At 73.7% G+C, this 55,704-nt stretch carries 52 protein-coding genes and 1 tRNA gene (2 of these 53 cut by a window edge); 21 read left to right on the forward strand and 32 right to left on the reverse strand.

Annotated features, from left to right (window positions below; all coding sequences use genetic code 11):
- From UIS43_RS27565 to UIS43_RS27580, 4 genes are all read right to left on the reverse strand, one after another.
- A protein-coding gene (locus tag UIS43_RS27565; RefSeq protein ID WP_370012093.1) for a pyruvate carboxylase crosses the window boundary here: on the reverse strand, positions 1 to 413 show its start. Its footprint begins 2,968 nt before the window's first position; the window shows 413 of its 3,381 coding nt (coding positions 1-413); the start codon lies at positions 411 to 413; its stop codon lies off the left edge, out of view.
- Between the two features lie 249 nt (positions 414 to 662).
- On the reverse strand, positions 663 to 1,250 hold the full coding sequence (locus UIS43_RS27570; RefSeq protein ID WP_013152201.1) for a DUF488 family protein: 588 nt from the start codon (positions 1,248 to 1,250) through the stop codon (positions 663 to 665).
- A gap of 4 nt (positions 1,251 to 1,254) precedes the next feature.
- Positions 1,255 to 1,476: a DUF2945 domain-containing protein gene (locus UIS43_RS27575; RefSeq protein WP_013152202.1), complete on the reverse strand. Its 222-nt coding sequence runs from the start codon at positions 1,474 to 1,476 to the stop codon at positions 1,255 to 1,257.
- 106 nt (positions 1,477 to 1,582) lie between these two features.
- The gene (locus tag UIS43_RS27580; RefSeq protein ID WP_071621718.1) at positions 1,583 to 2,254 is read right to left on the reverse strand and encodes a TetR family transcriptional regulator; all 672 of its coding nucleotides are present in this window, start codon (positions 2,252 to 2,254) and stop codon (positions 1,583 to 1,585) included.
- A 122-nt stretch (positions 2,255 to 2,376) separates the two neighbouring features.
- On the opposite strand from UIS43_RS27580, the gene UIS43_RS27585 reads away from it, so the two are divergent.
- The 3 genes from UIS43_RS27585 to UIS43_RS27595 all read left to right on the forward strand — a co-directional run bounded on the left by UIS43_RS27585 (position 2,377) and on the right by UIS43_RS27595 (position 4,149).
- Complete coding sequence (locus UIS43_RS27585; RefSeq protein ID WP_013152204.1) at positions 2,377 to 2,850, forward strand: hemerythrin domain-containing protein; 474 nt, start codon at positions 2,377 to 2,379, stop codon at positions 2,848 to 2,850.
- 227 nt (positions 2,851 to 3,077) lie between these two features.
- A complete protein-coding gene (locus UIS43_RS27590; protein ID WP_013152205.1) occupies positions 3,078 to 3,488 on the forward strand; it encodes a hypothetical protein in 411 nt (136 codons plus the stop codon).
- A gap of 88 nt (positions 3,489 to 3,576) precedes the next feature.
- Positions 3,577 to 4,149 carry a suppressor of fused domain protein gene (locus UIS43_RS27595; RefSeq protein WP_130397257.1) on the forward strand — a complete coding sequence of 191 codons (573 nt, stop codon included), beginning with the start codon at positions 3,577 to 3,579 and terminating at the stop codon, positions 4,147 to 4,149.
- A gap of 67 nt (positions 4,150 to 4,216) precedes the next feature.
- Here UIS43_RS27595 and UIS43_RS27600 read toward each other — a convergent pair whose 3' ends face one another.
- The 3 genes from UIS43_RS27600 to UIS43_RS27610 form a co-directional block, all read right to left on the reverse strand.
- A complete protein-coding gene (locus tag UIS43_RS27600) occupies positions 4,217 to 5,821 on the reverse strand; it encodes a glycoside hydrolase family 10 protein (protein ID WP_370013283.1) in 1,605 nt (534 codons plus the stop codon).
- Positions 5,822 to 6,106: 285 nt separating this feature from the next.
- Complete coding sequence (locus tag UIS43_RS27605; RefSeq protein WP_013152208.1) at positions 6,107 to 7,186, reverse strand: hypothetical protein; 1,080 nt, start codon at positions 7,184 to 7,186, stop codon at positions 6,107 to 6,109.
- Between the two features lie 103 nt (positions 7,187 to 7,289).
- The gene (locus UIS43_RS27610) at positions 7,290 to 8,333 is read right to left on the reverse strand and encodes a LacI family DNA-binding transcriptional regulator (protein WP_071621720.1); all 1,044 of its coding nucleotides are present in this window, start codon (positions 8,331 to 8,333) and stop codon (positions 7,290 to 7,292) included.
- 439 nt (positions 8,334 to 8,772) lie between these two features.
- Between UIS43_RS27610 and manD the strand changes: the two genes are divergently transcribed.
- Entirely contained in the window at positions 8,773 to 9,987 is a 1,215-nt protein-coding gene (gene manD, locus UIS43_RS27615; RefSeq protein ID WP_117198317.1) for a D-mannonate dehydratase ManD, read from the forward strand.
- A 218-nt stretch (positions 9,988 to 10,205) separates the two neighbouring features.
- Here the strand turns inward: manD and aztD are convergent, their stop codons facing one another.
- The 4 genes from aztD to aztB form a co-directional block, all read right to left on the reverse strand.
- On the reverse strand, positions 10,206 to 11,408 hold the full coding sequence (aztD, locus tag UIS43_RS27620) for a zinc metallochaperone AztD (protein ID WP_370012096.1): 1,203 nt from the start codon (positions 11,406 to 11,408) through the stop codon (positions 10,206 to 10,208).
- A gap of 79 nt (positions 11,409 to 11,487) precedes the next feature.
- A complete protein-coding gene (aztC, locus tag UIS43_RS27625; RefSeq protein ID WP_013152212.1) occupies positions 11,488 to 12,453 on the reverse strand; it encodes a zinc ABC transporter substrate-binding protein AztC in 966 nt (321 codons plus the stop codon).
- Complete coding sequence (locus tag UIS43_RS27630) at positions 12,447 to 13,646, reverse strand: ABC transporter (protein ID WP_071621722.1); 1,200 nt, start codon at positions 13,644 to 13,646, stop codon at positions 12,447 to 12,449. Before UIS43_RS27630 ends, aztC begins: the two co-directional genes overlap by 7 nt.
- A complete protein-coding gene (aztB, locus tag UIS43_RS27635; RefSeq protein WP_013152214.1) occupies positions 13,636 to 14,520 on the reverse strand; it encodes a zinc ABC transporter permease AztB in 885 nt (294 codons plus the stop codon). The genes UIS43_RS27630 and aztB overlap by 11 nt, the downstream gene beginning before the upstream one ends.
- A 63-nt stretch (positions 14,521 to 14,583) precedes the next feature.
- Between aztB and aztA the strand changes: the two genes are divergently transcribed.
- The 4 genes from aztA (at position 14,584) to UIS43_RS27655 (ending at position 18,552) form a co-directional block, all read left to right on the forward strand.
- Positions 14,584 to 15,273, forward strand: a complete 690-nt coding sequence (aztA, locus tag UIS43_RS27640; RefSeq protein WP_370012098.1) for a zinc ABC transporter ATP-binding protein AztA — start codon at positions 14,584 to 14,586, stop codon at positions 15,271 to 15,273.
- Between the two features lie 172 nt (positions 15,274 to 15,445).
- Positions 15,446 to 16,738, forward strand: a complete 1,293-nt coding sequence (locus UIS43_RS27645) for an MFS transporter (protein WP_370012099.1) — start codon at positions 15,446 to 15,448, stop codon at positions 16,736 to 16,738.
- 232 nt (positions 16,739 to 16,970) lie between these two features.
- A complete protein-coding gene (locus tag UIS43_RS27650; protein ID WP_370012101.1) occupies positions 16,971 to 18,338 on the forward strand; it encodes an OFA family MFS transporter in 1,368 nt (455 codons plus the stop codon).
- A gap of 85 nt (positions 18,339 to 18,423) precedes the next feature.
- Entirely contained in the window at positions 18,424 to 18,552 is a 129-nt protein-coding gene (locus tag UIS43_RS27655; protein ID WP_013152218.1) for a hypothetical protein, read from the forward strand.
- Positions 18,553 to 18,779: 227 nt separating this feature from the next.
- Here UIS43_RS27655 and UIS43_RS27660 read toward each other — a convergent pair whose 3' ends face one another.
- On the reverse strand, positions 18,780 to 20,252 hold the full coding sequence (locus tag UIS43_RS27660) for a potassium/proton antiporter (protein WP_198662453.1): 1,473 nt from the start codon (positions 20,250 to 20,252) through the stop codon (positions 18,780 to 18,782).
- Positions 20,253 to 20,299: 47 nt separating this feature from the next.
- Here UIS43_RS27660 and UIS43_RS27665 point away from each other — a divergent pair, with 47 nt between their 5' ends.
- Positions 20,300 to 21,124: a universal stress protein gene (locus tag UIS43_RS27665; protein ID WP_013152220.1), complete on the forward strand. Its 825-nt coding sequence runs from the start codon at positions 20,300 to 20,302 to the stop codon at positions 21,122 to 21,124.
- A gap of 128 nt (positions 21,125 to 21,252) precedes the next feature.
- Here UIS43_RS27665 and UIS43_RS27670 read toward each other — a convergent pair whose 3' ends face one another.
- The 14 genes from UIS43_RS27670 to UIS43_RS27735 form a co-directional block, all read right to left on the reverse strand.
- On the reverse strand, positions 21,253 to 21,732 hold the full coding sequence (locus UIS43_RS27670) for an SRPBCC family protein (RefSeq protein ID WP_013152221.1): 480 nt from the start codon (positions 21,730 to 21,732) through the stop codon (positions 21,253 to 21,255).
- Positions 21,729 to 22,058 (reverse strand): helix-turn-helix transcriptional regulator, encoded by a 330-nt coding sequence (locus UIS43_RS27675; RefSeq protein WP_013152222.1) that lies wholly within the window; start codon positions 22,056 to 22,058, stop codon positions 21,729 to 21,731. Before UIS43_RS27675 ends, UIS43_RS27670 begins: the two co-directional genes overlap by 4 nt.
- Positions 22,059 to 22,205: 147 nt before the next feature.
- Positions 22,206 to 23,315, reverse strand: a complete 1,110-nt coding sequence (locus UIS43_RS27680) for a prephenate dehydrogenase (RefSeq protein WP_013152223.1) — start codon at positions 23,313 to 23,315, stop codon at positions 22,206 to 22,208.
- Positions 23,312 to 23,683, reverse strand: coding sequence for a chorismate mutase (gene aroH / locus UIS43_RS27685; protein ID WP_013152224.1), 372 nt, complete (start codon positions 23,681 to 23,683; stop codon positions 23,312 to 23,314). Before aroH (UIS43_RS27685) ends, UIS43_RS27680 begins: the two co-directional genes overlap by 4 nt.
- Complete coding sequence (locus UIS43_RS27690) at positions 23,680 to 25,062, reverse strand: class II 3-deoxy-7-phosphoheptulonate synthase (RefSeq protein ID WP_370012104.1); 1,383 nt, start codon at positions 25,060 to 25,062, stop codon at positions 23,680 to 23,682. Before UIS43_RS27690 ends, aroH (UIS43_RS27685) begins: the two co-directional genes overlap by 4 nt.
- 159 nt (positions 25,063 to 25,221) lie before the next feature.
- Positions 25,222 to 26,451 (reverse strand): MFS transporter, encoded by a 1,230-nt coding sequence (locus UIS43_RS27695; protein WP_013152226.1) that lies wholly within the window; start codon positions 26,449 to 26,451, stop codon positions 25,222 to 25,224.
- 143 nt (positions 26,452 to 26,594) lie between these two features.
- On the reverse strand, positions 26,595 to 27,191 hold the full coding sequence (locus UIS43_RS27700; RefSeq protein ID WP_013152227.1) for a TetR/AcrR family transcriptional regulator: 597 nt from the start codon (positions 27,189 to 27,191) through the stop codon (positions 26,595 to 26,597).
- 98 nt (positions 27,192 to 27,289) lie between these two features.
- The gene (locus tag UIS43_RS27705) at positions 27,290 to 28,042 is read right to left on the reverse strand and encodes an SDR family oxidoreductase (protein WP_013152228.1); all 753 of its coding nucleotides are present in this window, start codon (positions 28,040 to 28,042) and stop codon (positions 27,290 to 27,292) included.
- Positions 28,039 to 28,617 (reverse strand): quercetin 2,3-dioxygenase, encoded by a 579-nt coding sequence (locus UIS43_RS27710; RefSeq protein WP_013152229.1) that lies wholly within the window; start codon positions 28,615 to 28,617, stop codon positions 28,039 to 28,041. The genes UIS43_RS27705 and UIS43_RS27710 overlap by 4 nt, the downstream gene beginning before the upstream one ends.
- Positions 28,614 to 29,600, reverse strand: coding sequence for a formyltransferase family protein (locus tag UIS43_RS27715; protein ID WP_358456306.1), 987 nt, complete (start codon positions 29,598 to 29,600; stop codon positions 28,614 to 28,616). The genes UIS43_RS27710 and UIS43_RS27715 overlap by 4 nt, the downstream gene beginning before the upstream one ends.
- 47 nt (positions 29,601 to 29,647) lie before the next feature.
- Positions 29,648 to 30,862 (reverse strand): acyl-CoA dehydrogenase family protein, encoded by a 1,215-nt coding sequence (locus UIS43_RS27720; protein WP_013152231.1) that lies wholly within the window; start codon positions 30,860 to 30,862, stop codon positions 29,648 to 29,650.
- 32 nt (positions 30,863 to 30,894) lie between these two features.
- The gene (locus UIS43_RS27725) at positions 30,895 to 32,343 is read right to left on the reverse strand and encodes an FAD-binding oxidoreductase (RefSeq protein ID WP_013152232.1); all 1,449 of its coding nucleotides are present in this window, start codon (positions 32,341 to 32,343) and stop codon (positions 30,895 to 30,897) included.
- Between the two features lie 49 nt (positions 32,344 to 32,392).
- Positions 32,393 to 32,749, reverse strand: a complete 357-nt coding sequence (gene aroH / locus UIS43_RS27730) for a chorismate mutase (protein WP_013152233.1) — start codon at positions 32,747 to 32,749, stop codon at positions 32,393 to 32,395.
- Positions 32,746 to 33,240: a flavin reductase family protein gene (locus UIS43_RS27735; RefSeq protein WP_370012105.1), complete on the reverse strand. Its 495-nt coding sequence runs from the start codon at positions 33,238 to 33,240 to the stop codon at positions 32,746 to 32,748. The genes aroH (UIS43_RS27730) and UIS43_RS27735 overlap by 4 nt, the downstream gene beginning before the upstream one ends.
- A 438-nt stretch (positions 33,241 to 33,678) precedes the next feature.
- Here UIS43_RS27735 and UIS43_RS27740 point away from each other — a divergent pair, with 438 nt between their 5' ends.
- From UIS43_RS27740 to UIS43_RS27785, 10 genes are all read left to right on the forward strand, one after another.
- Complete coding sequence (locus tag UIS43_RS27740) at positions 33,679 to 34,680, forward strand: aldo/keto reductase (RefSeq protein WP_013152235.1); 1,002 nt, start codon at positions 33,679 to 33,681, stop codon at positions 34,678 to 34,680.
- A gap of 198 nt (positions 34,681 to 34,878) precedes the next feature.
- Positions 34,879 to 35,244 carry a VOC family protein gene (locus tag UIS43_RS27745; protein WP_358171564.1) on the forward strand — a complete coding sequence of 122 codons (366 nt, stop codon included), beginning with the start codon at positions 34,879 to 34,881 and terminating at the stop codon, positions 35,242 to 35,244.
- A gap of 139 nt (positions 35,245 to 35,383) precedes the next feature.
- Entirely contained in the window at positions 35,384 to 36,088 is a 705-nt protein-coding gene (locus tag UIS43_RS27750; RefSeq protein ID WP_013152237.1) for a phosphoribosyltransferase, read from the forward strand.
- A gap of 84 nt (positions 36,089 to 36,172) precedes the next feature.
- Positions 36,173 to 36,832, forward strand: coding sequence for a dienelactone hydrolase family protein (locus UIS43_RS27755; RefSeq protein ID WP_071621728.1), 660 nt, complete (start codon positions 36,173 to 36,175; stop codon positions 36,830 to 36,832).
- The gene (locus UIS43_RS27760) at positions 36,829 to 38,127 is read left to right on the forward strand and encodes an erythromycin esterase family protein (RefSeq protein ID WP_013152239.1); all 1,299 of its coding nucleotides are present in this window, start codon (positions 36,829 to 36,831) and stop codon (positions 38,125 to 38,127) included. The genes UIS43_RS27755 and UIS43_RS27760 overlap by 4 nt, the downstream gene beginning before the upstream one ends.
- A 448-nt stretch (positions 38,128 to 38,575) precedes the next feature.
- Positions 38,576 to 38,649, forward strand: a tRNA-Pro gene (locus tag UIS43_RS27765).
- A 581-nt stretch (positions 38,650 to 39,230) separates the two neighbouring features.
- Positions 39,231 to 40,661 (forward strand): GntP family permease, encoded by a 1,431-nt coding sequence (locus tag UIS43_RS27770; RefSeq protein WP_370012107.1) that lies wholly within the window; start codon positions 39,231 to 39,233, stop codon positions 40,659 to 40,661.
- Positions 40,662 to 40,798: 137 nt separating this feature from the next.
- Positions 40,799 to 41,974 (forward strand): CaiB/BaiF CoA transferase family protein, encoded by a 1,176-nt coding sequence (locus UIS43_RS27775; RefSeq protein ID WP_370012108.1) that lies wholly within the window; start codon positions 40,799 to 40,801, stop codon positions 41,972 to 41,974.
- Positions 41,974 to 42,843 (forward strand): CoA ester lyase, encoded by an 870-nt coding sequence (locus UIS43_RS27780; RefSeq protein ID WP_370012109.1) that lies wholly within the window; start codon positions 41,974 to 41,976, stop codon positions 42,841 to 42,843. The genes UIS43_RS27775 and UIS43_RS27780 overlap by 1 nt, the downstream gene beginning before the upstream one ends.
- A 16-nt stretch (positions 42,844 to 42,859) precedes the next feature.
- Positions 42,860 to 43,879, forward strand: coding sequence for a LysR substrate-binding domain-containing protein (locus tag UIS43_RS27785; RefSeq protein ID WP_071621731.1), 1,020 nt, complete (start codon positions 42,860 to 42,862; stop codon positions 43,877 to 43,879).
- A 42-nt stretch (positions 43,880 to 43,921) separates the two neighbouring features.
- On the opposite strand, the gene UIS43_RS27790 is transcribed toward UIS43_RS27785, so the two are convergent.
- Positions 43,922 to 44,689, reverse strand: coding sequence for a hypothetical protein (locus UIS43_RS27790; RefSeq protein ID WP_370012111.1), 768 nt, complete (start codon positions 44,687 to 44,689; stop codon positions 43,922 to 43,924).
- Positions 44,690 to 44,859: 170 nt separating this feature from the next.
- Here UIS43_RS27790 and UIS43_RS27795 point away from each other — a divergent pair, with 170 nt between their 5' ends.
- Both UIS43_RS27795 and UIS43_RS27800 read left to right on the forward strand, forming a co-directional pair.
- Positions 44,860 to 45,426: a type I-E CRISPR-associated protein Cas6/Cse3/CasE gene (locus tag UIS43_RS27795; RefSeq protein ID WP_117199147.1), complete on the forward strand. Its 567-nt coding sequence runs from the start codon at positions 44,860 to 44,862 to the stop codon at positions 45,424 to 45,426.
- 590 nt (positions 45,427 to 46,016) lie between these two features.
- Positions 46,017 to 46,865 carry a SigB/SigF/SigG family RNA polymerase sigma factor gene (locus UIS43_RS27800; RefSeq protein ID WP_049800357.1) on the forward strand — a complete coding sequence of 283 codons (849 nt, stop codon included), beginning with the start codon at positions 46,017 to 46,019 and terminating at the stop codon, positions 46,863 to 46,865.
- Between the two features lie 133 nt (positions 46,866 to 46,998).
- On the opposite strand, the gene UIS43_RS27805 is transcribed toward UIS43_RS27800, so the two are convergent.
- From UIS43_RS27805 to UIS43_RS27825, 5 genes are all read right to left on the reverse strand, one after another.
- Positions 46,999 to 50,307 carry a right-handed parallel beta-helix repeat-containing protein gene (locus UIS43_RS27805; protein WP_370012112.1) on the reverse strand — a complete coding sequence of 1,103 codons (3,309 nt, stop codon included), beginning with the start codon at positions 50,305 to 50,307 and terminating at the stop codon, positions 46,999 to 47,001.
- A 67-nt stretch (positions 50,308 to 50,374) separates the two neighbouring features.
- Positions 50,375 to 52,054, reverse strand: a complete 1,680-nt coding sequence (locus UIS43_RS27810) for a hypothetical protein (RefSeq protein WP_370012113.1) — start codon at positions 52,052 to 52,054, stop codon at positions 50,375 to 50,377.
- A 72-nt stretch (positions 52,055 to 52,126) separates the two neighbouring features.
- The gene (locus UIS43_RS27815) at positions 52,127 to 52,477 is read right to left on the reverse strand and encodes a hypothetical protein (RefSeq protein WP_013152248.1); all 351 of its coding nucleotides are present in this window, start codon (positions 52,475 to 52,477) and stop codon (positions 52,127 to 52,129) included.
- Positions 52,478 to 52,524: 47 nt separating this feature from the next.
- Positions 52,525 to 52,863 (reverse strand): YbaB/EbfC family nucleoid-associated protein, encoded by a 339-nt coding sequence (locus tag UIS43_RS27820; protein ID WP_071621734.1) that lies wholly within the window; start codon positions 52,861 to 52,863, stop codon positions 52,525 to 52,527.
- On the reverse strand, positions 52,763 to 55,704 hold the 3' portion of the coding sequence (locus tag UIS43_RS27825) for a hypothetical protein (RefSeq protein ID WP_370012115.1). Its footprint extends 418 nt past the window's final position; 2,942 of the gene's 3,360 nt are visible here — the last part of the coding sequence; the start codon falls outside the window, past its right edge; its stop codon occupies positions 52,763 to 52,765. Before UIS43_RS27825 ends, UIS43_RS27820 begins: the two co-directional genes overlap by 101 nt.

A 55,704-nucleotide genomic window follows, 5' to 3' on the forward strand; every position in this document is an offset into this window, starting at 1 on the left:
GAGGGCTCGCTGGACTCCAGGACGGGCACGCCCGCCTCCCGGGCGGCGGCCACGGCACTGGCCTTGTTGCCGGTCAGTTCCAGCACGTCGGCGGGCGGGCCCACGAAGGTGATCCCGGCGCGCTCGCACGCGCGGGCCAGCTCGGGGTTCTCCGACAGGAAGCCGTAGCCGGGGTAGACGGCGTCGGCCCCGGCCCGGCGGGCGGCGCCCACGATCTCGTCCACGGACAGGTAGGCGCGCACCGGGTGGCCGGGCTCGCCGATCTGGTAGGCCTCGTCGGCCTTGAGCCGGTGCAGGGAGCCGCGGTCCTCGTGGGGGAAGACGGCGACGGTGCGGGCGCCCAACTCGTAACCGGCGCGCAGCGCGCGGATGGCGATCTCGCCCCGGTTGGCCACGAGCACTTTGCGGAACATGGCGCACTCCTCCTGGTCGGTCAGGCGTGGTGCCGTGGGCGCAAGAACCGGCACCGTCGCCGGGGGCCCGCGGCCGGGTGGAACACCCGTACGTTAACCAGAAGAGGGTTCGGCGCGACCCACCGGGGCCGTCCTTCGCGCCGAGTACGGCTTCCGGCGGGCGTTTCGTGGCGTCGGCGTGTCGCGCGGGGCGGGGTGCGACGAACCCCGGCGGGTGTCGCGGGCTGTCTTCCCCGGGCCGGGCTCGCGTCACACCCGGGGGGACCCGTCCTCCCGGGCGTCCCCGCCGCCGTCCGCGTCCGAGGGCCGCACCGGGTAGGTGACGGTGCGGTCGGTGTGCACGACGGCCCCCGGAGTGAGCCGGGCGGCGTCCACGCGGTGGGCGGCCATGACGTGGAGGACCTCGTGGCCGCGGGCGAGCAGGTGGTCGGCGATGATGCGCCGGTGGCAGCGCCACCACACCGCCTCCGAGCACATCACGGCGGCGCGGTGGTCCTCGCCCGCCTCGCGCAGCCGGGCGAGCCCCGAGCCGAACTCGTCGGAGAGCCCGTGGTCGGCGTAGTTGTGGAAACTGCGGTTGCGCCAGAACCCGTTGACCTCGGGGGCCACGTCCCTGGCGACCGGGCGCCGACCGCCGAGTTCCGCGACGCGCGAGTAACGTATGCCGACGCCGAGCAGGGACTCGGAGAGGACGTCCCCGTCGAACTGCGGGTTGCGGCGCGACCCCGGGAGCCTGCGCACGTCGACCACCACGTGCACGCCGTTCTCGTGCAACAGCGCGGCGAACTCCTCGAACGTGCGGTCGGAGTGGCCGACGGTGAGGAACGGCGGAGCCATCCGGCTAGCCGTCGCCGGACACGCGGGTCAGGGCCCCGTCCTTGTGCGCCGCGACGTGGTCGGTCTTGTCGCTCCTGATCTCGTACTGCGGCTCGTCCTCGGAGGCGCGGCGAGTACGGCCCCTGAACTCGAAGTCGCTGGTGTGGACCCTCGTGATCGTGCCGGACACCCGTCCGGCCTCGGAGTTCCAGCTGACATGGTCACCGACGTCGAAACGGCGTGTCATCGCGTACACCCTCCTCCGGTCGTGGCGGAACGGCGTCTGGTGGACGGATCCTCGCCTACCCCGGACGGCCTCGGTGTATGCGGGCGGGGCCCCGGCGCCCACCGGTTCAGTCGAAGGGCGCGAGCGTGTCCGGTGACAGCGTCAGCGCGCAGGGCAGGGCGTCGAAGGCGGCGGTGACCTCGGCGAGGAGCGTCGCGGCGTCGCCGGTGCGGTCGCTGCGCCGGTAGGCACGGACCCAGTTCATGCTCCCGTAGCGCACCGCGGCCAGGGCCATCTCACTGACCAGCCGCAGCCGCACGTCCGCCCGGCTGTCGGTGCCGGTCTCCTCCTCCAGCAGTTCGGTCAGCCGCACCCGGAGGGCCTGGACGGAGCCAGCGTGGTGCGCGTTCAGCACCGGATTGCGGGCGACCAGTTTCCGGGTGGCCAGGTAGCGCTCGGTCCAGTCGCCTGGCAGGCCGCGCACCGCGTTCGCGTAGCAGTCGCGCAGGAGGGGCAGGACGGGGCCGGTGACGCTCATGCGCTCCACCTCGGCGGCGTAGGCCTCCCACAGTTCGCCCTCGGCGGCCAGGGCGACCTCCTCCTTGGAGGAGTAGTAGCGGAAGAAGGTGCGCACCGACACCTCGGCCGTGGCCACCAGGTCGTCCAGCGTGGTCTGGTCGAAGCCCCGCTCCAGGAACATCCGAAGCGCGGTGTCGGCGAGCACCCGCCGCGTGCGCAGCTTCTTGCGTTCGCGCAGGGGGAGTGCGGACTCCTCGTCGTGGAAGGGCTCGGCGGTCATCGGGCCAGGATACGGCGGTCTCTCCGGGGCCGGGAAAAACCCGTTGCCTGATGTGCCAGTCACTAGCAGTATGCCATCACTGGCATTTTTCGGATGCCTTCCCCTCCACCGAGAGAGAGCACATGAGCGACCGGACCGCCGCCCCCGTCCCCGAGGGACAGCGCATCGAGGCGCTGGGCGACCAGCTCGTCAAGATCCACGACATGCTGCGGGGCGAACTCGCCTCGCTGCGCCGCGACCTCGCCGGGGGAGGCGCCCCCTCCGGGGTCCCGGCGCCCCTGGACGAGCAGCTGCGCAAGAAGTGCCTGTCCTTCTGCGACTTCCTGCACGGCCACCACACCGCCGAGGACAAGGGCATGCTGCCCGGACTGGCCAGGAGCCACCCCGGGCTCGCGCCCGTCCTGGAGCGCCTGACCCGGGAGCACGTGCTCGTCAGCCGGTCGCTGGACCGCATCCGCGCGCTCCTGGAGGGCGGGGAGGCGGCCGGGCTCCGGGACGAGGTCGAGCGCCTGGCCGCCGAGGTGGAGGCGCACCTGGACTACGAGGAGCGCCAGATCGTGGAGGCGCTGAACTCCTACGGCCCCGTCACGCTCTGAGAACCGCCCCGTCGCGCGATGCGGGGTCGGCCGCGTCCCCGCCGACCCGTGCGCGCACCCGCGGGGCCGGCCCCGGATCGGCCTCCGCCGGAGCCGGGTCTGGTCTTCCCACCAGAACGGGGCGCTCACGGCCCACCCAGCAGAGGGAGACCGCTGGTGAGGAACACGGTACGGGTACCCCCCGGCTGAGGACGACCCTGTGGGCGCTGCGGTGGCTGATCGCGCTCGTGGTCCACTTCGCGGTCCTGACGGCCCTGCTGATGGGGTGGGCGACGGTCTTCCCGCACCTGCACTACGGGACCATGATGCTGACCCTGGCCGCCGGGTTCCTCTACGCGCCCCTGCGCCTCCTGGGCCTGGTCGTACCGCTGTGCGCGGCGGGCGCGTACATGGCCGACACGCGCGGCGGCAGCCGGGTGGGGTGGTCGCTGCTGCTGGCGGTGGCGCCGCTGCTTCTCGGGGCCGTGGTCCTGCCGTTCCTCGTGCCCCTGGAGTGGGCGGTCTACATCATGTACTTCGCGACCGGGACGCTGCTCAGCGTGACGGCCGTCCACTCGGCTCTGCCCAACCGCTCCGGCCGGGACCCGAAGGAACCATCGGAGGACGAGGACGCCCGCGACGCGGCCGGAAAGCCGTAGTCTGGCCGTTCCAGATGTCCGTATACCGGGTGCTTCGGGAGGGCGACGCCCCCCCGGCGACCGGAGGCACAGCGAGGGGTCGGGTTCCTTGGCGACCGGGGAGGACGCGCGGATCGCCGCGCTGGAGCGGCACGTTCGGGAGTTCTGGCGGGGGCACGCCGTGGAGCCCGTCACCTGGGAGGACAACCCCGTCCTCGACCTGGTTCCCGGCTTCGCCACCTACCGGGTGGCGCCCAGGAACGAGGGCGAGGGCTGGACCTACGTGACGGTCGGCTCGTCCGTCCACGAGGCCGGGGGCGGCACCGAGTTCTTCCTCGTGGCGCCGACCGCGGAGCGGGCCCACGCCGAGACCCTGGGCATGGTGAGCCACCTGCACTCCTTCGAGGAGTACCGCCTCGACGTCGGTTCCGTCATCGACCTCGGCGGCCCCTGGACGGACGGCTCCCGCATGGACCACCTGCTGGTGAGCCCGCCCTATCCGTACGGACCCGCGTTGGAGTGGGCGCCCGAGGAGGCCGGGGGAGCGCGGTTCCTGTGGTTGCTGCCGATCCACCGCAGTGAGGCGGCCCTCATCGGAACCGAGTCGCTCGACGCCTTCGAGGAACTCCTGGAGGCGGAGGGCGTCAACGTCCTGGACCTGGACCGCCCTCCTCTCTTCTGAACGCCTTCGAGAAGCGCGAGGACCCGCCGCCCCTTCCGGGCGGCGGGTCCTCGCGGATGGTCTCGGCTCAGCCGCGCGGGTCGGCGACCTCGCTCACGGGCCCCTCGACCCTGTAGTCGTCCAGCGCCGTCACCACGTACGCGGAACCGGACTCCTCACCGTTCTCCTCGGCCTTCGCGGCGTCCTCGGCGGTGTGGCCGGAGTCCTCCAGCGAGGTCCCGCCGGTCACGCCCACGAGGTTGTCGGAGGAGAGCACGCCGCAGTACTCCTCCGGGTCGCCCGAGTCCGCCCGCGCGGCCTCCTGCGCGTCCAGGCGGTAGACGGCGTAGAAGCGCGCGTCCTCCACCCGCTCCCACTCCACCGCGGTGTGCTCGTCCGCGACCTCGGCGGTCACGTCCTCCACGGCGCCCGCCAGGGACCGGCCTCCGCGGTCCCCTCCCGCCAGGGGCGGCAGGGCGGGGTCGCCGTAGTGCTCGTCGGCCAGGTGGGCGTAGGCCTCCTCGGCCACGCCTGTCAGGGACTTGAAGGAGAAGTAGACGTCGCCGTCGACCTCGGGGTGGTCGGAGGAGTAGTCCAGCTGGGTGCTCAGCGCGTCCTCGTCGGTCCAGTTGCGGTCACCGACCCGGTACGCGCCCTGGCCGACGTACAGGTCCACGTCCGTGTCCTCGACCTGCTCGGCCCACCACGGCAGCAGCTCCTCGTAGTCGGCGGCGTCGAAGCCCCGCTCCCAGTACAGCTGCGGGACGACGTAGTCGACCATCCCCTCCCGGATCCAGGCGCGGGTGTCGGCGTGCTGGGCCTCGTAGGACTCCAGGCCCGAGGTGTCGGACCCGGCGGGGTCGTTCTCGGCGTTGCGCCAGATGCCGAACGGGGAGATCCCGAAGCGCACCCAGGGCTTGGCCTCCTCGATGCGCTCGTGCACACCGCTGACGAAGCCGTTGACGTTGTCGCGCCGCCAGTCCTCGCGGTCCTCGAAGCCGTCGCCGTACTCCTCCCACGTCCGGTCGTCGTCGAACTCCTCGCCGTCCTTGGGGTAGGGGTAGAAGAAGTCGTCGAAGTGCACGCCGTCGATGTCGTAGCGCTCCACCACGTCCATGATCACGCGGGTCACCCACTCCTGGACCTCGGGCCTGCCCGGGTCCAGGAAGCCCTCGCCGCCGTAGCGCACCAGCCAGTCGGGGTGCTCCCTGACCGGGTGGTCCTCGGCCAGCTCCTCGATGTCGGAGTCCATGCCGACCCGGTAGGGGTTGAACCAGGCGTGCAGCTCCAGGCCGCGCTCGTGCGCTCCGGCCACCGCGTACTCCAGCGGGTCGTAGCCGGGGTCGCCGCCCTGCTCGCCGGTGAGGTACTTCGACCACGGCTCCAGGTCCGACTCGTAGACGGCGTCGGCGGTGGGCCGCACGTGCAGGAACACGGTGTTCAGGCCGAGGTCCACCGCCTCGTCCAGGCGCTGGTCCATCTCCGCCTTCTGGTCCTCGGCGGACAGGCCCGGCTCGGAGGGCCAGTCGATGTTGCCGACCGTGGTCAGCCACGCCCCGCGCATCTGCCGCTTGTCCTGGGCGGCCTCGCAACCGGCCGCGCCGGGGCCGGGAAAGGACCCGGTGGGGGAGTGGGCCGCGCCGACGAGGGCGTATCCGGAGATCATGAGCCCCGACGCGGCGGCCGCGGCCACCCACCGGGAGCGCCAGCGCGGTGAGAGGCCGGCTCGTCGTTCAGGGGTCAAGGAAACTCCTCTGAGCTGCGTTGACATCCGTTTGACGTCACGTCGGGCATCAGAGTAGGCGAAGAAGTAACGTTTTGGACAACATGGGTGATTTTGGTGGTTTGAATCTCATCTGCCGGGGAAAAGCAACCACCCCCATCAGGGGCGGCGTCTCGACCCGGTCCGTCCGCCGGGACCGCCCGCGGGGAGGGCCCTCCCCGCCGTGGGCCGGAACCGCCCGTCCCCGGGCACGCCTCAGACGGGGACGAGCGCGCCCGCCAACAGGAGCACGGACACGAGGGCGGCCACGGCCCCGACCGCCACCAGGTAGTGGCGGGGCCGGGTGGTGCCGGGCATCCACGCCAGGACCGCGAGCACGGCGACCAGGGCCGTGGCCCCGATCGGCAGCAGCAGCCGCCAGGCGCGGTCGAGGGAGTCCAGCGGCAGGTAGGGGTTGGCGCCGTACAGCGCCAGCACCAGGGCCGGAAGGCCGATCACCGCGGCTCCGGCCCCGACGGCCAGGGTGAACCGCTCCTGTGCCTCGGCCCCCTGCGCCACCGCGAAGCTCGACATGCCGCCCAGCAGTGCCTGGAGCCGGTCCGACTCCTCGGCCAGTTCGCGCTCCATCGCCTCGCAGTGCTGTACGCCCGCGCGCAGCCGCGCCTCCCAGGCGGGCGCGCCGTCCGCCCCCGTGACCAGGCCGTCCCGCACGCGCAGGTAGGCCTCCTTGTCCCACCTCCAGACACACAGCACCTCGCGGTGGTCCTCCAGAGCCTGGTCGCGCGCCCGGCCGACGGCGGACGAGAGCTCGATGGTCGCCGCGAGCAGGGTGCGCAGCTGCCCGTCAGTCCGCCCGGCGAGGTGGTCGGCCATGCGCTGCTCCAGCTCGTAGCGCAGCTCCCGCAGCCGCAGCACCTCGTTGCGCGAGGACTCGGCGAACGCCTTCACCATGGCCACCGCCCTGGAACGCGTGTCCCCGACGATGCCGTGGGCGGGTTCGTCCAGCGAGGCCACGAGTTCGCCGTCGGGGCTTCCGGCGGCGGGCCGCTCCTGGCGCCAGCCGCTGCTCTCCGCCCACACGGCCTGCACGGCCAGGGCGACCACGGGCGCCTCGCCCCGCTCGGTGCGCACTCGGAACCGGCCGACCACGACCCGCCGCCGACCGCGGGGGCCGATCACCCTCAGCAGCGGTGCGGTGAGGGCCACCCTGGAGTCCCCGGGGCCGGACCCCGCCAGCTCGGGGGCGTCTCCGTGGACGACCCGCGCCTCGATCCCGTATCCCTCTCTGCGGGGGATGCCCGCGAGCACCGTTCGCCGGCCGTTGATGGATTCCATGGGAGAAGAGGGTAGTGACCCGTTCCGGCGGCCCTCGTTCCACCCAGGGAGGAACATCCGGCCACGGGAGCCCGACGATGGATGGGGCCCGCGCCGTCCGCGCTCAGGCTCCGGGCGGCGCCGTGGACTCGCGCACGACCAGCCCGGGAGGGGCGATCGCGGGCACGTCGGCCGGCACCCCGTCCAGCGCGGCCACGAGCGTCAGCGCGGCGGCCCGCCCGAGCCCCACCAGGTCGTGGCCGACCGTGGTCAGCCGAGGCTGTACGAGCGCGCCCAGGGGCAGGCCGTCGTGGCCGACGACGGACAGGTCCCGGGGCACCTCCAGCCCCCGCCTGCGCGCGGCGCTGATCCCGGCGATCGCCATCATGTCGTTGGCGAACAGGATCGCGGTGGGCCGCTCGGCCGCCGACAGCGCCTCGTCGGTGGCCGCGGCCGCCCCCTCGGTGGTGAAGTCGGGGACCGTCAGCACGACGGCGGACAGCCCGTGCCGCCGCACCTGCTCCTCCACGATCCGGCGGCGGAACCCGGTGTGCACGCGGTCCTCGGGGCCGCACACGTAGGCCACCCGCCGGTGCCCCAGCGAGGCCAGGTGCCGGACCGCCTCGACCAGCCCCCGCTCCTGGTCGGGGGCGAGCACCGAGGCGACCGGGTCGTCGCGCCAGGGCATGCCGATCAGCACCGAGGGGAGCCCGAGCCTCCGCAGCAGGTCGAACCGGGGGTCGCGGACCAGGCTCTCGGTGAGGATGACTCCGTCCACCCGGCGCTCCTCGGCCAGACGCCGGTAGGCGCGCCGTTCGGCGTCCTCCTCCTCGCCCACGATGTGCAGCAGCAGACCGTAGTCCATGGGGGCGAGTTCGCGCTCGATGCCCGAGATCAGCACGCCGAAGTGCGGGTCGTAGGACAGCAGGTCGGGGGAGCGGCGCGAGACCATGCCGATGGCCCGGGTGCGGGCCCCGCGCAGGGCCACGGCCGCGGCCGAGGGCGACCACTGGAGCTTCTCCACGGCGTCGAGGACCCGCCGGCGGGTGGGCTCGGCGATGCGGCCCTTGTTGTTGACCACCTTCGACACGGCCGAGACCGACACCCCCGCCAGCGCGGCGACGTCGGAGATCGTGGGGCGGCCGGTGGACCCGCGGACGGCCGTCATGGCGCCTTCCGACCGGACGGGGCGCCGGGGGCTTGCTCGCGCACCAGTGCCGCTCCCTTCGCTGTGGCGGGCTTCCCCGCGCTCGCGCCGCCGCTCCCGGGTGTCGCGGGCATGGCGGGGGCGGGGCGCGGACAGGTCGCCCGTGGGTGTGTGGAGGGCTTCCCGACGCGTGCCGGGGAGTCCTTGGGAAAACGATGAACCCGAACGTTTCGGCGGACCCTACCGCAGTGAGAGAGGTTTTTCCAGGTCTCGACACCCTAGTGGGAAAACGATATATCTACGACGTCAGGCACAGCGCGGGGAGTTGGCGGCACAGCGCGGCGCGACTCCGCCGGGCTCACCAGGGCCCCGGTCCGCGGGGGCGCGCCACCGTCCGGCCGCCCCCGCGGACCGGTTACGCCGGGTGTCGCGGTACACCCCCACCCACGAGGAAGCACCCATGAGGATCACCTCCGCCGACGTCATCGTGACGTGCCCGGGACGCAACTACGTCACCCTCAAGATCACCACCGAGGACGGGACCACCGGCCTCGGCGACGCCACCCTGAACGGCCGCGAACTCTCCGTCGCCTCCTACCTGCGCGACCACGTCTGCCCGCTGCTCGTGGGCCGCGACTCCGGACGTATCAACGACATCTGGCAGTACCTGTACCGCGGCGCCTACTGGCGGCGCGGCCCCGTCACCATGACCGCGATCGCCGCCGTGGACTGCGCCCTGTGGGACATCCTCGGCAAGCGGGTCGGCAAGCCCGTCCACCAGTTGCTCGGCGGAGCCGCGCGCGACGGCGTCATGGTCTACGGCCACGCCAGCGGCCAGTCCGTGGACGACCTCCTGGACTCGGTCGGCGGCTTCCTGGACCAGGGGTACCGGGCGGTGCGTGTGCAGGCCGCCGTCCCGGGCCTGGAGAGCACCTACGGGCTGCACCACCCCGGCACCGGCCACACCTACGAGCCCGCCGACGCGGCGATGCCCACCGACAACGTCTGGCACACCCCCGCCTACCTGGACTTCGCGCCCGAGATGATGAAGGCGGTCCGGGAGAGGTTCGGCTACGGCTTCCACCTGCTGCACGACGTGCACCACCGGCTCTCCCCGCTGGAGGCCGCCCAGCTGGGCAGGTCGCTGGAGCCCTACCGCATGTTCTGGATCGAGGACCCCACCCCGGCCGAGGACCAGGAGGCGTTCCGCGCGATCCGCCAGCACACCACCACCCCGCTGGCGGTGGGGGAGGTCTTCAACACGATCTGGGACTGCCAGCACCTGATCACCGAGCGGCTCATCGACTACATCCGCATGTCGGTCTCGCACAGCGGGGGCATCACGCACCTGCGGCGGATCTTCGACCTGGCCGACCTGTACGGGGTGCGCACCGGCTCGCACGGCGCGGGCGACCTGTCGCCGGTGTCGTTCGCCGCGGCCCTGCACCTGGACCTGACCGTGCCCAACTTCGGCATCCAGGAGTACATGGGGCACCTGGAGCCCGCCAGCGAGGTGTTCCGGACCTCCTACACCTTCGCGGACGGCTACATGCACCCGGGCGACGCGCCGGGTCTGGGGGTGGAGATCGACGAGGAGGCCGCGGCCCGCTACCCCTACGAGGCCCGGTACCTGCCGGTCAACCGCAGGCTCGACGGCTCGATGCACGACTGGTGAGGCGTCCGCCCCGGCCAGGTGGGACCCGGTCCCGTCCTTCGGACCGGCCTCGGCTCGCGGGGGTCCGGTCCGGGCGCGCACGGGCCCTCCCCGCCTGCGCCCGGCGCCGCCCGCCGTCCGGCAGCCGTGCTGCGCCTGAACGGCGCGTTCCGGCACCGTGACGCACGCCGGGGCGGGCGCGCGGGGGACGCGCGCCCGCCCCGGCGGGGAAGGGGCGTCTAGGACGCGACGCCGCTGAGCTCGTTGGGCTCGGCGTCCAGGGTCACCGAGGCCGTGAGCTCACCGGACTCCAGGTCCAGGGCGTGGACCTGCTTCGTGGCGGGGTCGCTCACGTAGGCGGTCGCGCCGCGCACGAACAGCGCCGGGCGGGGCTGCTGCCACTCCAGCGGCTCCTGCCACTCGTCCATGACCTCGATGCTGTCCACGACCTCGCCCGCCTCGGGGTCGATCACGTGCAGGCTGCCGTCGGTGCCCAGGACCAGGGCCTCCCCCTCGGGGCCGCGGCCCAGGGAGCGGAAGGTGTAGCTGGCGGGCAGGTCCACCAGGGTCAGGTCGCCCGCGGCGGTGTCCACGAGCGCGACCCGCTCGGGACGCTCCAGCTCGGCGTCGGGGTCGGTCTTGTAGTCGCCCAGCACGATCGGCGACTCCTCGCTCCCGGCCTGGTTGCCGATGCGCCCGTACTCGTCGGGGCTGTCCACCTTGGTGAACCCGCCGTCCTGGTAGACCAGGACGCCGTCCTCGCAGCCGATGACGACCGCCTCGCCCTCGGCGGTGGTCTCGCCGTGCACGCCCGGGCACTCCTCGCTGCGGGCGACCTCCTCGCCGGAGGCGTCCAGGACGACGGCGCCGACGCGCTCCTCCTCGTCGCCCAGGGTCAGCAGCATCTCGCCGTCGGCCAGCTCCACGGCCACGCCGTGGTGGGCCTCCTCCGCGTTGGTCACGTCGGTCTCGGGCAGGCCGTCGCCGAGGGAGTCGGTGTCGAAGGCGGTGATCTCGCCGCTGCCGTCGGCGAACAGCACGGTCCGGCCCGCGTGCCGGACGACGTGCCCGGGGGTGTCGGCGGGGAAGAGGGTGTCGGTCAGCTCCGCGCCGGCCGCGTCCAGGACCTGGAAGCCCTCCGAGGTGGAGACCAGCACGTGCCGGTCGTCGCCCGCCGGGTTGATCCGGTTGAACCCCTCCAGGGCGATGTCCTGGACGACCTCCAGGGTCTGGCCGTCCAGGACGTACAGGCCGCCGTCGTAGGTGGTGACGACCGGGTTGTCCACCACGGCCTGCGCGGCGGCCCGCTCCTCGCCGCCCTGCTCCTGCGGGGCCTCCTCGCCGGTGCCGCAGGCGGTCAGCAGCAGTCCTGCGGACAGCAGCACGGGCAGCGCCGCCCGTGCCGGGAACCGCGTCGTCGCGTTGTTCGTCGGGGTGTTCACGTTTCTCTCTTTCGGGGTGGAAGGGTCCGCTGCGGGCGGGGGAAGGTGCCGCCGCGGTCGTGCCGGGACTGCGGCCCGGTCACTCGCCACGCAGTCCGGTGGCGATGGCCTCGGTGTTGGAGCGCATCATCTCCAGGTAGGTGGCCGCGCCCCCGCCCTCCTCGCTGAGCGACTCGGAGAACAGGGGGACGACCTCGATGTGCACGCCCGCCTCCTCCGCCATGGCCGTGGCCAGGCGGTCGGGCTGGGAGGAGTCGGCGAAGACGGCCTCGACGCCCGCCGCGCTCACGGCGTCGGCCAGGGACTTGAGGTCGGAGCTGCTGGGCGAGGCCAGGGTGGTGCCGCTGGGGATCACGGCGCCCACGACCTCGAACCCGTAGCGTTCGGCGAGGTAGCCGAAGACGTGGTGGTTGGTCACCAGGTTGCGGTCCTCCTCCGGGATCGCGGCGAACTCCTCGGCCATCCACGCGTCCAGCTCCTCCAGCTGTGCGGTGTAGGCCTCGGCGTTGGCGCGCACGGCCTCGGCGTCCACGCCGTCCACCTCGGCGACCACGTGTTCGGCGATCAGCTCCACGGCCCGGACGACCCGCCGGGGGTCGGTCCAGAAGTGCGGGTCGGGCTCGCCCTCGTCCTCGTTGTCCGCGGCGTCCCCGCCGGGGGAGAAGGCCAGGGGGTCCACCTGGGCGCCGACCTCCAGGGCGGGTATCCCGGCCTCCTCGGCGGCGGCGACGTTGCGCAGCACGCCCTCCTCCAGGCCGAGCCCGTTGTAGACCACGAGCGCCGCGTTCTCCACGAGCGCGGCCTCCCGAGCGGAGATGCCGAAGGAGTGCGGGTCCGCGTTGGGCTTCATCAGGACGGTGACCTCGGCCTCCTCGCCCACGACCTCCCGCGTGAGGTCGCCCAGGATGTTGGTGGTCACCACGATCCCTTCGCCCCCGTCCTCCTGCGAGGAGCAGGAGGCCGTGCCGAGCAGGACCGCCCCGGCCAGGGCGGACGCGGTCGCGGCGCGCAGGAGCGCCTTCGGAGCCGTCACGGCGGTCACCATCCCGTCTCGACCATGAGGTGCGGCGCGATGCCCGGGTCGAGGGTGCGCGCCACGCGCAGGTCGTCGTTGTAGTCGATCTCGTGCACCACACCGCGCCCGGTGTCGTTGACGTAGGCGCGGCTGGTGTCCGCGCGGATGACGGGGGCGTGCGCGGTGTCGGTGCCGTCGAGCAGGTCGGCGGAGGCCAGTTCCCCACCCGAGGCCGGGTCCAGGGAGTGCAGGGTCCCGTCGCCGGTCAGGGCCAGGACGGGGGCGCCCTCGCCGACGGCCGTCGCGGTCACGGCGCCCTCCAGTTCCAGCGCGGTCCAGCCGGGTTCGGCCAGGTCCAGGACCCACAGGTCGCCGCCGGTCGAGACCGAGGCCAGGGTCGCCGAACCGGGGCGGTGCCCGAACTCCTCGACCCGCTCATCGGAGCCGCCGGGGTAGTCCACCAAGTCGCCGGAGAGCTCCCCGTCCTCCTCGGTGACGTGCAGGGCGCCCTCGGCGCAGCCGATGACGGCTCCGCGCCGGGTGACGGCCTGGCCCAGGGGGTCGGTGCAGGCGGCGTCGAGCGCGGCGACGGGGGAGCCGTCCCGGTCGAGCACCTCGACCTCGCCCCCGGAGCCGCCCCCGGCCACCAGGAGGTGTTCGGCGAAGGGCAGGACCACCGCGGCGCCGTCGGGGAGGGCCGCGGCCTCCTCGACCGACCCCTCCTCCAGCGCGGCCCGGTCGAGCACGGCGGCGCCGTCCGGCGCGGACAGCGCGGTCAGGGCGGTGTCGGAGGCGACCCGGCCCGCGGCCAGGCCCTCCACCGTGCCCGCGAGTCCGACACCGGTCCGGTAGTAGTGCTTGTGGTCCCCGTGGTCGACGGTCCACGCCCCGCTGTCCACCACGGTGGTCATCCGGTGGTCGGATGAGTACAGGTACGCGAAGCGGCCGTCCCCGGCGATGCCGTCGAGGCCCTCCACGGGGTCGAGTTCCGTCGTCTCCTCGGTGATCAGGTCGAGCACCCGGACGTCTCCGCTGGCCGGGTCGGCGACTACGAGGCGGGACTGGGGCTCGGCGGTCTCCTCGGCGCCCTCGACGTAGCCGTGCGGGACCTCCTCCTCCGGCTGCTGCTCCGTGCCGTCCTGCGCGGCGCCGCAGCCGGTCAGCAGGACGAGGGCGGACAGTCCGGCCGCGCCCAGCGCGCCGGTGCGGTGTTCACGCCTCATGTGTCATCGGCCTCTCCATCTGTACGGGGTGGTCGGGGGTCGGGTCGGGGGAGCCGCGCCCGCGGGAGCGCGCGGCCGCCGCGAGCGCGGAGGCGAAGAAGAACGCGGTGGCCGTGGCGGCGATCGTGGCCCCGGCCGCCGTCTCCCAGTGCCAGGAGGCGAGCAGGCCGAGGAAGGTCGCGGCGCTGCCCAGCACGGCCGCGCCGAGCATGATCGCGGGCACGCTGCGCGCCCACAGGGCCGCGGCCGCCGGGGGCGCGATGAGCAGCCCGAACACCAGCAGCGTGCCCACCACGTGGAACGAGGCGACCACGGCCAGGGTGACCAGGCCGAGCAGGACGCCGTGGGCGGCCCGGGGCGCCAGCCCCAGGGTGGCGGCCTTGCGCGGGTCGAAGGCCAGGGCGAGGAACGCCCGGTGCCCCGCGACGGCGACGACCAGGGCCGCGGCCAGTGCCAGGCCCAGGTGGACCAGGTCCTGTTCGCGCACCGCCAGGACGTCCCCGAACAGGAAGCCCGTGAGGTCGACCGCGAAGGAGGACGAGTGCGAGACCAGGATCACGCCGAGTGAGAGCATCCCGACGAAGAGCAGTCCGATGCTCGTGTCCTGGGACAGCCGGGACGAGCGGCCCAGCGCGGTGACGCCCGCGGCCATCGCGCCCGCGGCCAGGGCCGCGCCCAGCATGAGGTTCTGGCCCAGCAGGGACGCCAGGGCCACCCCGGGCAGCATCCCGTGCGACATCGCGTCGCCGAGGAAGGCCATGCCGCGCAGCACCACCCAGGTCCCGGCGACGGCGCAGATGAGGGAGACCAGAATGCCTCCCCACAGCGCACGCTGCACGAACACGACCCCGAACGGGTCGAACAGAGCTTCCATAGTGGGACACTGTATAACGATAACCATTGTCATTTGCACATCGGGGTGAGCGTGAGGAACGGGATGAACCGTCTGGAACTGGACGGTGTGTACGCCGGATACGGGCGCGAGGACGTCCTGCGGGGCGTCGACGCGGCGGTCCCGGAGGGCGCGGTCACGGCGCTCGTGGGGCCCAACGGGTCGGGCAAGTCCACGCTGCTCGGCCTCATGGCGGGCACGGTCAGGGTCCGCCGGGGCGGGGTCCGGGCCTCGCGTCCGGCCCGCCCCGCCTTCGTGGTCCAGCGCAGCGCGGTCCCCGACGCCCTGCCGGTCACCGTGCGCGAGGCCGTCGCGATGGGGAGGTGGGCCCACCGGGGGTTCTGGCGGCCGCTGACCCGGCGCGACCGCGCCGTGGTCGCGGAGTGCCTGGACCGACTGGACGTCTCCGACCTGGCCGAACGCCGCCTCGGGGAGCTGTCGGGCGGTCAGCGCCAGCGGGTGCTCATCGCCCAGGGCCTGGCGCAGGAGGCGGACCTGCTCCTGCTGGACGAGCCCTCGGCCGGGCTGGACCACCGTGCGCGCGAGTACGTGCGCCGCGTCCTGGAGCGGGCCCGCGCCGACGGGGTCACCGTCGTGCACGCCACCCACGCCCCCGACGAGGCCTTCGACGCCGACCACTGCCTGGTGCTCGCGGGCGGGCGGATCGCGGCCTCGGGGCCGCCGGAGGAGGCCGCTCGGGCCTGGGAGGGCGCGCGGGGAACCGGGTTCCGTTAGGGGGCGGGACCGGGCGGACGCGGCCGGTTAGCAGCGGGAAGGCGTCACCCCGGGCCATGGGGGAAGGGGCTCCGGGACGCGGCCGGGGGCGGGTGAGGACACCGCCCGGGAACGGGCGGTCGCGGTCCGGGGCGGTGGATCGCGCAGGCGGCGCCTTCCCTAGGCTGGCCGGGTGCTCGTACGGAACCGTTGGGCCGTCCTCTCGGTCAGCATGGTGGCGCAGGTGGCCAGTGTGTCGGCGATGTTCGGCGTGCCCGTCGTGCTGCCGCAGCTGAGGGAGGCCTTCGGCGTCACCACCGCGCAGGCCGGGATGCTGGCCGGTCTGCCCTCGCTCGGCCTGCTGCTCACGCTCCTGGTATGGGGCCTGGTGATCGACCGGTTCGGGGAGCGGCCGACGATGGCGCTGAGCCTGGTGCTCACGGCGTGCGCGCTCGGCCTGCTCTGGGCGGTCTCGGGGCTGTGGGGGGCCGTCGCGGTCCTGCTGCTGGTGGGCGCGGTCGGCGGCCCGGTCAACGCGGCGAGCGGACGGCTGGTGCTGTCGTGGTTCTCCGAGCGCGAACGCGGACTGGCCATGGGCGTCCGCCAGTCGGCGCTGCCCCTGGGCGTTGGCCTCTCCGCCCTGGCGCTGCCCTGGGCCGCCGGTGCCTGGGGGTTCGTCGGCGCGATGACCCTCCCGGCGGTGCTCGCGCTCCTGGCGGTCCCGTTCGTGCTGGCGATGCCCGCCTCCGCTCCCGGGCGGCCCCCGGCACCGGGGGCCGCCGGGGACACCGCGGCCGGGGACACCGCGAGCGCGGATGCCGCTGACGACGCCGCGCGCACCGAGGCCCCCGCGGGCGAGGACGCCGCTGACAGCAGCGGCGGCGCCGCGCGCCCCGCGGCCGGGTCGCCCTACCGGCACGGGCACATCTGGCGGGTGCACGGGGTGAGCATGCTGCTCGGCGTCCCGCAGATCGCGCTGATGACTTACGCCGTCATCTACCTGGTGCAGGAACAGGGGTGGAGCCCGCCCGCCGCGGGCGCGGTCGTCGCGGTGGCGCAGGTGCCCGGGGCGGCCGGGCGGCTGCTGCTGGGCGTCTGGTCCGACCGGACCGGGGACCGGATGCGCCCGGTGCGGTGGCTGGCGGTGGTCTCGGGGGTCTGCCTGGTGCTGCTCGCGGCGCTGCCGGGGGCCTGGGCGTGGACGGCCGTACCGCTGCTCCTGGCCTGCCTGGTCCTGACGATGTGGCACAACGGCCTGACCTTCACCGCCGTCGCCGAGACGGCGGGAACCCCATGGGCGGGGCGGGCCCTGGCCGCGCAGAACTGGCTCCAGGCGGTCAGCACGACCCTGACGCCGGTGCTCATGGCGGCGGTGATCACCCTCGCGGGCCTGCCCTCCGTCTTCGCGGTGAGCGCGCTCTTCTCCGCCGCGGCCGTCGCCGTGGTCCCGGTGGCGCGGGGGCGTCAAGAGAAATGGGGTGTTTGACCGGTTTGTGGCCACTGAGGGCTTGATCATGACGCGTTCATCACATAAGTTCGCTTCCGGCACAGACGTTCGACATTCGTACGATCACTCTCCGTGATGGGGGCTGCTCTCGACAGGGTGGAACACCCCGCCCAGCCCGGTTCCCGGCAACCCCGGGAGGATCCCGGACCGGCAGGAGCGGCCCCGGCGTCGGCGCCCCCACCGCGACAAGGCAGAACACGAAGCGGGATCCATGACGCGCACCAGTCCCCTGACCTCGTTCCTCGACTACGAGAGGAGCATCGCGCCACCCGGCCACAGCCGGTGGCTCATCCCGCCCGCGGCCCTGGCGGTACACCTGTCCATCGGCCAGGTGTACGCGTTCAGCGTCTTCCGCAACCCGCTGGTCGAGCGGTTCGACACCTCGCTGACCGCGATCGGTGTCATCTTCAGCATCGCCATCGTCATGCTCGGCCTGTCGGCCGCGTTCGGCGGCAAGTGGGTGGAGCGCAACGGCCCGCGCAAGGCGATGTTCGTCTCCGGCCTGTTCTGGTCCGGCGGGTTCGCGGTCGCCGCGCTCGGCGTGGCGACCGGCCAGCTCTGGCTGGTCTACCTCGGCTACGGCCTCCTCGGCGGGCTCGGTCTGGGCATCGGCTACATCTCGCCGGTCTCCACCCTCATCAAGTGGTTCCCCGACCGGCCCGGCCTGGCCACGGGCATCGCGATCATGGGCTTCGGCGGCGGCGCGCTCATCGCCTCGCCGCTGTCCTCCGAACTCCTCAACCGCTACGCCGACACCCCCGCGGACGCCATCGCGCCCGCGTTCCTCACCCTGGGCGCGGTCTACTTCGTGGTCATGATGCTGGGCGCCTTCACCGTGCGCGTCCCCCCGGCCGGCTGGCGGCCCCCGGGGGCCGCCGCCGAGGAGCCGAAGGGCGCCTCCGCCGGCGTGTCCCCGGCGCTGGAGGGGGTGTCGGTGGAGACCGCCGTGCGCACCCCGCAGTTCTGGCTCCTGTGGACCGTGCTCTTCTGCAACGTCACGGCGGGGATCGGGATCCTGGAGCAGGCCTCGCCCATGGTGCAGGAGTTCTTCACCGGGGTCGGCCCGGCCGAGGCGGCGGGTTACGTCGGCTTCCTCTCCCTGTGCAACATGCTCGGGCGGCTCGTGTGGTCCTCGGCCTCCGACGCGATCGGCCGCAAGCGCGTCTACATCGGCTACCTCGGCCTGGGCGGGCTCCTCTACCTGCTGATCGCCGTCGCCGGAACCAGTTCGATCGTGCTGTTCGTGGCGCTGACCGGCATCATCCTGTCCTTCTACGGCGGCGGCTTCTCCACGGTGCCCGCCTACCTGAAGGACCTGTTCGGCACCTTCAACGTGGGCGCCGTCCACGGCAGGCTCCTCACCGCCTGGTCGCTGGCCGGGGTCGCCGGGCCGATGATCGTCAACGTCATCGCCGACGCCCAGCTGGCCGCCGGACGCGACGGGGCCGAGCTCTACGGGCTCTCCCTCTACGTCATGGTCGGCGTCATGGCCGTGGGCTTCCTCGCGAACATGCTGGTCCGGCCCCTGCCCGAGCGGGTCCACCAGCGCGACCGCGAACGCGTCGCCGGGCGGAGCTGAGCCCGGATCCGGGGGCGGGGCCGCGACGGGCCCCGCCCCCCGAAACCCCACACACGCCTCACCGGTCACCGATGAAGGGCCACACATGTCAGGCAACCGGACCACCAACGCCTCCGCCGTCACCGCGATCCTGCTGTGGGTGATCGTGCTCGCCGCCCTGGCCTACGGGGTGGCGCAGACCGCGGTGGACGCCGCGGCGCTCTTCGCCTCCTGAGGGCCGACGCCGCCCGCCCGTTCCCACCAGGCGGTACACCGCCGCATCGGCGCGCCCGCCGCCCCGCCCCAGGGGGAAGCGCTGGGCGCGCCGAGGACAACCCGCTCGACCACGGGCCATCCCCCGCCGCCGGGGCTCGGGGGATCCGCCGGTCCTCGGCGGCCTGCGCCGTTACCTCGACGGCCCCGGAAGGGCCTTCCGGAGAGGCCCCGAACGGGCGACCCGCCTCAGGCCCCGCCCGCGCTCTCGCCCTTGGCCCAAGCGGTGACCAGCCTCTGGGCGTCGGGTCGGCGCGGCATGGCCACGATGAGCAGGTCGTTCTCGCGGATCCGGGTGTGCGCCGAGGGCACCAGCACCCGCTTGCCCCGCAGGATCGTGGTGACCAGGCCGTGCGGCGGTTCCAGTTCCCCGAGCCGCCTGCCCACGATGTGGAGCCCCGGCGCCGCGCGCACCTCGATCAGCTCGGTGCCCAGGTCGCTGATGGGCACGTCCGCCACCACGGGTTCGAGCGAGTGCCCGCCCCGGGTCAGCCCCAGCAGGCCCGCGGCGGTGCGGATGCTGGTGCCCTGCACCGCCGCGGAGACCAGCACGACGAAGAAGACGATGTCGAAGACCAGGGCGCCGTCGGGGTACCCGGCCACGAAGGGGAACGTGGCCAGCACGATCGGCACGGCCCCGCGCAGCCCCACCCAGCTGACGAAGGCGATCTCCCGCCACGTGTAGTCGAACCACACCAGGCACAGAGCCACCGTCACCGGTCGGGCCACCAGCACCAGGACGGCGCTGACGGCCAGCCCCGAGAGCGCCACCCCCGGCAGGTCGGAGGGGAAGACCAGCATCCCCAGCAGCAGGAACAGCCCCACCTCGGCGGTGCTGGAAAGCCCCTCGTGGAAGGTCCGGATGCCCCGCCGGCGCAGGGGAGCGCGGGCGCCCACGACCAGCCCGGTGACGTAGACCGCCAGGAAGCCCGAGGCGCCCGCCAGCGCCGCGGCGCCGTAGGAGACCCCGGCCACGCCCAGCGCCAGCACCGGGTAGACCCCCGCCGGTCCCAGGTTGATCCGGGTCAGCAGCCAGCTTCCGGCCAGCCCCGCCACGGCGCCCACGGCCAGGCCCCCGACCAGCTGCATGAGGGCGAACAGCGCCCACTCGGCCGGCGACGGCGTGTCCCGCCAGGTGGCGATGAGTCCGATGGTGAGCAGGATGGCGATCGGGTCGTTGGCGCCGGACTCCACCTCCAGCAGGGAGGCGACCTTGCGGGGCAGCGGGGCCCTCCGTAGCATGGCGAACACCGCCGCGGCGTCGGTGGGGGCCACGACCGCGCCGATGAGCAGGGCGGTCAGGGGGCGCACGTCCAGCAGCAGGTACGTGCCCGCCGCCAGGATCAGCGCCGTGCCCGCCACCGCCACCGTGGCCAGCGCGAACCCGGGCGCGGCGGCGCGCCGCAGGTCCCCGGGCTTGGTCGTCAGGCCGCCCTCGAAGAGGATGAGGATCAGTCCGACGGTCCCGCCGATCTGGGCGATCTCGGGGTTGTCCAGGCGGATCAGCCCGAGCCCGTCGTCGGCGATGAACATGCCCAGCGCCAGGAACAGCAGCAGGCCGGGCAGCCGGATGCGGTTGGCGAAGCCCGAGGCCAGGATCGCCGCCACCAGCAGGAGCCCGGCCGCCAGGATCCACCCGTCGGCGGGCAGGTGCACTGTCATGGTCCCCCCGTCGTCGGCTCCGGGACGCGGTGGAGGGGGGAGTGCCGATGGCCGCCGGTGGTGAGGACGGCACCGCACGGGCCCCCGCCCGCTCCATCACCCGGTTCCTGGTGCCCCTGGACGGCACCGCCGGTGCGGCGGCCGCCCTGGGCCCCGCGCTGCGCGCCGCCCGCGTCCTGCGGGTCCCCCTGGAACTGCTGACCGTGCGCGACCGCGTGAACCGCGCGTGGGCCGAGGACGTCGACGCGGTCGCCGCGGGCCTGGACTACGACCGCGTCGAGGTGTCCATGGTCGGCTCCGGCTGGCCGGGGGACGTGATCGTCGACGCGGTCGCCGAGCAGCCCGGAACGGTCGTGTGCATGGCCACCCACGACCGGGACCGGTTCTCACGCCTGGTGGCGGGCAGCGTCACCGGACACGTGTTGCGCCAGGCCGCAGCCCCGGTGCTCATGATAGGTCCCGGATACCTGTGTGACGAGGGAGGCGGGGCCGGTGGCCGCGCCCTCGTGTGCCTGGACGGCGGTTCCCGCGACGCCGACACCCTCGCCCTGGGACAGGGGTGGGCCCGCCAGCTCGGACTGGAGGTGGAGCTGGTGCACGTGGCCTCGCCCGGCGGGGCGGCCGTGGCCGAGGCGCGGCTGTCGGGGGCCGCGCGGAGGCTGGAGGCGGACGGCCTGGCGGTGCGGACGACCGTGCTGACCGGCGCCGACCCGGCGGGCGACATCACCGGGCTGCTCCACCGCCGCCCCGGCGCCCTGGCGGTGCTCGCCAGCCGCGCCCGGGCGGGGATTCCCAAACTCGTCCTGGGCAGCGTCAGCTCGCGGATCCTCGCGGTCAGCCCCCGCCCCGTCCTCCTCACGCGCTCCTCCTGAGACGGGCACCCGGCGGGCTGGCCGGAAGCGTTACCGGTGTTCCCCGAGGGGTCCTGGCCCCGGTGGTCTCGTACCCGTGGCTGGTCCCGGCCGCCCGACCCCGCCGCGAGGTGCGAGGTCGCGGTGTGTCAGTCCGCGGCCAGAGTCTGGCGGTAGTGCGCGATGAGCGCCTCGTCGGGACCGGCCTGCGTCCGCTCCGCGCGTCCGTCCAGCACGGCGGCGAGCGCGCGCAGGCACAGGTCCCACCCGGCCGCGGTGTTGGCCGTCCAGGCCGGGTCGGCGACGGTGTTGGACAGGCGCAGCACGCACCCGTCGCCGTCCTCCTCCAGGGTCCAGCGCAGGTCCTCGCCGTCCCAGTGGAAGGCCAGGACGTGCGGCGGCGCGAACTCGGTGATCGGCGCGGTCTCCGGTTCCTCTCCGGGGAAGGTGAACGTGAGCGCGCCGCCCTCGCGCGCGTCGATCGCCACCCGGCAGGGGAACCACCGGCTGAGCGCCTCGTCGGTGGTCAGCGCGGCCCAGACGGTCGGCAGCGGGTGCGGGTAGCGGCGGGTGAAGCGCAGTACGGGTGCGCCCGGCGTGCTCGTGTCGACGCGGACCTCGGTGCTCATGGCTGCCGCCCCTCCTGTGGATGCGTGGAGTCCAGGTAGTCGCCCAGTTCGTCCAGCCGGTCCGTCCAGAACGCCCGGTAGGGGCGCAGCCAGTCGTCCAGGTCGCGCAGCGCCTCGGCCCGCAGGCGGTAGCGCCGCCCCTGCCGCTCGGCGGTCTCGGAGACCAGTCCGGCGGTGCGCAGCACGCGCAGGTGCTTGGAGACGTTGGGCTGGCTCATGCCCAGTCCGGCGACCAGCTCCTTGACGAGCAGGCCCTCGCCGCGGCGCAGCGCGTCCAGGATGCGGCGCCTGCTGGGCTCGGCCAGGACGGCGAACAGATCGGGCATACACCGAGTATGCCTATACGGTTATATAACTGTCAAGACATAAAGGGCGGGGTGCGTGCTCCAGGTGGTGGCGGATGTCCAGGTCCCCCGCCCGCTCCCCGGCGGGGCGGTCTCCGGGGAGCGGGCGGGGGCGGCCCGGGGGAGCCCTCAGCGCAGGGCGCCGACCTCGGAGTCCGTCGCCAGGTCCGCGTACCCGGCCGTCCAGCCCTCCGCCCCCAGCCGCCTCAGCAGCGGCCCGGCGGCGGTGGCCGGTGCCGCGAACTCCGCCGTCAGGGTGTCCTGGTCCCAGGAGGCGGACACGTCGTCGGCGGTGACGCCGGACTCGTCCAGCACCGCCAGCAGCCGTGCCAGCTCTCCGGGGGCCTCCTCCACCGCCACCCGCAGACGCGCCCCGCCCGGCGGCTGCTCGCGGAGCAGTCCCAGGCCCTGGGAACCCCGGTCCAGCAGGTCGCGCACCCGGCCCGTCTCGCGCGCGCCCTGCCCCGGACCGGAGCGGGAGAGCACGTCCAGGGAGGCCAGCACCAGTGACAGGTCCTCGTGCAGGTCGCGCAGCACCCCGACCAGCGGCCCGGAGTTGGCGCGCAGGATGTCGGTCCACAGCCGGGGGTCGCCGCCCGCGACGCGGGTGGTGTCGCGCAACCCCTGCCCGGCCAGGCGGAAGGCCTCCTCGGCCCCGCCGCGCAACCGCGCCGCCATGAGGCTCGCCACCACGTGCGGTGCGTGCGAGGTCAGCGCCACCGCGTCGTCGTGGGCCTGGCTGTCCATCATCACCGGGACCGCGCCGCACAGGCAGATCATCTCCAGCGCCCGGTTGAGCACTGGTCGCGCGGTGGCCGCCGTCGGTGTGAGAACCCAGGTGCGGCCCTCGAACAGGTCCGCGCGGGCCGCGAGGGGACCCGCCCGCTCCCGGCCGGCCAGGGGGTGGCCGCCGATGAACGTCGCCGGGTCCGCGATGGCGCTCAGCACGTCCCGGCCGGGCGCGGACTTCACGCTGGCCACGTCCGTGTAGGCCCGGGCCAGGCCGCGCAGCTGCTGCTCGGCCAGGACGGCGCCGACCATGCTGGGCGGCACCGCGATCACGGCCAGGTCCACCGCCTCGGCCGGGGCGCCGACCGTTCCGGCGCCCAGCGCGGCGGCGGTGCGGGCCGCGGCGGGGTCCCGGTCCATCAGGTGGACGGCGACCCCGTGCCGTCCCGCGGCCAGCGCCACGGACGTTCCGATGAGTCCCGTGCCGACCACCGCCATGGTGCGGATCACTGCGCACCGCCCTCCAGGTCCTCGCGCAGGCACGCGGCTCCGCCCAGGTAGACGTGCTGGACGTCCGCGCGGGCCAGGCCGCTGCGCGCGTGCACCATCAGGCGCACCGTCCGGGGCAGCGCCCCGGACACGTCCAGCTCCCGCGCGCACATCAGGGGCACGTCCAGCAGCCCCAGCTCGCGCGCCGCCTCCGCCGGGAAGGCGCTCACCAGGTCCGAGGTGGAGGTGAACAGGATGCTCACCAGGTCCTCGCTGCCGATGCCGTTGGCGTCCAGGACCTTGGTGAGCAGCTCGCGGACCCCCGCGAGCAGGTGCTCCCTCTCGTCGCGGTCCAGCTGCACCGCTCCGCGTACCGCGCACACGTTCATCGGCGCGCCTCCTTCGCCCGGCGGGCCTCTCCCAACACTTCGGCGACCAGGAAGGCCAGGTCCAGGGACTGGCTGCGGTTCAGGCGCGGGTCGCAGGCGGTCTCGTACCGGCGCCGCAGGTCGTCCACGCCGATGCGGCTCCCGCCGCCCACGCACTCGGTCACGTCGTCGCCGGTCAGCTCCACGTGGATGCCGCCGGGGTGGGTGCCCAGGGCGTGGTGGACCTCGAAGAAGCCCCGCACCTCGTCCAGGACGTCGTCGAAGCGCCGGGTCTTGTGCCCGCTGCCGGCGGTGAAGGTGTTGCCGTGCATGGGGTCGCACACCCACGCGACCCGCGCACCGGACGCCGTGACCTTCTCCACCAGCGCGGGAAGCCGGTCGCGGACGCGCCCGGCGCCCATCCTCGTGATGAGGGTCAGCCGTCCGGGCTCGCGGTCGGGGTCGAGCCTGTCCACCAGCGCCAGCACATCGTCGGGTTCGGCGCCCGGGCCGAGCTTGACCCCGACCGGGTTGCGTATGCGCGAGGCGAACTCCACGTGCGCCCCGTCCAACCGCCGCGTGCGCTCGCCGATCCAGACCATGTGCCCGGACACGGCGTAGAGTCCGCCGGTACGCGAGTCCACGCGGGTCAGCGCCGTCTCGTAGTCCAGCAGCAGGGCCTCGTGGGAGGAGTAGAACTCGGTGGTGCGCACCGCCTCGGCGTCGGTGACCCCGCACGCCCGCATGAACGCCAGCGCGTTGTCGATCTCGCGGGCCAGGCGCTCGTAGCGCCGACCGGCGGGGGAGTCGCGGACGAAGTCGCGGTTCCAGGCGTGCACCTGGGACAGGTCGGCGTAGCCGCCGGTGGTGAAGGCGCGCACCAGGTTCAGGGTCGCCGCGGAGGCGTGGTAGGCGCGCTTGAGCCGCTCGGGGTCGGGGCGCCGGTCGCGGGCGGTGAACGCGCGTCCGTTGACGGCGTCGCCGCGGTAGGAGGGCAGGCTCACCCCGCCACGGGTCTCGGTGGGGCTGGAACGCGGCTTGCCGTACTGCCCGGCGATGCGGCCCACCTTCACCACGGGGACGGAGCCCGCGTAGGTGAGCACGGCGCCCATCTGGAAGAGCGTCTTGAGCTTGTTCCTGATCTGGTCGGCGGAGACGCCGTCGAGGGCCTCGGCGCAGTCGCCCCCCTGGAGGAGGAACTCCTCTCCGCGCGCCACGGCGCCCAGGCGGGCCCTGAGCTGGTCGCACTCGCCCGCGAAGACCAGCGGCGGGTAGGAGGCCAGGTCGGTGAGCGCGTCGGAGAGGGCTTCAGGGTCGGGCCAGTCGGGCTGCTGTTCGGCGGGTAGGGAACGCCAGTCGTCCACGGTGGTCGTGCTCTGCTCGGGGTTCATGGTGTCCATGCCTCACAAGGGGGTGGTGGGGAGGGGCGGCACGGGGCGGTGGCGGGGCTCGGCGGGGACGGGGCCGAGGAGGCGCGGGCGGTCCGGTGGCGGTGGTGGGGCGGGGGGAGGAAAGAAGGGGGTGCCGCCCCGGGTCCGGGAGGCGGCACCCGGTCCGTGTCAGGCTCCCGTGGGGTGGGCGGCCCGGTCCTCCTCGACCGGCCGCGGCGCGGCCGGGGGCGGCACGTACAGGTCGGTGGCCTCGTGGCCCACCCTGCGCGCGGTCAGGGCCGCGGGCACCATGGCCAGCAGCGCGAGCAGGGCCAGGCCGACGCCGACCCACAGCGGTGCGCGCAGGCCGAAGGCGTCGATGCCCATGCCGCCGACCCAGGAGCCGACGACCACGCCCATGGTGATGAACGAGGAGTGCACGGTGTTGACCAGGGCGCGCGGGTTCCCGGCGCGCTGGACGCGGGTGATCATCGCGGGGTTCAGCGTGATGCCCACCAGGCCGATGCCCGCCATCGCCAGCAGGGCGGGGACCGGCAGGTCCGCGAAGAGGGCGAAGACGCCCAGGAAGACCGTGTTGAGCGCCAGACCGGCCACGATGACGGTCACGGTGTGGGACATGGCCAGGCGGCCGACCACGATGTTGCCGATGACCGTCGCCCCGCCGTAGCCCAGGAGCAGCAGCGGCACGATGTCGCGGGAGAACCCGGTGACCTCGGTGAGGATCGGCGTGAAGTAGGAGAACGCCGCGAAGGTGGCGCCGATGATGAGCGTGGAGGTGGCCATGATCGTCCACAGGCGCGGGCGGCGGAACACCTCCAGCTCGGAGCGCAGGGCCCCGGCCTCCTCGGCCTTCTCCAGGCGCGGCAGCGCGAGCATGGTGGCCACGGCCACGACCACGGTCAGCACGCCGACGGCGGCGAAGGCGGCGCGCCAGCCGAACTGGCCGCCGATGAGCGTGGACAGCGGCAGGCCGAGCAGGGTGCCCACCATGAGGCCCTGGAGGGCCACACCGGTGGCGCGCCCGCGCAGGTGCGGCGCGGTGACCTGCGCGACCGCCGACAGGGCGACGCCGAAGAAGGCTCCGGCTGCCGCTCCGGTGATCACGCGGGCCACGAGCATGGGCCAGTAGGAGGTGGAGAGGGCGGCCAGCGCGTTGCCGACGAAGAAGATGGCGAAGAGCACCATCAGGGCGTGGTTCGTGCGCAGCCGGAGCACCGACAGGGTCGCCAGCGGCCCGCCGAGCGCCATCGCCAGTGCGAACGCGGTGATGAGGTAGCCGATCTGCGGGATGGTGGCCCCCAGGTCCTCGGACATCTGCGGCATGAGTCCACCGACGAGCAGCTCGCTGGTGACCATGGCGAAGATGCCGAGCGCCATGAGGTAGACGGACTTGGGCATCGGAGCTTCCTTTGAGTTTTGAATTGATCAGACCAAAACTAGGGCGCACGGGGAGACGCACGCGGGCACGCGGCCGCGCCGACGCGGGTCAGGGAGTCAGCGCGGTCGTGCTGGTCGGGGGCGTTGGTCGGTCGGTCCCGGGATCAGGGCCTGAGTGCCTCGATCCCGGTGGAGGCGATGCCCTCCAGCGCCGTTCTCCCGGCGCCCGACTGGGCCGCGACCCTCATCCCGGAGATGAGGGAGGTCACGTACCAGGCCAGGTCGCCGGGGTCCCGGTCGGCGGCGATCGAACCGTCGAGCTGGCCGTCCATGACGGTCAGGCGCAGTGAGGACAGGCGCTTGTGCAGGTCCGCCTCCACCACCTGGGCGATACCCGGGTTGCGCGAGGCCACCGCGGTGATGGTGTTGACGGTGAAGCATCCCGACCCGCGGCCGTTCTCCCGGTTGTCGGTCTCGTCCTCCACGATCACGGTCAGCAGCGAACCGATCCGGTCCAGCCCGCTGCCCTTGGTGGAGTCCAGCACGGACCCCTGACGCGCGGTCATGGTGGTGACGTAGTAGGAGAGCGCCCGTCGGAACAGGTGCTCCTTGGAGTGGAAGGTGTTGTAGAGGCTGCTGCGGGTCAGTCCGGTCGCCTGGCACAGGTCGGCCGTGGAGGTCCCGTCGAACCCCTTGGCCCAGAACTCGCGACAGGCCGCCCGGACCACCTGCTCCTCGTCGAACTGGCGTGGTCTCCCCATGATCCAGACGGTACCATTTTATGGATGGAACGTCACAAAAAATCGGGGATCCGTGAGAGGCGTGCGGGCCGCCGGCGGTCCCGGCGGCCCGCGCCCGGTCAGGCGTTGCGACCACCGTCCACACCCAGCCGGGCGCCCGTGGTGAACCCCGCGGACGGGGAGACCAGGTAGGCGACCGCGTCGGCGACCTCCTCCGGCGTCGCGAACCTGCCCAGCGGCGACGCCTCCTTCTGGGGCGCGGAGTTGGGTCCGTCCTGCGGGTTCATGTCGGTGTCGGTGGCGCCCGGGGCCACCTCGTTCACCGTGATCCCGCGCGGCCCGAGGTCACGGGCCAGCGCCTTGGTCATACCGGTGATCGCGGCCTTGGAGGTGGCGTAGACCGTGTATCCGGCGCCCGGGACGCGCTCGCCCACACAGGAGCCGAGGTTGACGATCCGGCCGCCCTCGCCCAGGTGGCGCGCCGCCGCGCGGGAGGCCAGCAGGGGGCCGCGCACGTTGACGTCGAGCACGCGACCGGCGACCGCCGGGTCCAGGTCGTCGATCACGGCGGAGGAGGGGTCCAGTATCCCCGCGTTGTTGACCAGGATGTCCAGGCCGCCCAGCAGTTCGGCGGCCTCGTCCACGACCCGCTCCGCGTCCCGGGCGTCGCCCGTGTCGGCCTGCACGATCACCGCCTTGCCGCCGGTCCGCTCGGCGATGGCCGCGGCGGTGGCCGCGGCCGACTCGGCGTCGGAGTGGTAGCTGATCGCCACCGCCGCCCCGTCGCGGGCCAGACGCAGGGCGATGGCCGCCCCGATCCCGCGGCCTCCGCCGGTCACCAGTGCCCGCCTGCCATCGAGGACGCCGCTCATACCCTGCTCTCCCGCTCCGTGCCGGTGTGGTGGGTGAGGTCGGCGCGCGTGTCGGCGGCCTCCCCCCGTGTGAACTGGATCTGGATGGACCCGTACTTCTCGCCGACGTCGTTGATCCTGCCGTCGTCGGCCGGGTCGCGGGGCGGCGCCGGGCGCGCGGCCACGACCGGGGAGCCCGCCTCCAGGAAGAAGCGCTCGTAGCCCCCGGGGGTGAAGATCAGCAGCTGGCGAGCCGGGTGCGTGCCGGTGTTGCGGAACCCGTGGACGGTCCCGTGCGGGATGAACACGTAGTCCCCGGCCCGGGCACGGAAGGTGCGCTCACCGGCGTAGATCTCCAGCTCCCCGTCCAGGACGTAGAACGCCTCGTCCTCGACGTCGTGCGTGTGCAGCGGCGGCCCGCCCCCCGGCGGGACGGACGCCTCGATGAGCGTCATCGCGCCCCGCGACTCGTCCCCCGAGGCCTTGACCGTGTACACGTCGCCGTTGAGCCACACGGTCGTGCCCTCGCCGCGGGCGCGGAACACGACCCCCGGCTCGGGCGCGGGCGTGGTGAGCAGTTCCTCGGGCACGCTCATACCGGGGCCCCCTTGCGCTCCGGGGCTGCGGAGGCGGACAGCACCCGCCCGTCGCTGAGCACCCTTCCGGCCTGGGCGGGCGTCTCCTGCCCGTCCTGGTCGATGGTGAGCACGCGCAGCCAGGCGTCCCGGCAGCCCACGAACACCCCCTCGGGGGAGGTGCGCACCAGGCCGGGCACCGGAGGCCCGTCCGGGACGGGGCCGCCGCCGGTGACGGAGAGGATGGTGACCGTCTCGCCCTGGGGGGTCTGGGCGAACGCGCCCGGGTGCCGGTAGCCGGCGCGTACGTGGCAGGAGACCTTGTGCGCGGTGTAGGTGAAGTCCAGCCGGTACTGGTCGGCGCCCGGCCGGGTGAAGTAGGTCCGCTCCGAGGGGTCCTGCGGTACGCGGGTCAGCGTCCGCCGGGCCAGGCTCGGGATCAGGTCGAGCAGCATCAGGACGTTGGCCCGCTCCTGGATGGTGCGCAGCTCCAGGGCGGTCTCCCGGCCGGTCAGCGGGGTGGCGTGCTGGGCGAGGATGGCCCCGGTGTCCAGTCCCTCGGCCATCTCGATCGCGGTCACCGCGCCCTCGGTCTCGCCGTTGCGCACCATCCAGTAGAAGGGCGCCAGACCGGCGTAGCGGGGCAGCGGGCTGGGGTGGAAGTTGACCGAGGTGACGCGGGGGACCGACAGCAGGTCGGCCTTGAGCACCTGCTGGAAGTTGCCCACGATCAGGTAGTCGGGGGCCATCGCCCGCAGCGCCTCCACCGTGTCGGGGGAGTTCACGCTCCTGGGGCGCAGGACCGGGACGCCGAGGCGCTCGGCCCGGCCCTCCAGGTCCACCTGCTGGTCGTCGCTGACGAAGTAGTCGCACACCTTGCCCGGGGGACTGGTCACGACGGCGGCGAGGTCGATCAGGGGGTGGTGGTGGAGCATGTCGAGGAAGGGGGAACCGAGTTTGGAGTTGACCTCGGATAAGAGGACGACGCGTGCGGTCTCGGGCATCACTGCTCCTTGTGCGTGGGGGATGGTCCGTGGCGCGGGGCGGGGTCTCACAGGAAGGGCGAGGTCGACTCGCCGCCCAGCAGGATGTTCCCGGTGAGCTGGAGGATGGAGTCCTGGGCCACGGCGTGCTGGCACATGGTGTTGGCGTCGCGCAGCCAGCGGTCCATCGGGGACCGGTCGCGGTAGACCGACGCGCCGCCCACCAGGTCGAACAGCCGGTGCACGATCGAGCGCGCCGTGCGGAAGGCGTGGTATCGGGCCAGCGCGGTCTCCGCGCGGGCGTCGACGTCGCGCTCGCTTCCCAGCTCCAGGGCCTCCCACTGGCGTTCCAGGGTGGAGTACACGGACGCGCGGGCGGCGGTCAGCTCCATCTCCATCTGGGCCACGGCCTGCTGCACGCGGTGGTCCGCGGGCCAGGGGAGGCCGGTCTCGCGGTCGACGCGGCCCGGCGCCAGGCCGCGCACGTGGTCCAGGGCGGCACGGGCCAGGCCCAGTGGTACGCCGGACATCTTGCGCAGGATCGCGTCGGGGGCGTCGTGCAGCGGTCCGGTGCGCACCGGACGGTTGAAGGCGAAGGTGCGTTCCTCGGGCACGAACAGCTCCTCGACCGTGTAGTCCAGCGACCCCGAGCCGGCCAGGCCCGTGGTGTGCCAGGTGTCGACGATCTCGTACTCGTCGGGCGAGGCCAGCGCGATCCGCCACTCGGGCTTGCCGGTGCGGGGGTCGATGACGGGCTCGCCCTCGTCGTCGCGCACGGTGCACCCGGCGGCGAGCACGTCGCAGTGGGTGATCCCCGAGCCGAACCGCCACCGGCCCGAGACGAGGTAGCCGCCCTCGACCCGGCGCGCGTTGCCCTGCGGGAAGATCCAGCCGGACTGGGCCAGGTCCAGGGACGGGTAGACCCGCCGGGCCGTGTCCTGGTCGATGAAGCCCGAGTAGATGCCCGAGTCCATGCCGATCATGGCGCACCAGCCCACGGAGACGTCCCCGTAGGCCGCGGCCTCGACCACGCGGGCCTGCTCGACCGAGGTCAGGCCGGGGCCGCCCCAGGAGGCGGGCGCCGCGGCGCGGAAGACGCCGGCGCCGCGCAGCAGCTCCACGACGTCGGCGGGAAGCCTGCGGTGCTCCTCGATGCGGGCGGAGTGCTCCCTGAACAGGGGCTGGAGGGCCACGACCGCGGCGTGGATCTCCTCGAAGCTGTTGGGAACGGTTGTGTCGGCGGTGGCGGTGGGGGCCGTGCCCGTGGCCAGGGACGTGCTCATCAGGGGGTGTTCCTCTCCGTGGTCATCGTCGGTCAGGAGTAGCGGCCGCGCGCGATCACGTCGCGCGGGTCCAGGACGGTGCGGATCGTGCGGATCAGGGCACGGGAGGCGGGGTCGCCGAGGAAGTCGGTCCGGGACGCGTGGTCCACGTCGAGCCGGTAGGGCAGGTATCCCGCGGACGCGAAGGACTCGTGGAGCAGGTCCAGCCCGAGGTGGGCGCGCTCGGTCTCGTCCGGGTCGGACCGGTCGAAGCGCAGCGAGACCACCAGGTCCACCACGTCGGGGTCCAGGGCGTTGACGGTGGCTCCCGGGCGCAGCCCGGTGCGCGTGTGCACCCAGTCGAGCAGCGCGAGCGCGGCGGTCACGTCCCGGCCGGTGTAGGGGACCAGCGGCAGGAAGAAGATCCAGCCGCCGCCCCGGGTGTCCACGTCCGCCGCGCTCCGGCCCACGGCCGAGCGCAGCATCTCCTCGTGGTGGGAGACGTCGCCCGCGTACCCGGCCTCGACCACGCGCGAGACCACGTCGGAGGGCTCGGGCGGGTCCTGGTCGGAGCGCAGCACGGAGGTGAACAGCTTGGCGGCCCCGGCCTCGGCGGCCAGGACCGCGAGCAGGGCCTCCACGGACTCGGCGGTGCCTCCGACGCTCAGGTGCGCCAGGTATCCGGGGGAGGCGGCGGTGCCGTAGGAGGAGGCGGAGGTGGTGTCGTAGACCTTGAGGACCCCCTGGAAGAGGCCCTGGCCCTGCCAGCGGCGGAAGACGTCCACCGCCGCGCCGAGGTCGGCGGGGCCGAAGGTCAGGCGCAGTACCCGCTGGACCTCGGGGCGCACGGGGAGGCGCACCACCCCCGCGACGGCGACGCCGAGGTCGGACTGGGTGAACAGGTGCAGCGGGGAGGGTCCGAGCCCGTGGGGGTTGGGCGCGCCGCCCCCCTCGCCGGGCCACCAGCCCACGCGCGCCACCTCGCCCCCGGGCAGGACCACCTCCAGGCCGACGAGGTCGTGGACGCGCTGGCGGCGCAGCCCCACGCCCCGGTCCAGGGCGTTGCCCAGGACGCTGGTGTGCGCGGAGGAGGCGGTGACGTTGAGCATGCGGCCGGTACCGGCCAGCTGCTCCGACAACTGGCGCTGGGTCACTCCGGCCTCGATCACCGCCCAGCCCGCGTCGGTGTCGACGCGGCGGACGCGGTCCAGTCCGTGCAGTTCGAGGCGTACGGCGCCGTCCCCGACCGGCTCGCGCGAGCCCAGGCCCCAGTTGCGGCCGGTGGAGACCGCGTACAGGGAGGGGGCGTCGGCGTCGTCCAGGGCCCGCAGGAGTGCGGGGACCTGCTCGGCGCGGGTGGGGCGCAGCACGGCCAGTGTGTCGCGTGTGGCGAAGCCGGAGACGTTGGCGTGCCCGGGCGCGGGGCCCAGGACGTGGTCGGTGTCGGGGCCCAGCACGGAGCTGACCCGTCTGCGGAGGTCGGACAGGGCGTGGTCGGTCACAGCGGTCTCCCCGGCTGCGGTCGTCGGTGGGGGTGGGGGCGGTGGCGTCTCAGGGGCGGTCGCGTGTGGCGCCGTCGAGGTAGACGTGGCGGACCTCGTGTCCGGGCTCCACGCGCGCCAGCGCCATCACGCGGACGGTGCGGCGTGGTGCGCCGTCCCAGACGGGCTCGGCGGCGCACAGCGCCGGGACGTCGTCGAGCAGGCGGTGCTCGCGCAGGACCAGCGGCGGGACGTCCGCCGTCAGGTCGGGGGTCACGGTGAACCACAGGCACGCCACGTCGGCGGGGGAGAGCCCGTTGCGGTCGAGGACCCCGCGGACCATGGCCAGGGTCGCCGCGGCGATCGCCTCGCGGGTGTCACCGGCGACACCGGTGCCGCCGCGCACCGCGCGCAGCACGGGGTTCACGCCGTTACCATCCGCCCCTGGTGGAACAGGAGCGCGCCGTCCGCGGGGTCGCCCAGGTGGGTGGCGCTGACCCGCCCGGTGTACATGCGGTGGTCGCCCTCCTGGCGGACGGAGGTGGTCTCGCACGTGAGCCCGCCCAGGGCGCCCCGCAGGACGAGGCAGCCCGAGGGGGTGGTGGTGAAGTAGGGGCCCAGGGCCTCGCCGCGGGGTTTGTCGGAGGCGGCGAACAGCCGTGCGTGCGTCTCCTGGCCGCCGGAGAGCAGGCTCAGGCAGAAGCCTCCGGTGGCGTCCACGACCCTGCCGGCGCGGGAGGTCTCGTGAAGGGAGACCAGGACCGTGGGAGGGTCCAGGGTGACGGAGATCAGCGAGTTCACCGTGGTGGCCACGGCCTCGGCTCCGCTGCCCGAGGTCAGGACCGCCACGCCGGTGGGGAACAGGCGCATGACCGAGCGGAGGTCGGGCGGGTGCGCATGGGGGGTCTGCATGTTCATCCGTGGTGCCCTTCGTCAGCTGGGTGGTGCTTGACGGACGCCTCCGGGGGCGGAGAAGGCGCGTGAGGGAGGGGCTCTGGTTTTAAACACCTCGTTCCAATACGGAGAATTTACCACGTCCCGCTCTTTTGTTTTAGGTGGTGTGCATCACATGAGAATGTGCGGGAACGGTTCCCCCGTTTTCCCTTTGGTTTAGGTGAATGTGCAGGTGGAAAACGGGTTGACTTGCCGCTTCATGGCTGCTCTGGTGTGCGCTCCGTGCCTTTTTCGGCCAGAAAGAGGGCCTTCCCTGTCACGGTTCTCCGGTGGTAATGAGAGGGGTGGCGGCAGTGGCTCACCGTATTCGGTAATCGTTGTGGAAGCCGGGTAAAACCTTTTCCCGGTGACGGTGGGTCGACCATTCGCCGTCATCGGCCCATGCGGAGGGGGAGTCAGGGAATGGAACGCAGTCCCGGTACGCGGGTCCGGCTGGGCGGGTCCTCGGTGGAGCTCAGTCCCCTCGGGCTGGGCACCGCCCCGCTCGGCAACGGCGGCTACCGGGAGGTGGACGAGGAGGCCGCGGCCGCGACGGTCCTGGCGGCGTGGGAGGCGGGCGTGCGCTACTTCGACACCGCTCCCCACTACGGCCTGGGCCTGGCCGAGCGCCGCCTGGGCCGCGCCCTGGCCGGTCTGCCCCGCGAGCAGTACGCGGTCTCGACCAAGGTCGGCCGCCTGCTGGAGCCCACCCCGCACCGCGCCGGGCGGTGGGACGACCAGGGCTTCGCCGTTCCCGCCGCGTACGGGCGGCGATGGGACTTCAGCGCCGACGGGGTGCGCCGCTCCCTGGAACAGAGCCTGGAGCGGCTGGGCCTGGACCGGGTGGACGTGGTGCTCCTGCACGACCCCGACCACCACTGGGAGCAGGCGGTCGGTGAGGCCTACCCGGCCCTGCACGAGCTGCGCGACCAGGGCGTGGTCGGCGCGATCGGCGCGGGCATGAACCAGGCGCGCATGCTGGAGCGCTTCGCCGTGGAGACCGACGTGGACGCCGTGCTGCTCGCGGGCAGGTACACGCTGCTGGACCAGGGGGCGGCGGCCACGATGCTCCCTGCCTGCCTGCGCGCGGGGGTGTCGGTGATCGCGGCCGGAGTGTTCAACAGCGGGATCCTGGCCGTGGACGAGCCCTCCGCCGACGCCACCTACGACTACGCGGCCGCCCCCGGGCCGCTGCGCGACCGGGCGCTGCGGATCGCCGCGGTGGCCCGCCGCCACGGGGTCGGCCTGCCCCAGGCGGCGATGGCCTTCTGCGCGCGCCACCCGGCGGTGGCCGGGGTCCTGGTGGGGGCCCGCTCGGCCGGGGAGATCACGCACGACGCCCGCCTCCTGTCCGCCCCTGTCCCCGAGGACCTGTGGGCGGACCTGGAGGCCGAGGGCCTGCTCGTCCCCGGAACCGCGCACTGACCCCCGCGGCCCGAGGCCGCCGCGCGGACGGACGCGAGACCACCTTCCGCGCGGACGGGCTTCGCGTCGTCGCGGCGACTGCCGACCCCGGCGTTCCGCACCGGCGCTGCGGGGTCTCCCGGAGTCGCGGGCCCGCGTCGTAGGGTGGCCGTGCGGCCCGCGGCCGCGGGCCGCACGGCGAACCGAGGGGAGCGCCACGTGCGCCTGGTCTGCGTACTCGACACCAACGACCTCCATGCCGCCGCCGACTTCTGGTGCGCCGCGCTGGGCTTCGAGCGCGAGGAGGGCCAGCACCCGGTCTACCTCGCGCTGAAGGACCCGGGCGGGCGCTGGCCCGACCTGGTCCTCCAGAAGGTGCCCGAGCCCCGCTCCGGCAAGAACCGGATGCACCTGGACCTGGTCGTCCACGACCTGGACGCGGAGGTCGGGCGGGTGCGCGCGCTGGGCGCGGAGGTGCTGCGCCCGGCCTACGAGGAGGACGGCCACCTGCTGGCGGTCCTGGCCGACCCCGAGGGCAACGAGTTCTGCGTGGTCGAGCGCCTCGACGGCACCCTGGGCGGGTAGCGCGCGCCCGGTCCGCGCCATGTGTGCGCCGAAGGCGCCGGGGTAGCGCTCACCACACGGCCGGCGCGCCGCCGAACCGCGCGGACGCGGGCCGTCGCGCCACGGGATCCAGACGACGCGACCGGGTGAGGTGGCACACGTGTTTCGGGACCGGCGAGAGGCGGGCGAGCGGCTCGCCCGCGCGGTGGCGGAGCGGGCGGGACCGCGCCCGCGCGTGCTGGCCCTGCCCCGGGGCGGCGTCCCCGTGGCCAGGCCCGTCGCCGACGCCCTCGGCGTGCCGCTGGACATCGTGGTCGCGCGCAAGATCCCCGCCCCCGGCAGCCCGGAGACGGCGATCGGGGCGACCACGGCCGAGGGCCCCGCGCTGTTCGACCAGAGGGCGCTGGACCTGCTGGGCATCCCCGAGGGACGCCTGGCCGAGATGGTCGGGGCCCAGCAGGCCGAGGCGCGGCGCAGGCTGCTGGCCTACCGGGGGGAGGACCCCGAGCCCGAGGTCACCGGATACGACGTCGTGGTGGTCGACGACGGCCTGGCCACCGGGATGAGCGCCAGGGCGGCGCTGACCTCGGTGCTCACCCGGCGCCCCGCGTCCCTGACGCTGGCCGTCCCCGTGGGCGCGCCCGAAGCCGTCCGCGCGCTCTCCGGCGTCTGCGACCGGGTCGTCTGCCTGGAGACACCGCCGGACTTCGGCGCGGTCAGCCTCTGGTACGCGAGGTTTCCCCAGGTCACCGATGACGAGGTGCGCGGCCTGCTGGTGAGGCTTCCCCGAGGGCCCGGAGAACCCGGCGGCCCGGGTTCCCACGGCTCCGGCGGTCCCGGAGACGGCCCTCCCGGCCGCCCCTGACCGTCACCGGCCGCCGCGCACGCGGCGGACGACACCGGGTCGGCGCACCGCACGGGAGGCCGACCCCCACGAAGGGAGAGGACCATGACCGCCGTCGACGTGACGGTACGCACGCCGGACGCGCTGCTCGACGGGCGGCTGGCCGTGTTCCCCGGGGCGACCGCGGTCGTGGCCTTCGCGCACGGCAGCGGGAGCTCACGCCACAGCCCGCGCAACCGGGCCGTCGCCGAGGAGCTCAACCGGGTCGGGGTCGCCACGCTCCTGCTGGACCTGCTCACCCCGGAGGAGGAGCGCGCCGACAGCGCGACCGGGCGGCAGCGCTTCGACATCGACCTGCTCACCCGGCGGCTCACCGGCACCGTGGACTGGCTGGCCGGACACGAGGACACCGCGGGGACGCCCATCGGCCTGTTCGGCGCCAGCACCGGCGCCGCCGCCGCGCTGAGGACCGCGGCCGAGCGCCCCGACCTGGTCGCCGCGGTGGTCTCGCGCGGCGGCCGCCCCGACCTCGCGGGCACCGAGGCGCTCCAGGTCGTGCGCGCCCCCACGCTGCTCATCGTCGGCGGCGCGGACACCGAGGTCCTGCGGCTCAACGAGGACGCGGCCGACCGGCTCAGCGCTCCGCACCGGATCCACGTCGTCCCCCGCGCCACCCACCTGTTCGAGGAACCGGGTGCGCTGGAGGAGGTGGCCGACGCCGCCTCCGGCTGGTTCGCGGGCATCCTGGGCGAGGCGGAGCGATGAGCCCCGGGACCGGCCCGGACGCCCTCCCGCGGCTGTCCGGCCCGAGGTCGCTGGACCCGCTCCTGGAGCGGATCGGCGACGCGCGCTACGTGCTGCTGGGCGAGGCCTCGCACGGCACCGCCGAGTTCTACCGCTGGCGGGCGGAACTGACCCGGCGGCTGATCGACGAGGCGGGCTTCTCCTTCGTCGCGGTGGAGGGCGACTGGCCCGACTTCCAGCAGCTGCACTGCGGCGTCGTGGGCGCGCCGGGGGCGCCCGAGGACCCCAGACGGATCCTGGAGGGCTTCCGCAGGTGGCCGCAGTGGATGTGGGCCAACACCGAGGTGCTGGAGTTCGCCCGGTGGCTGCGCGAACACAACCTGGGGCTCGCGCCGGAGCGGCGCGCCGGGTTCTTCGGCCTGGACGTCTACAGCCTGTGGGAGTCGCTGTACGCGGTGCTGGGGTGGCTGCGCGAGAACATGCCCGAGCAGGTGGAACCGGCTCTGAACGCCTACCGCTGCTTCCAGCCCTACGGAGAGGACCCCCAGGCCTACGCCCGCGCGACGCGGCTGGTGCCCGAGAGTTGCGAGGCGGAGGTCGTGCGCCTGCTGGCCGGGCTGCGCGAGCGGGCGGGGGAGGCCTCCTCCGCCGAGGACCTGGCCGAGTTCGCCGCGCGCCAGAACGCCGAGGTGCTCGCGGACGCCGAACAGTACTACCGGGCGCTGGTGCGCGGCGGCCCCGAGTCGTGGAACGTCCGCGACCACCACATGGCCGACACGCTCGACCGGCTCATGGAGTACCACGGGCCCGGAGCCAAGGCCGTGGTGTGGGAGCACAACACCCATGTCGGCGACGCGCGCGCCACCGACATGGCCGCCTCGGGCATGGTCAACGTGGGGCAGTTGGTGCGTGAGCGCCACGGCGACGAGGGCGTGGTCCTCGTCGGCTTCGGCACCTACGAGGGCCGGGTCATGGCCGCCCGGGCCTGGGGGGAGACCCCCGAACCGATGCCGGTGCCCGCGGCGCGCCACGGGAGCGTGGAGGCGCTGCTGCACCAGTCGTTCGAGGGGGAGACGGGCCTGCTGCTCCTGACCGGCGAGGGGGCGGTCGATCCGTTCGCGGGCGAGGTCCTGCCGCACCGCGCCGTCGGCGTCATCTACCACCCCGGACGCGACGGGCTGCGCAACTACGTGCCGACCGTGCTGGGGGAGCGCTACGACGCCTTCGTGTTCGTCGACCGCACCCGCGCGCTCACGCCCCTGCACGAGGTCGAGGAGGACTCGGGTGAGGAGGGGACCTGGCCCAGCGGCCAGTGACCCGGCCGGGCCGTCCCTGATCCGGACCGGATGCCTCCGCTGACGCGCGCGGATTCCGGTCGTGTGCAGGCTTTTCGTCCGCGTGCACGGATTCCGAGCGGGCGCATGGAACCGGGCGGGCACCGGGCGGGACCGGACGCCCCCGCCGTCCGGGTTCCGCCCGCTGCCCGGTTGTCCGCGGACACGACCGACGGTGCGGCCGTGCGGACACGGCGCCGCCGTCCCCGACGCGCGGCCCCGGGGCCGGGGGGAGCAGCGGACAGGGCAGGGGCGCCGGAGCGGAGGTCGCGCACACGGGCGAGGACGAGGAGACCCCGTCGATGGGCTGGTGCCCTGGGCGGGCCCTTCGCGTTCGGCGTCCGCGGCCCGGTACCCGGTTCGAGAGCCCTGCCGGATGCGATACAGTTTCACCTGTTGGCGGCGCCGGGAACGGCGTTCGCGCAGCGGACGGGACGTAGCGCAGTTTGGCAGCGCACTTGACTGGGGGTCAAGGGGTCGTGGGTTCAAATCCCGCCGTCCCGACAGAGGAATAGCAGGTCAGCGAGGGGTTCGTCGGAAGGCGGGCCCCTTTCTGCGTTCCAGGTGGGGTGGGAGCGGGGCGAGTGGGACGTCGGTCCGCGCCGCGCGGCTTCTCGTCCGCCGCCCGTGCCGTTGACCGGACTGCCACCGGCCGTCCTCGGCCGCGCTGAGCACCGCCGCGGCCCGTTCCGGAGTCATCGGCACAGCCCGGCATCCGGGGTGGCCGCGCCGGTATAAGCGCTGCTTATGAGCCCCATGGAGACGGGCCCCTACCCGGCGGTACCGACTTCGTGTTGCATGGTCTGGTCTGTGGCGCGGACCACAGGGCGACGCGTCCATCCGCCGCCGCGCGGCGCGGCGCCGTTTTCGGCTCTCCACGGGAGAACGCGCCAGCGATACGGCCCTGTAGCACGCCGGGGCGGACCCGCTCACGCCGCTCCACCGCGGATGTGCGAGCGTTTCCGCCAAGGCGGCCGCGCTTCCGCGCGGCTTCAGGCGGTGGAGAGACCGGACCGGTCGCGGTCCGCCTCAGTGACACGAAGCCTGACACCGCCCCCCATCAGGTCTGAACGGAAAAGAGCCAGATGACTGACACCTTGGTCGTGGCGCACACGGCGATAGCGATTATCGGCGTGGTGCTGCTGATCCTGGCCGCCCGCGTCGAGCCGGTGATCGCACTCGTGATCGGGTCGATCTACCTGGGACTCGCGGCCGGGCTGGGGTTCGAGAAGACCATCTCGACCATCGCCCAGGGCTTCGGCGACATCATGACCGAAGTCGGGCTGCTCATCGGATTCGGCGTCCTGCTGGGATCGCTGCTGTTCCGCATGGGCGCCCTGCAGAAACTGGTGGAGCTGCTGCTGAGACTGCTCGGTCCCAGACGGCTCCCCTACGCGCTCGCCTCCGTGCTGAGCACGATCTTCCCGTCCATCTACGTGGACGTGCAGCTCGTGCTCGCCGCCCCGCTGGCCCGCTCCGCCGCGCCCGGCCTGGGCCGCAACGGCGTCGGCATGATGGGCGGCGCGCTCAGCACCGGCATCCTCGTCGGCTACGTGTTCGTGATCCCCGGTCTGGGAACCGTGTCGATCGCCGGTCTGCTGGGCGTCCCGCTCGGCACGATGCTGCTCTACGGCTTCGGTGTCGGACTGGCCACGGCGGTGCTCACCGTGTTCCTCTACGGCCTCCTGCTGAAGGTCGGGTTCTGGAACCCGGACAAGGACGAGGCCGCCCCGGTGGCGGTCGGCGCCCACGAGTCCGCCGGCGCCGCGCAGCCCGTGGGCGCCGCGCCCGGCGGCAGCGGCGGCATCAGTGACGGCGGCGACGACGGCACGGCGAAGGTCGCCGAGACGGCGCCGCGGACCCCGCCGCTCTACGTCTCCCTGCTGCCCATCCTCGTCCCGCTGGTCATGATCGCCGCCGGGGCGATCGCCGAGGCCGCGGGCGTGACGTCTCCCGTGATCGCCTTCTTCGGCGACCCGGTGCTGGCGCTCTTCGTCGGCCTGGTCGGCGCCTACCTGCTGTCGCGGGGCGTGCTGGGCAACGAGCGCACCAACGACGCGCTGGGCGAGGGACTCAACACCACCGGGCAGATCCTGCTGGTCACCGGCGTGGGCGGTTCGCTGGGCGCGGTGATCGGCGAGACGGCGCTCGAAGGGGTCCTGGGCGGCCTGTTCTCGGCCGACGCGGGCACACCGGCGCTCGTCGCGGTGCTGCTGGCCTGGCTGGTGGCGGCCGTGCTGCACGTGGCCATCGGCTCGATCTCCGTCGCCGCCATCGCGGCCGCGGGCATCCTCGCCCCGATCATGGGCAGCCTGGACCTGCCGCCCGCGGTCCTGGGGCTGTCCATCGGCGCGGGCGCCCTGTTCGCGCTCCACGTGAACAGCAACTTCTTCTGGATGTTCCAGTCGCTGCTCGGTGTGACCACCCGGGGCACGCTCAAGGCGCTGACCTTCGTGACCTCGCTGGCCTCGGTGGTCTCGCTGGTCATCGTCGTGGGCATCAGCCTCGTCGTCTAGCAGGGACACCGCCGCGAGCCGCGGCCACCGTCCCTCCGGGCCGTCGCGCACGCGGCGGCCCGGGGGGACGCGGCTCGCGGCACCCCCCGCACCCGTGGCGCGCCCGACCTTCCCACACACGCAGGAGAGAAGAAACCATGCAGCCGCTTCGCGGTGTAACCGTCGTGTCCCTGGAGCAGGCCATCGCCGCTCCCTACGCCAGCCGCCACCTGGCCGACATGGGAGCCCGCGTCATCAAGGTCGAGCGCCCCGGCACGGGCGACTTCGCCCGCGGCTACGACTCCCGAGTCAACGGCATGAGCTCGCACTTCGTGTGGGTCAACCGCAACAAGGAGTCCCTGACGCTGGACATCAAGGACCCGCGCGGCAACGAGGTGCTGCGCCGGCTGCTGGCCCGCGCCGACGTCTTCATCCAGAACCTGGCGCCGGGGGCCGCGGCCCGCGCCGGGCTGGGCGCCGCCGAGCTGCACGCGCGGCACCCCGGGCTCATCGTCTGCGACATCTCCGGCTACGGTTCCCCCGGCCCCTACGAGACGATGAAGGCCTACGACCTGCTGGTGCAGAGTGAGTCGGGGCTGCTGTCGGTGACGGGCAGCGGGGAGGAGATGGCCAAGGTCGGCATCTCGGTCTCCGACATCGCCGCGGGCATGTACGCCTACAGTTCGATCCTGGGCGCGCTGCTCGAACGCGCACGCACCGGGAAGGGCGTCCACCTGGACGTGTCGATGCTGGAGGCCACCGCCGAGTGGATGGGCTTCCCGCTCTACTACACCTACGACGGCCAGGAGCCGCCGGCGCGCGCCGGTGCGGCGCACGCCACGATCTACCCCTACGGCCCCTTCGTCGCGCGCGATGAGCAGGTGGTCCTGATGGCGATCCAGAACGAGCGCGAATGGCGCGCGTTCTGCGAGCGCTTCCTGGAGCGCCCCGCGTTCGCCGAGGACCCCGACTACGCCACCAACGCCGCCCGCAGCGCCAACCGCGACACGCTCAGGGCCGTCATCGCCCGGCGTTTCGCCGAGCTGGACGGCGACGAGGCCACCTCCCTGCTCGCCGACGTCCCGGTCGCCTACGCCCGGGTGAACAGCCTCGCCGACGTGTGGAACCACCCGCAGCTCGCCGCGCGCGGGCGCTGGCACGAGGTGGACACGCCGACGGGTCGGGTCCCGGCGCTCGCGCCGCCCGGCCCGCGCGACCCGGCCCCCCGCATGGACCCGGTCCCCGACCTCGGCGAGCACACCGACGCCATCCTCGGCGAACTGGGGATGACGGCCGAGGAGACCGGCGAGCTGCGGTCGGGCGGGGTGGTCTGATGGCGCCGCGGACTGACGCCGCCGCGCACGCGGACGCGCTCACGTCGGCCGTCACCTGGCTGTTCGTGCCCGCGTCCCGTCCCGACCGGTTCGCCAAGGCGGTGCGCAGCGGCGCCGACGCCGTCATCATCGACCTGGAGGACGCCGTCCCGGCCGACGGCAAGGACGCCGCGCGCGAAGCGCTGCGGGCCGGGTGGCCGAGCGTCGTCGATTCCCGTCCCCTCTCCGGCGGCGCGCCCGCCGTGGCCGTGCGCGTCAACGCGCGCACCACCGCGGAGTTCGCCGCCGACGCGCGGCTGTGCCGCGAGCTGGGGCCGGACGCCGTCGTCCTGCCCAAGGCCGAGTCCGGCGACGACGTGCGGGCCGCGGCCGAGGCGAGCGGGGCGCCGGTACTGCCGCTGATCGAGTCCGCCCGCGGGTTGGTGGAGCTCTCCGGCATCGCGGGCCGCCCCGAGACGGTCCGGCTGCTGTTCGGCGGGATCGACCTGGCCCTGGACCTGGGCACCGCCGACGACGCCGCGCTCGACCCGTCGCGGAGCGACCTGGTGCGCTGGTCGGCGGCGTGCTCGCTGCCGCCGCCGGTCGAGGGCGTCACCACGGACGTGCGCGACGGCACGGCCGCGGCACGGGACGCCGCCCGCGCCCGCCGCTGGGGGTTCGGCGGCAAGCTGTGCGTGCACCCCGCCCAGGTCGCGCCCGTGGACGCCGCCTTCGCCCCCGACGCCGCCGAGCTGGAATGGGCGCGCGGGGTACTCGCCGCGGGAGACGGGGGCGCTGTTCAGCGCGGTGGTGAGATGATCGACCGACCGGTCGTGGAACGCGCCCGCCGACTGCTGCGGCGCGTCGAGGGGAGGGACCGGACCGTGTAGGCCGAGGGGACAGCCAGTGGACATCGCCCAGTTGCGGGACTTCATCGCGGTCATCGACAGCGGGAGCTTCACCCGCGCCGCTTCGGTGCTGTTCGTCTCGCAGCCGGCGGTCAGCCAGCGGATGAAGCAGCTGGAGAGCGAACTGGGCGTGCGGCTCGTGCAGCGCGGCCCCCGCGGGGTGGTGCCCACACCGGCGGGGCGGACCCTGTACCGGGACGCCCAGCAGCTCATCCGCCGGTTCGACCAGATCGCCGAGGACGTGGCCAAGGAGCCCCGGGCCATCCGCGGACCGGTGGCCGTCGGCCTGCCCACCGCGGCCGCCGTCCACCTCGCCCCGGCGCTGTTCTCCTGGACGAAACGGCACTACCCGGGGGTCCGCCTGCGGCTGTTCGAGTCGGTGAGCGGATACATCCAGGAGCTGCTCACGGTCGGGCGGATGGACCTGGCCGTCCTCTACCGCGACGACGCGGCGCCCCGGCCGGCCGAGACGCCGCTGTACTCCGAGGAGCTGTACCTGGTCGGGCGCTCGGACGCCGAGGAGCCACCCCGGGGCGGCCGGGCCGCCGGGTCCGCCGGGACGGGCGCGGCCGCCGCCGACACCGCGGCGTACGGGGACATCAGCCTGGCCGACATGCTCCGGGTGCCGCTGGTCGCCCCCGGGGCGCGCAGCAACCTGCGCGTGCTCATCGACCGCGTCTTCACCGAACACGGCGCGGCGCCCGTGATCGCCGCCGACGTGGAGTCCCTGGGCACGATGGTGCGCATCGCCGAGAGCGGCGAGGCCTGCGCCCTGCTCCCGCTGTCCAGCGTCGAGGCGCTGCGCAGTACCCCCGACCTCATGGTGCGGCGGGTCGTGGACCCCGTGATCGAACGCCACATCGCGGTGTGCGCCGGTTCGGACTACTACGAGCCGCGGGACGCGGTGTCCGTCGTCCGGCACGGCATCGTGCAGGTGACGACCCGGCTCGCCGAGCAGGGGGCCTGGCCGGGCATCCGCCTGGCGGCCCGGACCGAACCGCGTGCCGGCCGGCCCTGACCGGGGGTGTGCGGGCCGCCGGTCCGCGTCGGCCGACCCGCCTCACTCCACGCGGGAGAGGGCGTCGCAGAGCAGGTCCACGGCCGCCTGGGTGCGGTCCGCCTCGTTGAGGGACTCCTCGGCCCCGGAGCCCGCGGGCAGCACCTCGACCTCCACGACGAGGTTGTCCAGGCGGTACAGGGCGTACCCGGAGCCGTTCCGGGTCCCGCTGAGCGGGGCCCTGCCGTCCGGGCAGGTCGCGGTCCCGGAGCCGTCGGACTCCGGACGGTTGGAGTAGAAGTAGGTCCTGGCGGCCTCCTCGCCGTTCTCCTTGCGGATCCCGTCCACCCGATTGGTGAAGACGATGGTGCGCAGGTCCACCTCGTGCCCGGACGCGGCCCCGTACCCGGGGGAGACGACGCACTCCAGGCCCTCGGCGCCGTAGGCGTAGGAGTGGTCCGCCTCGTAGACCTCCAGGTCCTCGCCGTTCCCGGCGATCCCGCTCGCGGCTTCGGTGTCCAGGACGTCGCACGGGCTCTGGGGAGCGGAGTGGACGTCCTCCGGGCCGAACCAGCCGAGGTAGTACGCTCCGCCGAATCCGGCGCCCGCCACGGCCAGGAGGAGGAGCGTGCCGCAGCCGCAGCCGATCCAGGCGAGGGTCCGTCCGACGGAGCCCTTTTCGGCCGGAGGCCGCTGGACGGGCGTCTGGCCGGGGAGGGGGTGGGCCTGCCGCTGCCCGGCGGGAGGCTGGTGGCCGGGGGGAGGCGCCTGGTGACGGGGCTGCCGGGGAGGGCGGGGGCCCTGGGGAGGCAAGGCGCCGTGTTCGTGCATGGTGCGTACTCTAGCCATGCCCGACGACGGCGCCGTGGGACGGTCCGACCCGGGGTCCGGCGCCTCGTACAGTGGGAACTCCGTTCCGGGCGGAGGCGATCCTCGACGGCCCGCGACCGAACACGAACACCGACCCCCGCCCCGGCGGGGACGCCCCGGAGGGGAACTCCTTGTACCTGTCCCGCATCAACCTCGACCCCAAGCGCAGCGCCCGGATGGACCAGTGGGCGGTCATGGGGCAGGCCGTGCGCAGAGCGGTCGATCCCGACCCCGAGTCCGACGCCCGCGTGCTGTGGGCGCGCACCTCGCCGAGCACGCTGGTGGTCAGCTCCGACACCGCCCCAGCCTGGGGCAAGGTCCCCGGCGCGACCTCCGCCGCGATCCACCCGATGCCGCGCTACTCCGAGGGCGAGACCGTCCGCTGGGAGCTCATCACGGCGCCCACCGCGCCGCGCGGAGCCGGGGCCGCCGGTGAGGGGGCGCGCCCGCGCGGCAAGCGGGCCCCCCTTCCGGAGGAGGAGTTCGAGGGCTGGCTGGACGGCAAGTTCTCGGGCGCGCTGGACGTCACCTCGGTGCGGTGGAAGCACCTGGGCGGCAGGCCCGCGCGGTACCACTTCACCGGCGAGGCCGTGGTGCGTGACAGCGAGGCGCTCCAGGAACTGTGCCTGGGCGGTGTCGGCGCGGGCACGGCCACGGGGGCCGGGCTGCTCCTCGCCAGCCCGCTGACACCGAGGTAGGCCCGGGCTCCCTAGGCGTCCCTCCCCCCGACTCCGCCGGGCCCGGGCGCCCGGAACCGGTGCCCCCGGGTCCCGCGGAACCCCGGTCCGCAGGCCCTTCCGGCGGCGCCTGCGACCCCGGTCCGCCGCCCACCCCGGTGCCGGGGCGGGCGCTCCGGGGCTCTCGCGCACGTGTCGGTTCGCGTCCGGAGCCCGGAACCGTGCGACTGTGTATCCGACCGACGCGGGTCCCCTCGGCGGGGGAGCCGGTCGCGGTGCCTCGGGAGCACCGGGAGAGGGGCCACGGGACGAAAAGGCGTCCCGTGTCGAAGTTGAGGCAATTTGTCGCTTTTTGCAAGATAATTGTCTTATTGTAGAAAAATTTGTATTCGCGGCTTTTGAAGCCGTTCCTGAGGGAACCTAGTCTGTGCATCGCGGCTGTCCCGCCAGCCACAGGGCCACCGGCCCCGCGGGTCGCGCGCGGGATCGCGCCGCCGGTGTCCTGCCCAGGCAGGTACATGAGCACACAGGACAGAGCACCGGGGGGTTTCCTCTTGTCCACGTCTCTCAACGAAACACACACGTCAACGACCGTCACCGACCGGTTGCCCGTGATCCCCAGACCGCGCAGGCCGGTCGAGGACACCGTCCCCGAGGACACGGGGACCGGAGAGGTCCGGGAGACCGGGGAGGTCCGCCCCGAGGAGCTGATCTCCCAGCTGCGTGAGCTCGCCGAAGACGACCCCAGGGCCGACGAGCTGCGCGAGCGGGTGGTCGTGCTCTACCAGCCGTTGATCAACAAGATCGCGCGCCGCTACGGGGGGCGCGGTGAGCCGCTGGAGGACCTGAAGCAGACCGCGATGGTGGGGTTGGTCAAGGCCGTGCGCGGTTACGACCCGGCCCGCGGCAAGCCCTTCATCTCCTACCTGCTGCCCACGGTGACGGGGGAGATCAAGCGGCACTTCCGCGACCACACCTGGGCGGTGCGGGTGCCGCGCCGCCACCAGGAGAACCGGGTGAAGCTGCGCCGGGTGACGGGGGAGTTCCAGCAGGCCCACGCGCGCACGCCCACGGTCCACGAACTCTCCGAGGAGATGGGGCTGCCCGAGGCCGAGGTCGGCGAGCTCATCCAGGTCTCGGAGTCCTACCGGTCGCTGTCCCTGGACGCGCCCGACTCCTCCGATTCCGAGGGGCAGGAGGGCACGCGCCTGGAGGACCACCTGGGCTGTGAGGACGCGGCGCTGGACCGGGTGGTGGAGCGCGAGTCGCTCAAGCCCGCGCTGGCGCGCCTGCCCGCCCGCGAGCGGGAGATCCTGCGGCTGCGGTTCTTCGGGGACCACACCCAGTCCGAGATCGCGGACCGGTTGGGGTACTCCCAGATGCACGTGTCCCGGCTGCTGTCGGGGGTGCTGGAACAGCTGCGCGAGGAGGTCGGCGGGCACGCGCCCGGCCACGGCTGAGTCCGTGACCGGGCTCCCTCCCGGAGGACGGCCCCCATGGCGTCCTCCGGGAGGGAGCCCCGGCCCTCCGCCCCGCCCACGGCACGGCGCCCGCCGTGTGCCGAGCGTCCCGCCGCCCGCCCGGGCCGCGGGGTCAGCGGGCCGGGATGTCCTCGGGCAGCAGGGTGGTGAAGTCCTCCCGGGTGGCGTTCTGGACGCCGTTGACCAGGCGGCCCGCCTGACGGGTGATCATCCGCTCCAGCACCTGGCGCGCGTAGCGGGCGTTGCCGAAGTTGACGTCGCGGACCACCCCCGAGAAGTGCTCGCGCAGGGCCGCCGTCGTCTGCTCGCCGCAGGTGTAGCCCGACCCCTTCGCCATCCGCTCGACGATGGTGACCAGCTCGTCGTCGCTGTAGTCGGGGAACTCCACCTGGTGGTTGAACCGCGAGGCCAGACCGGGGTTGGAGTCCAGGAAGCGCTGCATCTCGTTGGTGTACCCGGCGACGATGACCACCGCCTCGTCGCGGTGGTCCTCCATGAGCTTGACCAGGGTGTCGATGGCCTCCTGTCCGAAGTCGTTGCCCGCTCCGCGCGGCGCCAGCGAGTAGGCCTCGTCCACGAACAGCACGCCGCCCTTGGCCCGCTCGAACACCTCGGCGGTCAGTTGGGCGGTGTGCCCGACGTAGCGCCCGACCAGGTCCGACCGGGCCGCCTCCACCACGTGGTCGCTGCGCAGCACCCCCAGGGCGTGCAGGAGCTTGCCGTACAGACGGGCCACGGTCGTCTTACCGGTACCGGGGGGACCGGCGAACACCAGGTGGTGGCTCATCGGCGCCACCTGGAGCCCCATGGCGCGCCGCTGCTGCGACATCAGCAGCAGGTTGGCCAGGTCGTTGACGGTCTCCTTGACGCTGGCCAGGCCCACCATGGCGTTGAGCTCCCCGCGCAGGGCCGCGATCGCGTCCGCCGTGCCGCCGAGCTGCTCCTCCTCCGCCGCCTCCCCGAGGTCCTCGGGCAGCAGGAGGGTGAGCGAGTCCGGGCTGTCGGGGATGCTCCCGCCCAGCCGGAACGCCTGGCGGTCGATCATCTCCTCGAACAGCTTGCGGGCCTCGCGGCCGTTGCCGAACGCCGGGCCCTTGGGCACCCGCTCGAAGTGGGCGAGCAGGGCCGCCTCGGTCTCCTCGGCCATCCGGTAGCTGTGCGAGACGCACATGTTGCGCACGATCTGCGTCAGCTCCTCCGGCGAGTAGTTGGTGAACTCGATGGTCCGGCTGAACCGGGAGGCCAGGCCGGGGTTGGTGTCGAGGAAGCTCTGCATCTCCTCGGTGTAGCCCGCGACGATCACCACGACCTCGTCGCGGTGGTCCTCCATGAGCTTGACCAGGGTGTCGATGGCCTCCCGGCCGAAGTCGGGGCCGCTGCCGCCGCCCTCGCTGCCGTTGGCCAGCGTGTAGGCCTCGTCGACGAACAGCACGCCGCCCTTGGCCCGCTCGAACACCTCGGTGGTCTTGATCGCCGTGCCGCCCACGTACTGCGAGACCAGGTCGGCGCGGGCCACCTCCACCACGTGCCCGTAGCGCAGCACGTCCAGTTCGGCGAGGATCTGCCCGTACAGCCGCGCCACGGTGGTCTTGCCCGTACCGGGCGCGCCGCCGAAGACCAGGTGGCGGCTCATGGGCGGTGTGGGCAGACCCATCTCCGCCCGGCGCTGGGCCATCTGGTTGCGGGTGACGAGCGTCTTGACCTCGTGCTTGACCCCGGACAGACCCACCAGCCGGTCCAGCTCCATCATGGGGCCGACCTCCTCGGCCTCCTCGTCCCCCTCCTCGGGGAGGGGGGCCTCCGGCAGCGGAACGGGCGCGCCCGCCAGGTCACCGAAGGCGTCCGGGGCCCCGTTGCCGCGGCTGAGCAGCTCCTCCGTGCGCATGCTCTGGCTGGCCACGGTCTGGCGCAGCCCGGAGCGGCCGTTGTCGCGCACCGAGCAGTCCTCCACCGCCACGTCCTCGGCGGAGTGCACGAGGATGCCGTCGGCGCCGTTGCCGAACACCTCGCACCGGCGCAGCGTGGCGCTCGCCTTGGCCGCCACCAGCACGCCGTTGCGGCGGCCGTTGTAGACCCGGGTGCGCAGCACCGTCGCCTTGCCCCCGGCCCGCACGGCGATGCCGTCGCCCGTGCACGCGGACACGTCGCAGTCGCGCACGTCGGCGGACCCGCCCGAACCCACCGAGATCCCGGCGTCGCGGCTCCCGGAGACCTGCACGCCGGTCAGCAGGGGCGCGCCGCCCTCCTCCACCGACACCGCGCTCTTGCCGGTGCGCTCCAGCGTCACGTCCTCCAGGCGTCCGCGCCCGCCCCTGCCGAACACCACGCCCTGGCTCCTGGTCCCGGTGATCGCGGTCGCGCGCAGGAACGGGGCGCACTGCTCGACGACCACGCCGGGACCGGCGGTCTCGCTGACCAGTCCGCGGTCGAACTCCACGACGCTGTCGCCGCCCAGGCTCAGCCCCTGTCCGCCGCGCACGACCAGGCCGAGGAAGGCGGTGGAGGCGCGCTCCTCGGCGAGCACGGCGTTACCCTCCGACTCCTCCACCTCGCACTCGGCGAAGGTCCCGCGCGCCCGGCCGGACAGGTGGATGGCCACGCCCTTGGTACGGGCCACGCGCACCCGCGCCACCTGCGGGTCCGACCCGTTGTGCACGACGACGCCGCGTCCGCCCACGTCCTCGAACACGCAGTCCTCGACCAGCGGGCGCGACCTGCTGGAGACCACCAGCCCGTCGCCCTCGACGTCGTGCACGCGCGCGCCCAGCAGCGAGGTGGCCGACCCCTCCTCCAGCGCCACCGCGGGCTTCTTGGTCCCCGAGATCTCGCAGTCGCGGATCGTGCCCCCGGACTGCCCGCTGGCGAACACCCCGTTGCCCCCGGCGTCGCGCAGCACGCAGGAGCGGATGGTGGGGCGGGCCTGCTCGCCGATGACCACGGCGCTGGTGTCGACCTCCTCGACCACGCAGTCCTCGATGACGCTCGGTCCCGAGGAGGTGATCACCACACCCGCCCCCGCCGAGCAGGTGACGCGGCTGTCGCGCATGGCGAGCGCGCCCTCGCCGCGCACCGACACCGCGGTCCACGAGGCGCCCTCCACCTCGCAGTCGGCCATCTCCAGCTGCCCGAGGGGGATGTCCACCGCGGGGTAGTCGGCGTGGCGGCCGCGCAGGACCAGACCCGACAGCTTGACCGCCTCGGCGCCCGAGACCACGGCACAGCCGCTGGCGGTGGTGATCTCCACGCTGCCCAGGCCGTCGCGGGCCATCAGGGTGACCACGTCGCGCAGGACGAGGCTCTCCTCGTAGCGACCGGGGGCGATGGTGATGAGGGCGCCGCTGTCAGCGGCCTCGACCGCCTCGGTGATCGTCGCGTGCCCGTCCTGAGCGTCGGCGTCGACGGTGAGGAGCTGCCTGGTCATCGGTGTCTTCCTAAGTCGGGGGAGGGGCGGTGGCGGGGCGGCCGGAGCCGCCCCGCCGGGGGTGGGGTCAGGAGCAGGACGCGCGCACCGCCGAGGCGGCCACGTGCGAGCTGGCGTGCTCCTGGTCCGCGAGGGCGTCGGTCCCCGCGTTGGTGAGCTGGACGGTGAACTCCTCCGTGGGGGAGGTGAACCCGGTCACCTGGACCCAGCCGCCCCGGATCCCCGCCTGGTCGATCCCGAAGACCGCCACGGGCGACCCCTCGGCCGCGGGACCGGAGAAGAGCTGGTACTTCGCCTCCCCGGGGGAGATCCACAGCGGGCTCTCGTCGTCGGGCACGTGGACGTAGAGCTCGCACGCGACCCCCGCCTCCCCGGGGGTGAAGGTCCAGGTGGCGTACTGCCCGTTGCCCTGTTCCGGGTCGCCCGAGACGGGAAGGGCCTCGTAGCCGCCGTCACAGCCCTCCTGAGCGTACCCGCCGGGCCGTGTGGCCCAACTGGCGGTGCCCTCCGCGCTGTCCCAGCGCCCCTCGTTGGTGTAGGAGGCGCCGGGGGAGGCCTGGCAGCCCGGCCCCGCGACGGCGAGGAAGGGTTCGGGCTCCGAGGCCGCCGTCAGCGCGCCCGAGTCCGCCAGGACCGAGCCCCCGCCCTCCGAGGCCGGAGCGTCGGCGGGCGCCGAGCCGCCGCCCGCGGTGTCGCCGTTCCCGGCGGCCCCGCTCTCACGGGCGGTGTCCCCGGTGCCGGTGGTGTCGGCGAGGGGGGCGTTCATCTCCTCCGGGGCTGTGCCGGTGTCGCCGGTGCCGGTGTCGCCGTTCCCGGCACTCTCCCCGGCCGCGGCTCCCTCGGTCTCCCCCTCCCCGGAGGTCCCGGCGCCCTCGTCTCCCGCGGCCGCCGTGTCCTCCCCGGCCGTCTGGTCCGCGCCTTCCTCGCCGGCGGAGGGACCGGCGGCCGTGTCACCGTCCCCGGCCGCGGCTCCCTCGGTCCCCGGCTCTCCGGCGGCGTTCCCGGCGTCCGGCTCCCCGGCGCTCTCCGCGCCGGGCTCCCCGGCTGCGGTCGCCTCGCCGACGCCGCCCCCGGACTCCGGTGCACCGGCGGCCGCCGTGTCCGGGACCTCCTGCGCGGCGGGGGCGGTCTGCACGGGGTTCCCCCCGCCGGCGGCGGCGTTGCCCGGGTCGGGCATCGTCGGGGCCGAGGCCCCGTCCCCGACCACCTCGGGGACATAGCCGGTCTCCTGGGGCGCGCCGCCCTGCTGGGCCGCGGGCGCGGCGCCCGCGTCGGCCGGAGCCGCGACGGCCCCGGACTCGCCGCCGGCCGAGGCGCCCGACTCGGCGGTGCCCGAGGTCTGGCCGCCGGTGCCGTCCGCGCCGCCCGCGCCCGAGGCGAGCGGCGTCGTGTCCAGGGTGACCCCGGGAACCCCCGCCGTCATGGCGAAGGGGGCGGCGACCAGCAGCAGGCCCGCGATGGCCGCGCCCGCCAGGACGGGCTTGCCCGGACGGTCCAGGGCCACCTCGGGGGCCTGGGGAGCGGCGGGCTCGTGCAGGGCACCGGTGATCCGGGGGCCGGGCACGGCCTCGGCCGCCCCCGCCCCCTCGACCGCTCCGGACGGGGGCGCGGGCGCGACGCGCGCCGCGGAGCCCGCGGAACCGTCGGAGACCGTGCCGTCGGCTCCTCCGCCGAGCGCGGACCGGAAGTCGGGCGCCGGTGCGGGGCGGCCCTCGGCCTCGCCGCGAGCCTGCGCGCTCTCAGCCATCGGAACTCCTTCTCGGGGGGCCCGTGCGGCCGCGGGAGCGGCCGCACGGGGAGGCGGGGGTGGGCTCGGGGGTCACCGGCGTCCCCCGGTCCCGTTCGTGCCGTCTATGTCCGGGACGGTGTTGATGTTGTCCTCCTCGGAGCGGCCGAACTTCTCCTTGGTGCCGCCGAGGATGGCGCTGGTGTCCTCCGCCGCGATGACCAGGAACCCCAGGTACTCGTCGATGGAGGTCTTGAGCACGCCCAGGGACTTGTCCATGTCGTCGGCGAACTTGTCGCCCTCGCCCCAGAGGGGGCCCAGGGCGTCCAGCTCGCTGCTCAGCCACTGCTGGAGTTCACGGGCGTACTCGGCCGCGTCGTTGACGCTCCAGCTGTTCCTGTCCATGCCGTCGAGGTCGGCGAAGAAGTCGCCGCCGGTCGTCATGTCCGTCTCCTCTCGTGGTCCTCAACCGCGGGTGCGGCGCGGGACGCCTAGTGCCGCGGGTTCTCGGAGGGGATGCCCAGCCGGTCGAGCAGCTTGAGCGGGTCCAGCTCGCCGCTCATGACCTCCTCCGCGCTCGTCACGTCCGGCATGAAGGGGCTGTAGGCCTTCGAGACGCGCTCGGCCATCTGGCTCCGCGCCTTGTTGACCACCTCGGTGATGGCGGCGGCCAGCTCGGTGGGGGCCATGTCCCGGTAGGCCTGGGTGTGGAACTTCAGCTCGACCAGCTCACCCGTCGCGTTCACCTTCGCGCCCACGAGCCTGTTCTTGGCCACGACCTCTTCGGTTGCCGCCTCCAGGTTTGCGCTTGCGTCCGCCAGCAGGCCCATCGTCTTGTGAAGCTGTGCCAGTTCCTCTTCCATCTGGCGTTGCATCTGCGAACTCATGCCGGGTGGCTCCCTTCTTGCTCTGACCGGGCACGGGGCGTCCCAGTGCGGATCTCTGCGCGTCGGCCGTGGTTCCCCAGACCTTCTCGTCCTCGGAGAGCCAGGTGGAGCGCTGGCGGTCGCGGTTGTTGTCGCCGCCGCCACCGCCCATACCGCCGCCCATGCCGCCCATCATGGGGGGCATCATCGGCATGCCGCCCATGCCCCCCATACCGCCGGCTCCGGCGCCCGCGCCGGGCTGGCCGCCCAGCCCTCCCACGCCGCCGAGCCCGCCGGCGCCGCCCGGAGTGCCCGGTCCGCCGGAGGTCCCCTGGGGGCCGCCCGCCGGGTACTGGGTGCCGTCGGGGTTGGCGAACAGCGAGGAGCGGTCGGAGCTGTCCGGAGCGCCGGGTCCGTCGCTGGAGTAGGGGCTCGGGCTGAGACCGCCGTAGTTGAGGCCGCGGTCGTCGGGGGCCAGCGGCGGCGGCAGGACGTCCGGGGGCTCCTGTCCCGGGCCCGTGTAGTTGCTCCTGATCGGCTCCCCGGTCTCGGGGTTGATCGGGTAGGGCCGACCGGTCATGGGGTCGATGACGTAGGGCTCGCCGGTGATCGGGTTGATCGGTACGTCGCTGCCCGACCCCGGGCCGTTGAGGCCCAGGTCCTCCGGCAGCGGCGGCGGCCGCAGCCCGTAGTCGTAGTCGTCGGAGGTGCCCGGGCCGTTGAGGCCGAGGTCGGGCGGCGGCAGGGGCGGCTGCAACCCGTAGTCGTAGTCGGTGGGCAGCCCGGTGACCGGGTCGATACCGACCGGCTGCCCGGTGACGGGGTCGATGGGCAGGACCTGCCCGGTCTCGGGGTCGTAGTTGATGGGCAGTTCGGTCTCGGGGTTGTAGGGCAGTCCGGTCTCGGGGTCGACGGGGAAGGGCTCGCCGGTCTCGGGGTTGATCGGGAGCCCTGTGGCCGGGTCGAACTCCAGGGAGCTGCCCCTCTCCCCGATGGGGACCGGTTCTCCGGTGACGGGGTCGATGGGCAGGGCCTGCCCGGTCTGGGGATCGTAGTTGATGGGCAGCCCGGTGACGGGGTCGATGGGCAGGGCCTGCCCGGTCTCGGGGTCGTAGTTGATGGGCAACCCGGTGTCGGGGTTGTAGGGCAGTCCGGTCTCGGGGTCGACGGGGAAGGGTTGGCCGGTCTCGGGGTTGATCGGGAGCCCTGTGGCCGGGTCGAACTCCAGGGAGCTGCCCCTCTCCCCGATGGGGACCGGTTCTCCGGTGACGGGGTCGATGGGCAGGGCCCGCCCGGTCTCGGGGTCGTAGTTGATGGGCAGCCCGGTGTCGGGGTTGTAGGGCAGTCCGGTCTCGGGGTCGACGGGGAAGGGTTGGCCGGTCTCGGGGTTGATCGGGAGCCCCGTCGCCGGATCGCGTTCCAGGGAGCCGTTGTAGCCCCCGCGGCCGCTTCCCGGGCCGTTGAGGCCGAGGTTCGGAGGCGGGGGCGGCGGGATGAAGGGCCCGTTCATGCCGGGGTCGTTGCCTCCGCCGCTGCCGAAGCCGGGGCCGTTGAGGCCGAGGTCGTTGGGGGGCGGTGGGGGCACGAAGGAACCGTTGTTGCCCCCCTGGCCCAAGCCGGGGCCGTTGAGGCCGAGGTCGTTGGGGGGTGGCGGGGGCACGAAGGAACCGTTGTTGCCCCCCTGGCCCAAGCCGGGCCCGTTGAGGCCGAGGTCGTTGGGAGGCGGCGGGGGCACGAGGCTGTTGTTGCCCAGCTGATCGAAGCCGGGCCCGTTGAGGCCCAGGTCCGGGGTGGGAGGCGGCGGACCGCCCAGGCCCTCGGGGTTGCCTGTGCCGGGCCCGTTGAGCCCGAGGTTCGGCGGAGGCGGCGGGGGCAGGAACTCTTCGTTCCCGGGGCCCTGACCACCGGTTCCGGGGCCGTTGTACGGGAGCTGCGGTGGCGGCGGGGGCGGTGGCGGCGGCGGGGGCGGACCGCCTCCCTCGTTGTCCCAGTCGCCGAAGGGGTTGTCGATTTCCCAGTCACCGAAGGGGTTGTCGATCTCCCAGTCACCGAAGGGGTTGTCCCAGTCGCCGAACGGGTTCTCGCCGCCGGGTCCGTTGCCGCCGCCACCGGTCTCGGGGGTCGGCGGCGGGAGCGGAGCGGGGTCCACGATGACCGGTATGGTGGCGTGCGCCTGCGTGTAGGTGTGCGCCATGAGGTCGCGCACCTGGTTGGCGGCCTCGTAGACGCCCTCGTAGTGGTTGCGGAACCTCTGGTAGAGCACGTTGTTGATGTTGTCCTGGGTCGGCGGATCGCCGGGGATACCGGTCAGTTTGTCCCCGCCGGTCTCCTCGGGATAGGCGATCGTGACCTGGAACTGGTCCCGCTCCGGGTTGAACTCCTCCGTCCCCGCGGAGGTGTAGAAGTACCAGTCGTCGAGTACCTCCTGGACGCGCCCTCCCCTGGTGTTGAGGGCCTGGTCCACCGTGTAGGCGAGGACGGCTGTGGCGAACGTCAGGACCGTCTTGACCCGCTCCAGCTCCGCCTTGAACTCGGGGAGCTCCATGTGCACGGAGGTCATCCGGTACGCCATGTCCTGGAGGCGGTACTTGTACGCCGCGGCGGCCGAGCCCTGCATGGCTCCGTCGGGGACGTCGATCTCCTGCCACAGCTTGTTCAGACTGCCTCCCTCACCGTCGATGTAGGGAGTCAGCGTGTCGTAGAGCGTGCCCAGGCTGTCGATGGTCTTCTGCAGCCGGGTGAGGTCCCAGTTCTCGGACGTCAGCTGGTTGTTCCCGTAGTCGGCCAGGTGCGCCAGGTTGCTCA

It is taken from the genome of Nocardiopsis sp. LDBS0036 (assembly GCF_041228755.1).
GTDB classification, from domain to species: Bacteria; Actinomycetota; Actinomycetes; order Streptosporangiales; family Streptosporangiaceae; genus Nocardiopsis; species Nocardiopsis dassonvillei.

Coding starts and splice junctions, on each gene's coding strand:
- UIS43_RS27770 (WP_370012107.1), top strand. CDS start 39,231: ATGACTGACACCTTGGTCGTGGCGCACACGGCGATAGCGATTATCGGC.
- UIS43_RS27690 (WP_370012104.1), bottom strand. CDS start 25,062: ATGGACACCATGAACCCCGAGCAGAGCACGACCACCGTGGACGACTGG.
- UIS43_RS27820 (WP_071621734.1), bottom strand. CDS start 52,863: ATGGGCCTGCTGGCGGACGCAAGCGCAAACCTGGAGGCGGCAACCGAA.
- aztC (WP_013152212.1), bottom strand. CDS start 12,453: ATGGTGACCGCCGTGACGGCTCCGAAGGCGCTCCTGCGCGCCGCGACC.
- UIS43_RS27755 (WP_071621728.1), top strand. CDS start 36,173: ATGACCGCCGTCGACGTGACGGTACGCACGCCGGACGCGCTGCTCGAC.
- UIS43_RS27790 (WP_370012111.1), bottom strand. CDS start 44,689: ATGCACGAACACGGCGCCTTGCCTCCCCAGGGCCCCCGCCCTCCCCGG.
- UIS43_RS27630 (WP_071621722.1), bottom strand. CDS start 13,646: ATGAGGCGTGAACACCGCACCGGCGCGCTGGGCGCGGCCGGACTGTCC.
- UIS43_RS27780 (WP_370012109.1), top strand. CDS start 41,974: ATGGCGCCGCGGACTGACGCCGCCGCGCACGCGGACGCGCTCACGTCG.
- UIS43_RS27760 (WP_013152239.1), top strand. CDS start 36,829: ATGAGCCCCGGGACCGGCCCGGACGCCCTCCCGCGGCTGTCCGGCCCG.
- UIS43_RS27735 (WP_370012105.1), bottom strand. CDS start 33,240: ATGAACATGCAGACCCCCCATGCGCACCCGCCCGACCTCCGCTCGGTC.
- aztA (WP_370012098.1), top strand. CDS start 14,584: ATGAACCGTCTGGAACTGGACGGTGTGTACGCCGGATACGGGCGCGAG.
- UIS43_RS27705 (WP_013152228.1), bottom strand. CDS start 28,042: ATGAGCGGCGTCCTCGATGGCAGGCGGGCACTGGTGACCGGCGGAGGC.
- UIS43_RS27650 (WP_370012101.1), top strand. CDS start 16,971: ATGACGCGCACCAGTCCCCTGACCTCGTTCCTCGACTACGAGAGGAGC.
- UIS43_RS27610 (WP_071621720.1), bottom strand. CDS start 8,333: ATGACGGCCGTCCGCGGGTCCACCGGCCGCCCCACGATCTCCGACGTC.
- UIS43_RS27580 (WP_071621718.1), bottom strand. CDS start 2,254: ATGACCGCCGAGCCCTTCCACGACGAGGAGTCCGCACTCCCCCTGCGC.
- UIS43_RS27815 (WP_013152248.1), bottom strand. CDS start 52,477: ATGACGACCGGCGGCGACTTCTTCGCCGACCTCGACGGCATGGACAGG.
- aztB (WP_013152214.1), bottom strand. CDS start 14,520: ATGGAAGCTCTGTTCGACCCGTTCGGGGTCGTGTTCGTGCAGCGTGCG.
- UIS43_RS27570 (WP_013152201.1), bottom strand. CDS start 1,250: ATGGCTCCGCCGTTCCTCACCGTCGGCCACTCCGACCGCACGTTCGAG.
- UIS43_RS27700 (WP_013152227.1), bottom strand. CDS start 27,191: ATGGGGAGACCACGCCAGTTCGACGAGGAGCAGGTGGTCCGGGCGGCC.
- UIS43_RS27805 (WP_370012112.1), bottom strand. CDS start 50,307: ATGACCAGGCAGCTCCTCACCGTCGACGCCGACGCTCAGGACGGGCAC.
- UIS43_RS27585 (WP_013152204.1), top strand. CDS start 2,377: ATGAGCGACCGGACCGCCGCCCCCGTCCCCGAGGGACAGCGCATCGAG.
- UIS43_RS27715 (WP_358456306.1), bottom strand. CDS start 29,600: ATGCCCGAGACCGCACGCGTCGTCCTCTTATCCGAGGTCAACTCCAAA.
- UIS43_RS27575 (WP_013152202.1), bottom strand. CDS start 1,476: ATGACACGCCGTTTCGACGTCGGTGACCATGTCAGCTGGAACTCCGAG.
- UIS43_RS27665 (WP_013152220.1), top strand. CDS start 20,300: ATGGCCGCCGGTGGTGAGGACGGCACCGCACGGGCCCCCGCCCGCTCC.
- aroH (WP_013152224.1), bottom strand. CDS start 23,683: ATGAACGTGTGCGCGGTACGCGGAGCGGTGCAGCTGGACCGCGACGAG.
- UIS43_RS27655 (WP_013152218.1), top strand. CDS start 18,424: ATGTCAGGCAACCGGACCACCAACGCCTCCGCCGTCACCGCGATCCTG.
- UIS43_RS27605 (WP_013152208.1), bottom strand. CDS start 7,186: ATGGAATCCATCAACGGCCGGCGAACGGTGCTCGCGGGCATCCCCCGC.
- UIS43_RS27740 (WP_013152235.1), top strand. CDS start 33,679: ATGGAACGCAGTCCCGGTACGCGGGTCCGGCTGGGCGGGTCCTCGGTG.
- UIS43_RS27675 (WP_013152222.1), bottom strand. CDS start 22,058: ATGCCCGATCTGTTCGCCGTCCTGGCCGAGCCCAGCAGGCGCCGCATC.
- UIS43_RS27710 (WP_013152229.1), bottom strand. CDS start 28,617: ATGAGCGTGCCCGAGGAACTGCTCACCACGCCCGCGCCCGAGCCGGGG.
- UIS43_RS27810 (WP_370012113.1), bottom strand. CDS start 52,054: ATGGCTGAGAGCGCGCAGGCTCGCGGCGAGGCCGAGGGCCGCCCCGCA.
- UIS43_RS27660 (WP_198662453.1), bottom strand. CDS start 20,252: ATGACAGTGCACCTGCCCGCCGACGGGTGGATCCTGGCGGCCGGGCTC.
- UIS43_RS27720 (WP_013152231.1), bottom strand. CDS start 30,862: ATGAGCACGTCCCTGGCCACGGGCACGGCCCCCACCGCCACCGCCGAC.
- UIS43_RS27670 (WP_013152221.1), bottom strand. CDS start 21,732: ATGAGCACCGAGGTCCGCGTCGACACGAGCACGCCGGGCGCACCCGTA.
- UIS43_RS27775 (WP_370012108.1), top strand. CDS start 40,799: ATGCAGCCGCTTCGCGGTGTAACCGTCGTGTCCCTGGAGCAGGCCATC.
- UIS43_RS27695 (WP_013152226.1), bottom strand. CDS start 26,451: ATGCCCAAGTCCGTCTACCTCATGGCGCTCGGCATCTTCGCCATGGTC.
- manD (WP_117198317.1), top strand. CDS start 8,773: ATGAGGATCACCTCCGCCGACGTCATCGTGACGTGCCCGGGACGCAAC.